Here is a 57,671-nt window from a genome sequence, read left to right as displayed (position 1 = left end):
TCGAGGACGGGCAGACGCTGTTCCCAGACGCGCACCCCGCGGTCGACGACAAGCTCCGCCTGCTGACGATCCCGAAAGTGTCCGCCGCCGCACCGGTCGCGCGGTTCGCCGAACAACCGCGCTGGGCGGTGTCCGGACCGACCACCGCCCCCGCATTTTCGGCGGCGTGCTTCTACATGGTGCAGGCGCTGCGCCGCACCGCGGGCGTGCCGATCGGCGCGATCCATTCGAGCTGGGGCGGGTCGCGGATCAGCGCGTGGATGAGCGATACCGCGTTGCGACAGGCCGACATGGCCGACGCCGCCGACCTGCTCGCGCTGTATGCGCGCGATCCGGCGGTGGCCAATCGCAAGGCGTCGACGATCTGGGAAGGCTGGTGGCGCGCCGGATCCGGCGATGCTGCGGGCCGCGAGCCGTGGCAGCCGGACGCTGCGCTCGACTGGCGGCCAGTTCCGGCGATGACCAATTTCGAGACCTGGGGCGTGCCCGCACTCGCCGACTATAACGGCATGATCTGGTACCAGCGCACCGTCGAACTGACCGCCGAACAGGCGCGCGGCGCCGCGACCGTCGTGCTCGGCACCATCGACGATGCCGATCGCACCTGGGTCAACGGCATCGGCGTCGGCGGCGGCAGCCTCGCCTCGCAATCCCGCGTCTACGCGCTGCCGGCGGGCACGCTGAAGGCCGGGCGCAACGTCATCACGGTCAATGACGACGACGTCTATGCCTATGGCGGAATGACCGGTCCCGCGGACACGATGCGGCTGTCGTTCGCGGATGGTAGCAGCGTCGGCATCGGCACCGAATGGCGCTACGCGGTCGCCAAGCGGCTCGCCGGCGCCGCACCGCGCGTGCCGTGGGACGACATCAACGGCGCCGGCACGCTGTACAACGCGATGATCGCGCCGCTCGGGGCGACCAAGCTCGCGGGCATCGCCTGGTATCAGGGCGAATCCGACACCGGCATCCCGGGCTATGACAAGCGCATGACCGCGCTGATCGCCGACTGGCGCCACCGCTTCGGCACGCCGGCCACCGGCTTCGGTATCGTCCAGCTCGCCAATTACGGCGGACCCGCGATCGCGCCGGGCGAAAGCGGCTGGGGCAGCGTGCGCGATGCACAGCGCCGGGTCGCGGCGGCGGATGCGCATGCCGGGATCGCGGTCGCGCTCGACATCGGCGACGCGCTCGACATCCATCCCGGTGAGAAGCACGAGGTCGGCCAGCGCCTCGCTCGCGTCATGCGCGCGGCGGTGTACGGCGAAGCGATCGCCCCCTCCGGCCCCGCCATAGCCGATGCGCGACGCGGCGCAGACGGCGGCGTCACGCTGCGCTTCACCGGCGTGACCGGCGCGCTGCACCCGCGCGGATCGAACCAGGCGATCGGCTTCGAACTGTGCGGCGCCGCGATCGGCAGCTGCCGCTACGCCGCCGGACGCGTCGCTGGCGCAGAGGTGACGCTGCCCGGCGACGGCCAGCCGGTCACGCGGGTTCGCTATGCCTGGGCGGATGCGCCCGTAACCAACCTTGCCGACGACGCGCCGCTGCCGGTCGGCACCTTCGAGATACCGGTAAAGCCATAACCGCGGGCGCCCGAGCGCACCGCACTAAAGGGGGAGAATGACGATGGGCAAGACGATGAAAGCCGCATTGCTGGCGACCGCGGGCCTCGCGCTCGCGGCGTCGCCACTGGTTGCGCGCGAACCGGCCGCTGCATCGCAAGCGTCAACCGATCCGGCGATCGCGATGGCGCGCGCGATGGTCGCGAAGATGACGCTCGACGAGAAGCTGCCGCAGTTGCTCAACGTCGCGCCCGCCATCCCGCGGCTTGGTGTCCCTGCATACAACTGGTGGACGGAGTCGCTGCACGGTGCACTCGGCCCGCTGGCGACCACCAACTTCCCCGAACCGATCGGCCTCGCCGCGACCTTCGACGCCCCGCTCGTCCACGACGTCGCCGGCGCGATCAGCGAAGAGGTCCGCGGGCTGCATACGCTGGCGCGCCAGACCGGGCGCAACGGCCATATCGGCACCGGGCTCGACACCTGGTCGCCCAACATCAACATCTTCCGCGATCCGCGCTGGGGTCGCGGGCAGGAGACGTATGGCGAGGATCCTTTCCTCACCGCGACGATGGGCGTCGCCTTCGTGCGCGGCATGCAGGGCCCCAACCCCGACCGCCCGCTGGTGATCGCCAGCCCGAAGCATTTCGCGGTGCATAGCGGTCCCGAGGGTACCCGCCACGCCGCCAACGTCTTCGTGTCGGCGCACGACCTGGAAGACACCTACCTCCCCGCCTTCCGAGCCGCATTGGTCGATGCCCGCGCCGGATCGGTGATGTGCGCGTACAACCGCATCGACGGCCAGCCCGCCTGCGCCAGCGACAATCTGCTCAAGGACCATTTGCGCGGCGCGTGGAATTTCCAGGGCTATGTCGTGTCCGACTGCGACGCGGTTAAGGACATCGCCGACAACCACAAATACGCGCCCACCAGTGCGTCCGCGGTCGCCGCTGCGGTCCGCGCGGGCGTCGACAACGAATGCAACACCGAGACACTGGGCGATACCGCAGGACTGGAAACCCGGTACCGCGAGGCGTTGAGCCGCGACCTGATCACCGAGGCGGACATCGACGTCAGCCTCGTCCGGCTGTTCGCCGCACGCTACCGCACCGGCGACCTGCCCGGGCTCGCGGGTGCGGCAAAGGCGATGCCGACCAGCGCGGTCGGCGCACCCGAGCATCGACGGATCGCGCTCGCCGCGGCCGAGCGATCGATGGTGCTGCTCAAGAACGACGGCGTCCTGCCGCTCAAGCCCGGCGTGAGGATCGCCGTGATCGGCCCGCTCGGCGATGCCACGCGCGTCTTGCGCGGCAATTATTCCTCGGGGCTGTCGGGTACGCCGGTGTCGGTCCTCGAAGGCCTGCGCACCGCGATGGGTGCTAGCCAGGTCACGCTGGTCCCGTTCGGTGAATCCGTCACCGATGGCGACCGCGTACCGACTTCGGCGTTGCTGACCCCCGACGGCAAACCCGGCCTGCTCGCGCGCTACTACAACACCGTCACGCCGATGCCCGCGCAATACGCCCCCGGCACGCGCGAGAAACTGGTCGCCGCCGCGAAGTATCAGACCACTCCCGTCGCGACCCGCATCGAACCCGATGTTGGCGACCGCAACCTGACGCTCGCGCAGGTCGCCGACGTCCACCGCACCGAATGGACCGGCTTCCTCGTGCCCCCCGAAACCGGCACCTACCGCGTCGGCCTGACCGGCGCCGGCGGCACGCTGACCCTCGATGGCAAGATCGTCTCCGATCGCCGCAAGGCGCGCTGGAACGACCTTGCCGGGGTGACCACGCTGAAACTCGAAGGCGGCAGGCGCTATGCGATCCACGCCGAGGGCAGCGGGATCGATCTGGTCTGGAAGCGCGTGTCCGACTCACCCGCGACCGAGCTGAAGCGCGCAGCGGCGGCGGCGGACGTGCTGGTCGCGGTCGTCGGCCTGACCTCCGACCTGGAAGCTGAGGAAACCGGCGTATCGGTTCCCGGCTTCTCGGGCGGCGACAAGACCACGCTCGATTTGCCCGCCGACCAGATCGCGATGCTCGAACAGGCCAGGGCGACCGGCAAGCCGATCGTGCTGGTGACGATGAACGGCAGCCCGATCAACCTCGCCTGGGCCAAGGACAATGCCGCCGCGATCCTCGAGGCCTGGTATCCCGGCGAGACCGGCGGCACCGCGGCCGCCAACATCCTGACCGGGCGGACCAACCCGTCGGGTCGCCTGCCCCTCACCTTCTATCGCAGCACCGCGGACCTGCCGCCGTTCGGCGACTATGCGATGACGGGGCGGACCTATCGCTACTTCACCGGCACCCCGGTCTATCCGTTCGGGCACGGGCTCAGCTACACCCGCTTCGGCTACACGACGCCGACCGTGACGCCCGCGCGGGGCGGCGCCGAGACCGGCATCCGGGTGACCACGCGGCTTACCAACCAGGGCGAGCGGCCGGGCGAAGAGGTCGCGCAACTCTACCTCAACTTCCCCGACCGCCCCGGCGCGCCGCGGATAGCGCTCCGCGGATTCCAGCGTGTCGTGCTACGTCCCGGCGAAGCGCGCCAGCTGACCTTCGACCTGTCGCCGCGCGACCTGAGTTCGGTGACGCTCGACGGTAACCGTTCGGTCGCCCCCGGCACCTACCGCGTAACCGTGGGATCGGCCCAGCCCGCCAGCTTCACCGCGCGCCAGTCGAAGGACCTGCCGAAATGAGGCGCGCCTATTGGACGATGATCGGTGCGGCACTCGCGGCGTTTTCCGTTCCCGCTGCCGCCGACCCGCTGACCCCGACCGGACGCTGGAGCGCCAACACCGACGGTTTCGCCCCCGTCCCGCCGATGGGCTGGAACTCTTGGAACGCGTTCAACAGCGACGTCGATGAGGAAAAGGTGCTCGCCTCCGCGCAGGCGTTGATCGACACCAGGCTGGCGGCACTCGGCTATCGCTACGTCAACATCGACGACGGCTGGTGGCTGAAACGGCGCCAGCCCGACGGCCGCATGCTGATCCGCACCAGCCATTTCCCCTCCGCCGCGACCGGCGCGGACACCAGTTTCCGCCCGCTGACCGACCGACTCCACGCGATGGGGCTCAAGGCAGGGCTCTATTCCGACATCGGCCGCAACAGCTGCGGCCAGATCTACACGCCCGACTTCAAGAACCAGCCCGAAGGCAGCGTCGCCGAGCGCGAAGTCGGGCTGTACGGTCATGTCGACCAGGACATCGCGCTGTACTTCAAGGACTGGAATTTCGACTATCTGAAGGTCGATGGCTGCGGCGCGCGCGGTCTCCCGGCGGACGCAGCGCGCGTGAAATCGGGCCTTTACCGCGCGCTGACCCCGCTGGTCGACATGCAGTCGCTCGGCGGATCGGACGTCGCCGGCATCCGCACGCTCTACGAAGAGGTCCACGTCGCGCTGCACAAATACGCCGCCGACCGGCCGTACGTCTATTCGCTGTGCCTGTGGGGCGCGGGCGACGTCCGCGCCTGGGGCAAGGATGTCGGCAACAGCTCGCGCACCAGCGACGACATCCAGCCGGTGTGGGGCCGGATGCTGACCAACCTCGACACCGTCACCCACCGCGCGCTCTATGCGCATCCCGGCTCGTGGAACGACCCCGACATGCTGTTCGTCGGCACCGGCGATTTCGACGAAGCGCATCTGACCGAAGCGCGCTCGCACTTCGCGATCTGGGCAATGGTCAATTCGCCGCTGATCATCGGCTATGATCTGCGCAAACTGACGCCCGCGCTGCTGGCGATCTTCGGTAACGCCGACATCGTCGCGCTCAACCAGGATCCGGCCGGCAACCAGGCCGTGCTCGCCTATGATTCCGAAGAGGTGCAGATCTTCGTCAAGACGCTGGCGGACGGCAGCAAGGGCGTCGCGATCCTCAACCGCACCGCGCTGCCGGCGAAAGCGGTGCTGACCGCCGATCACTTGAAGATGCTCGCCACGGCCGACGTCGCGCTGCGCGATCTGTGGAGCAAGACGTCGCAGACCTTCCGCGGCGAACTCGCGGTCACGCTGGCGCCGCACGAAACGCTGGTGTTCCGCGCCACCGGCTCGCGCCGTTTGGCAAATGCGCGCTACCTTTCGGAACTGACCGGCAGCGTCAATCCAGCCGCGGACGGCGTCGTGGTGCCCGAAGCCGACCCCACAATCTATCGCTCGATCACCCCCTGGACCAAGACCCGCGGCCCGGGCGATCACCCGCAATATGGCGGCTGGGGCGGCGCGGAAGCGGACCGCGCGCCGTACGGCAAGGTGATGCGCATGGCGGGCAAGACCTTCGACACCGGCATCGGCGTGCTCGCGAACTCGCGTCTCGAGGTGCGCAACGCGGGCTATGCGCGGTTCGCCGCCACGGTCGGGATCAATGATTCGGGCCAGCCGCGATCGGGGACGACGGTGTTCGAAATCTGGGGCGACGCTCGCCTGCTCGCCACATCGCGCGCGGTGGCGTTCGGCGAACCGGCGGTGCTGATCGAGGCGAAGGTGACCGGCGTGAAGATCATCGAACTCGTCGCCCGCGCCAGCGCGACGGCGCGTCCGGTGCAGCCCGCGATCTGGGCGGATGCTGCGCTTTACCGGTAGCACCGGGTGGCGGGCGTACGCTGCCCCCCCTCCACGTCCGTCATCCTGACGAAAGTCAGGACCCAAAGCCACGGACGACACCGTGCGTTACCCTGGGTCCTGACTTTCGTCAGGATGACGGGGAGTGGGTTGCGGTGAACCCGCCTCCTCAAGCCTGCCCTCAGCGGACCCGCTCGGGCTTGGCCGGTGGCAACGCGGAGAGCGTGAAGCGATCGACGTCCAGCCATCCCCGGCTCGGCCCCGGCGCGTAACAGAACACCGCCAGTTGCTCGCCTTGGAACGTCCCCGTCCGCCATGCGAACGCCAGCGGAAAATCGCCACCAAACCCGGTCCAGCGCTTCCCGTCGAGACTATAGGCAAGCCGGCCGAGATCAGTTGTGAAGTCCATATCGGTGCGCAGCCACAGCGCGTCGCCAGCCGGAAGCGGGACAGTAGCGCGGGTCTGTGTACGCGGGCCACCGGTGGTGTCCTCGATCACCTCCATCGCCACCGCCGCCTTGCCGTCCCCGCCACGCTGCACCGTCAGGTTCGCACTGAACTGCCCGAACGTCCCGAACCCGCACCGATCGCCGGGCGTCAGATGCCGGATATCGAGCTTCACTTCGGCACGGCTTGCCGGCCCCTGCCCCTTTTGCACCAGCGTGTTGCGCGCCGACCAGAAGCCGGTCGCCACCGTCGGACGCAGCCGCAGCCAGCCAGGTCGCTCGGTCAACGACCAGCGGCGGGGTTCCGAATTGTGGTTCCACTGCCATTGCAGCCCGAGGTTCGGCCGCGCGAAATCGTCGGACGTCGCCGGCTCCGCAAAAGCACCACCGGGGATCGGCTTCTTCGCCCGACGCGGCACCCGACCCGGCGCGTCCGGCGTGCCCCAGACCGGCCAGTCGTCCTGCCAGAACACCGGGCTCAGGTTCGTCATCCGCCCAATCGCGCCGCTGTCCTCCATCACGAAGCCGAACCAGCGGCCATCGGGCAGGTCGACCAGCGCACCCTGATGCCCGCCGGTCTTGTCGTCGATCTGGTCGCGCGTCTCCCACGGCCCGAACAGGCTGTGCGACCGCGACACACTGAGCGCGAGCCGCGGCGGCAGCGCGTTGAACAGGTAGTAATAGTCCCCGCGCCGGATGATCTTCGACCCCTCCGCGCCCTTGATGTAATGGATTTTCCGCGCATCGGCGACATGCGCCAGTCCGGCATCGAGCGTCAGCAGCGTGATCGTGCCATCCGCGGTGCTGGCGGTGGCGAGATACGCCTTGCCGTCCGGCTCGATGAACAGCCCGGGATCGAACGCCTCGCGCTCCAGTTCGTGATAGCGCCACGGCCCGCGGACGTCCCGGGCGTACCAGATCCGCGTCTTTTGCCCGACTGGCGTGTTGGCGAGGTAATAGGTGCCGGCATGATAGCGCAGGCTGGAGGCGTAGAGCCCGTGCCGATACGCGTTGCCGCCCTTCAGGTCGTATTCGGGCTTGCCCTCCAGCCGGTCGACCAGATGCGACGCGATCGTCCAGTTCACCAGGTCGCGGCTGTGCAGGATCGTGATCCCGGGCGTGTTGGCAAAGGTCGTGGTGGCGAAATAATAGTCGCTGCCGACGCGGATGATGTCCGGATCGGGATAGTCGGCGAACAACACCGGGTTGCGGAACGTCCCGTCGCCCTGGTCCGATCGCCAGACCTGCGCGGACGCGAGCGAGGCGCTGAGCAGCAGCGCCGCAGCGATCGCCGCTCTCATGTGCCGAACGCCGGATGCTGCGAGAATAACGGCACCAGCTCCGGACCGCGCAGACGCAACACCTTGCCCGGCTTCAGATCGACGTCGATGTGGTGGGCGCCGAGCCCGACGCGCCGTCGTCCCGCCCGATCGGTCCGCACCACGGCTTCGGCGAGGACACCGTCGTGCCAGCGGACATCGACAGTGCAGCGCCCGCGGGCGCGCAGGCCGGTGATCGATCCACTGGGCCAGGCGCGCGGCATTGCGGGCAGCAGCAGGATTTCGTCGCCGCGGCTCTGCATCAGCATTTCCGCAATCGCTCGGGTGCCGCCGAAATTGCCGTCGATCTGGAACGGCGGATGCGCGTCGAACAGATTGGCATAGGTGCGCGCCGGCCCGAGCAGGAAGGCCAAGATGCGGTGTGCGTGGTCGCCGTCGCGCAGCCGCGCCCACAGGTTCGCGCGCCACGCGGTCGCCCAGCCGGTGGATTCGTCGCCGCGCAGCTCGAGCGAGCGCCGCGCCGCCGCGGCCAGCGCAGGGGTGCGATCGAGATCGATCTGGTCGCTCGGGAACAGCCCGTAGAGGTGCGAGACATGGCGGTGGCGCGGCTCGGGCGCGTCGGCGTCCCAGTCCTGCAGCCATTCCTGCAACTGCCCGCCCTTGCCGATGCGGTCGGGCGCGAGCCGTGCGCGTGCCGCCGCCACCTCGGCCGCGAACGCCGCATCGGTACCCAGCAGCTTGGCGGCCTGCCCCACCTGATCGAACAGGTCGCGCAGGATCTGCTGGTCCATCGCCGGCCCCGCGCAGATCGACGCGCCCTTCGGATGGACGTTCTCGGGCGACAGCGACGGGTTCGTCACCAGCGCGCCGGTCGCCGCATCGACCTGCAACGTATCGAGGAAGAACAGCGCCGCGCCGCGCATCAGCGGATAGACCGAGCGCAGGAGCGCAAGGTCGCGACCATAGTCGTAATGCTCCCACAGATGCGTGCACAGCCACGCCCCGCCGGTCGGCCACAGCCCCCATTGCGCACCGTCGATCGGCGCGGTCGCACGCCACAGATCGGTGTTGTGATGACAGACCCAGCCGCGCGCGCCGTACATGTCGCGCGCCGTCCGCGCGCCGGTCTCCGCCAGTTCGCGCACCATCTGCACCAGCGGCGCGACGCATTCGGGCAACGCCGTCACCTGCGCCGGCCAGTAGTTCATCTCGGTATTGATATTGACGGTGTACTTGGACTCCCATGGCGGCTTGACCTGATCGTTCCAGATACCCTGCAAGGTGGCAGGCTGGCTGCCGGCGCGCGACGATGCGATCAGCAGATAGCGGCCGTAATCGAAATAGAGCGCGACGAGGGCGGGATCGGCACCGGCATCGTTGGCACGGACGCGCTCGTCGGTCGGTCGGTCGGCGATCGCCGTGCGGCCGAGGTCCAGCGTGACGCGGCGGAACATCAGCCGATGCGCCGCCACCGTATCGGCGCGGATGGCGGCGATCCCGCGCCGCATCGCGCTATCGAGCGTCGTGCGCGTCGCCGCGTCGGGATCGCCGCCGACATCGTCGTACCGGCGATAGCTCGTCGCCAGCGCGACCAGCACCGTGACCGCGCGAGCACCGCGGACGTGCAGCCGGTCGCCCTCAACGATAATCGACCCGCCTGTAGTCGACACCCCCGCCCGTCCCGCGAACCGCAGTCGCCCCGCTACCCCCGCGCGGTCGCCGTTGCGCCCGGTAAGCGTCAGCGTTGTACCGCTTGCCTGGACGGTCGCGTCGGGATGCGGCGATTGCAGGCCGATCTGGATATCGAACGGCCGATCCGCGGTCAGGTGCACCGCGATCACTTGATCGCCGAGGGCTGCGAACACCTCGCGGCGGAACCGCGTACCGCCGGCGGTGAAGCTCGTCGTCGCAACCGCGGTGTCGAGATCGAGTGAGCGCCTATAGCTTTCCACGGGGTCCGTCCCCGGCATCGCCAGCAGGAGATCACAGAATGGCTGGTACGCCATCTGCGTCTTAGGCACGCCCATCAGCCTGGCGTTGGCGAGTACCTGAGCCTCTGCGAACGCCCCCGCGTCGATCAGCCGGCGGACTTCGGGCAACGCAGCGTGCGCCGCCGGGTTCACCGGATCATACGGCCCGCCGGTCCACAGCGTATCTTCGTTCAACTGCAGCCGCTCGCTGGTGGTACCGCCGAACACCATCGCGCCGAGCCGCCCGTTGCCGACCGGCAGCGCCTCGGTCCAGGCAGTCGCCGGCTGGCGATACCAGAGCATCTGCGCGTGGGTCGGCGCATCCGCCCAGGCCGGCATCGGGACCGCGAGGGCAGCGACGCTTGCCGCCGCCCCCTCCAATACCGTGCGCCGCGAGAGGTCGCCGGTCACCGCCGGTCAGCGCAGGTCGAGTACCAGCACGGACTTCGCCGGTAACGTCACGGTCAGCGTCCCGCCCGTCACCTGCGCCCCCGTGAACGGCTGCGGCGTCACCACGTTGGGCGCGTCGAAGCTGTTGTGCGCATCCATCGCGGTGCCGGTGATGATCCGCCCGCTCGCCTGTGTCGCCTGCAACCCGGCGAGCGACACCGTCACCGGCATCGCGCGATTGGGATCGAGGTTGACCAGCGCGACATGCACCTGCCCCGCAGTGTCGCGCACCGCCGATGCGCTGACCGCGGGCACCGCGACCTCGTCCTTGTGATACCAGGGTGAGGTCAGCTCGATCGGCAGCGAGGTCGCGCCCTGCCAGGGCTTGTACAAATCGTACACCCAGTAAGTCGGCGTTTTCACCATCTTCGCGCCGTCGGTCAGCAGCATCGCCTGCAGCACGTTCACCATCTGCGCGATCGCCGCCATCTTCACGCGATCGGCATGATGCGCGAAGATGTTGATGTTGAGCCCGGCGACGACGGCATCGCGCAGCGAATTCTGCTGTTCGAGAAAGCCCGGGTTGGTCCCTGGCGTCGGATCGTACCAGGTGCCCCATTCGTCGACTGCGAGCATCACGCGCTTGGCAGGATCATATTTGTCCATGATCGCCGAATGCTTGGTGATGAAGGTTTCCATCTGCAGCGTGTGCGACATCGTCGTCGCCCATTCGCGCTCTGGGAAACCCAGCGCCGCGCCCTTGTCGCTCCATTTCTTGTCACGCGGGCGGGTGTAGTAATGCAGCGCCAGACCGTCGATGTTCTTGCCCGCGATGCGCATCATCGCATCGGTCCATTCATAGTTGGACTCGTTCGGGCCGCTCGCGATCTTGAGCATTTTGCCGTTCGCCGCCTTGGCGAACTGCGCGTAGCGGTTGGTCATGTCGGCGGCGAATTCGGCGCGCATGTTGCCACCGCAACCCCATAGCTCGTTGCCGATGCCGAGATACTGGATGCTCCACGGCGCCGCATGGCCGTTGCGCTCGCGCTCCTTGGCGAGCACCGTCGTGCCCTTGGCGGCGGTCATGTATTCGACCCATTGCGCGGTCTCGGCGGGTTCGGCGCTGCCGACGTTCGCCGAGACGTAGGTGCTGGCGCCGAGCCGCTCCATCAACCCCATATATTCGTGCGTGCCGAAGCTGTTGTCCTCGTTGACGCCGCCCCAGTTGGTGTTGACCTTGGTCGGCCGCGCCTTGGTCGCGCCGATGCCGTCCCGCCAGTGATATTCGTCGGCGAAGCAGCCGCCGGGCCAGCGCACCATCGGCACGTTCACGGCCTTCAGCGCGGCGATCACGTCGCTGCGGTAGCCACCGTCATTCGGGATCTTCGAACCCTTGCCGACCCAGATCCCGCCATAGATGCCGTGGCCGAGATGCTCGGCGAACTGACCGAACACGTCACGGTGAATGACTGCACCGGGCGTGTCCGCGCGCAGCGTCGCGGTGGCCGCGGGGTTGGCGTCGTCCTGCGCAAAGGCCGGCACCGTGGTGGCGCCCGCGAGCAACACCGACAATATCAGGCGCCGCAGCGGTCGCGCGGATTTCGGCTGTATGGTGCGATGGCTCACGGTCAGGCTCTCCCTCTCGACCGCTTGACGATGCGGCCATGTTTCTTGCGTACTTGTAGGAGTAGTAGAAACCCCGCGTCCGTCAACGGCCAAAGATTCCCGCTTGGCGATCATCCGTACGCAAACGCTGGCGCAGCGGAATGTTAGCGCTATAACGGTGTGATAGCCGGTGGATTCAACACCGCATGACGACAGAGAGGGGATGATAATGGCGGCCAAATCCGCATCGAGCGTGATCGCACTGTTGCTGGCGAGCGTGACACCGGTGATCGCGCAGACAAATGCACCGCCCCCGCCCCATTTGACGCTGAACGCGGCGGGCTATTACGAGGCCCCCGCCGCCAACGTCCTGGTGTTCTCCAACTGGTATGACGGGCTGTTCGCGGATTCGAAGATCAGTGGCGTCGAGATCATCCAGCAGGGCGAACGGATCGCGACTAACGGCGATGTCCGGCTGTCGTCGACGCCGGGCCAGTGGGACGCGATCGGACGATTGGTCGACCGGAAAGTCGATGCCGCGACCGGCGCGATCACCGTGACGCTGGAATATCCGGACTATAAATGGCGCTACCAGGTCCGCTCGGAAGCACGCGGCGGCGCGGTCGCGGTCTCGGTGATCCTCGACCAGTCGGTGCCGGCCGCGCTGGCGGGGAAAGCCGGGTTCAACATGGAATTCCTGCCCGCCGCTTATTTCCACCACAGCTTCATGGCCGACGGCAATGCCGGCACCTTCCCGATCTATCCGGCCGACGCGATGACGCGGACGCCCGAGCGCAACGCCGCGAGCGGTCGTGCCGAGGGGCCGGGCGCCGAACCGACCGCGATCGCCAGCGGCAACCGCTTCGTCTTGGCGCCCGAGGATCCGGCGCGCCGGGTGACGATCCGGTCGACCGCGCAGGTGCAATTGTTCGACGGTCGCAACCAGGCGCAGAATGGCTGGTTCGTGCTGCAGTCGATGCTGCCGACCGACCGGACAGGGAAGGTCCTGGAATGGACGATCCAGCCGAACAGCGTCCCTGGCTGGCTGCGCCCACCAGTGATCGCGCATTCGCAGCTCGGCTACACGCCCGATGCGCGGAAAGTCGCGACGATCGAGCTCGATCGCAACGACCGCCGCGTGCAGTCCGCACGGCTGCTGCGCGTCGGCGAGGACGGCAGCTTCACGCCGGTGCGGACCCCGCAGGCGACACGCTGGGGCGATTATCTGCGCTACAGCTATCTCCAGCTCGATTTCAGCGCAGTGCGCCAGCCGGGCACCTACGTCCTCGATTATGGCACGACGCGAACCGCCCCGTTCCGGATCGGGGCCGACGTCTATGCCGGGGCGTGGCACCCGACGCTCGACGTCTATTTCCCGGTCGCGATGGACCATATGTTCGTCAACGAGGGCTACCGCGTCTGGCACGGCGACGCCCACCGCGACGATGCACGCCAGGCGCCGGTCAACCACGAGCATATCGACCTGTACGCGCAGGGGCCGACCACCGACACGCCCTACAAGTCGGGCGAGCATATCCCCGGGCTGGCGGTCGGCGGCTGGTTCGACGCCGGCGACTACGACATCCGCACCCAGTCGCAATATCAGGTGATCCGTTCGCTGGTCGACAGCTGGGAACGCTGGCACCCGATGCGCGACACCACGTCGATCGACTGGGCCCGCCGCAAGACCGAGATCCACGTCCCCGACGGCACCCCCGACCTGGTCCAGCAGATCCGTCACGGCACGCTGCAACTGGTCGCGCAGTTCGATGCGGTCGGCCACGCGATCCACGGCATCGTCGAGCCCGACGTCGCGCAATACACCCATCTGGGCGACGCTTCGACCAAGACCGACGGGCTGGTCTACGACCCTGCCCTCAAGCTGGGCGAGGAACGCGGTGGGCGCAGCGGCACGCCGGACGATCGCTGGGCGTTCACGACCAAGGCGTCGGCGCTGAACTACGGCTCGATCGCCGGACTCGCCGCGGCATCGCGCGCCCTCGCCGAGGTCGATCCGGTGCTGTCGAAGAAGGCGCTGGGGATCGCCGTCCGAATCTGGACCGAGGAACAGGGCCACGCCCCCGATTTGTACCAGCACGGCAACACCACCGGTGGCCCAATCGAGGCGGAGAAATTCGCGGCCGCGGTCGAGTTGCTGCGATCGACGCGCGATCCGAAATACGTCGCGGCGGTCCAGGCGCTGTGGCCGGCAATGGAGAAGAGCTTTGCGTTCAACCTGCGCGATGCGGTCGCCGCGATCCCGTCGATGCCGCCGAGCTACCGCGCCGCGATGATCCCGGCGGTGCGCGCCTATGCCGCCGCCACGGAGACCGCGGCGAAGGCCAATCCGTTCGGCGTGCCGATCACCACCGGCGGCTGGGCGGGCAGCGGTACGGTGATGGCGACCGCGCTCAACGCCTATACGCTGCACAAGGCCTTCCCGGAGATCATGCCGGCGGACGCGGTGTTCCGCGGGCTCGAATTCCTGGTCGGGCATCACCCCGCCTCGGACGTGTCGTTCGTGTCCGCGGTCGGCACCGTGTCGAAGGAGGTCGCCTACGGCAACAACCGCGCCGACTTCTCGTTCATCGCGGGTGGCGTGGTGCCGGGGGTGCTGGTCATCAAGCCGGACTTTCCCGAAAACCATGAGGACTGGCCGTTCTTCTGGGGCGAAAACGAATATGTCATCCCGGAGGGCGCGATGTGGATCGAGCTGGCGCAAGCCGCGCAGGAACTCGCGACCGCTCCGGCTGCACAAGGGACCGCCAAATGAAGATCGCCCTCAAGATCGCCGCGTTATCAGTCCTGTCGCTTTGCTCGGCGGCATCGGCAAGCGATGCACCGCGGTTCAGCCAGTTCGCCTATGACGGTCACGCGCAGGAACAGGTGAAGGTCGGTCCCGGCCAGTACCGCAACCCTATCCTGTCAGGCTATTACCCCGATCCGTCGGTGACCCGTGTCGGTAACGACTATTACCTCGTCCTGTCGTCGTTCGCGCACTTCCCTGGCCTGCCGATCTTCAAGTCGAGGGATCTGGTGAACTGGACCCAGATCGGCAACGCGATCGACCGGCCGGAGCAGCTCGACTTCACCGGCATGCGGACGTCGCAGGCGGTGTTCGCGCCCGACATCTCGTTCCACGACGGCGTGTTCTACATCGTCAACACCTGCGTCGCGTGCAAAGGCAATTTCGTCATCACCGCGAAGGACCCGGCGGGGCCGTGGTCGAACCCGACATGGCTGCCGTTCGAGGGCATCGACCCGTCGATCTACTGGGAGGGCGACAAGGCCTATATCGTCAACAACCGCGCACCCGCGGAGGCCCCGCGCTACGACGGCCACCGCGCGATCTGGATCCAGGAGTTCGACTGGCGCGCGGGGAAAATGGTCGGCGAGAGCACGCAGCTGATCAACGGCGGCGTCGACATTGCGAAGAAGCCGGTCTGGATCGAAGGCCCGCACATCTTCCGCAAGGACGGCTATTACTACCTCACCGCGGCCGAGGGCGGGACGAGCGTCAACCATTCGCAGGTCGTGCTACGGTCGAAGGCGTTGCGGGGGCCCTACATCCCCTATGAGGACAACCCGATCCTGACGCAGCGCGATCTCGATCCGACGCGGGCGAACCCGGTCACCTCGTCGGGTCATGCCAAGCTGGTGCAGACGCAGAACGGCGACTGGTTCGCGACCTTCCTCGGCGTGCGTCCCTATGAGGGCGACTATTACAATATCGGGCGTGAGACCTTCCTGCTGCCGGTGACGTGGCGCGACGGGTGGCCGATCATCCTGCCAAAGGGCCAGCCGATCCCGTTCGTCGCTACCCGGCCGCGCCTGCCCTTGGGGACGCCCGGACCGATCCCGACCAGCGGCGATTTCGGCTATGTCGATGGCTTCGGCGGCAGCACGCTCGGGCTGCAATGGGTCGGCATCCGCACGCCCAAGACGCCGTTCTACCGGCTCGATCACGGCAACCTCGTCCTCGGCCGCGGCACCCGGCTGGGCGACCTGACGGGTGTTCCCGCGTTCGTCGGGCGGCGCCAGCAGCATGCGATCGCGACGATGACGACCACGGTCCGCTTCACCCCCGACAAGGACGGCGACTGCGCCGGCCTCGCCGCGGTGCAGAGCGATGCCAACTATGTGTTCTTCGGCGTCACGCGAATCGACGGCAAGCCGGTGGTCGCGCTGTACACCGCGGACCAGGGCAAGGAACGGCTGGTCGCCTCCGCCCCGATGACCGCCGGTCCGGTCACGCTGACGATCCGCGCCGATGGCGGCACGATGGCGTTCGACTATGCTGGCGCCGGCGGCAAGCGGACGCTGGCCGGCACCGTCGACGCCCGCATCCTCAGCACCAAAACCGCCGGCGGTTTTGTCGGTACGCTGGTCGGGCCCTATGCTTGGGTCCAATGACCGCGTTTCGACTTCCCCCGCCGCCGACCAGCCGTTAGCGGTACCAGCCACCGCCGCCCCGACCATGGAGTAACATCGTGCCCATATCCTTCGATCCCGCCGACGCACTCGGCAGCGACTGGCGCACCGGCCGCTGGCTCGGTCGCATCGATCGCGGCGACGGCCCCTGCCCGGTGCTGGTCGTTGATGGCATTGTCCATGACATGGTCCGGGTCGCGCCGACCGTCGCCGAACTCGTCGCGAACGGCGCGTTCGATCCCGCGCAGGGCGAAGCGATCGGCGCGCTCGATACGATCGGCCTGTCGGTCGACGGCGACGTCAAGCTGCTCAGCCCGATCGACCTGCAATGCGTCAAGGCGGCAGGCGTCACCTTCGCGGTGTCGGCGATGGAACGCGTGATCGAGGAGCAGGCGCGCGGCGACGCAGGCGCCGCTGCCGATGTCCGCGCGCGGCTGGAAGGGCGGATCGGCGGCAGCATGCGCGCGGTCGTGCCCGGATCGCCCGAAGCCGCGGCGTTGAAGCAGGCGCTGATCGACGAAGGCCTGTGGTCGCAATATCTCGAGGTCGCGATCGGTCCCGATGCGGAAATCTTCACCAAGGGCCCACCGCTGTCGAGCGTCGGTTGGGGCGCCGAGGTCGGCATCCGATCGGACTCGAGCTGGAACAATCCAGAGCCGGAAGTCGTGCTGCTGGTCGAGCCGAGCGGTCGCGCGGTCGGCGCGACGCTGGGCAACGACGTCAATCTGCGAGATTTCGAAGGCCGCTCGGCGCTGTTGCTCGGCAAGGCCAAGGACAACAACGCGTCCTGTTCGCTCGGCGCGTTCGTGCGGCTGTTCGACGACGGCTTCACGATGGACGACGTCCGCCAGGCCGAGATCACGCTGCGGATCGAGGGCACCGACGGCTACACGCTCGACGGCGCCAGCTCGATGAACCAGATCAGCCGCGATCCCGACGACCTGATCCGCCAGTCGCTCAGCGAGCATCAATACCCCGACGGCTTCGTGCTGTTCCTCGGTACGCTGTTCGCGCCGACCCAGGACCGCGACGTCCCCGGCCAGGGCTTCACCCACAAGGTCGGCGATACCGTCGCGATCGCAACGCCGAAGCTGGGGCGGCTGGTCAACGCCGTCACCACCTCGAAGGCCGCGCCCGCCTGGACGTTCGGCCTGACCGCCCTGATCCGCAACCTCGCTGCCCGCGGACTGCTGTCGGCATGACCCAGATACCGGAGACCCCCGTGACCGAATCCAACCGCGCGACCTACCCTTCCCTCCGCGACAAGCGCGTGATCGTCAGCGGTGGCGGATCGGGCATCGGCGCGGGACTGGTCGAGGCGTTCGCGCGGCAGGGCGCCAAGGTCGCGTTCGTCGACGTCGCCGAAGAGGCGAGCCATGCGCTGATCGACAGCCTGGGCGAAGTCGCGTACTTACCCATATTCCGCCGGCTGGATCTGACCGAACTCGATGCGCTCGTCAGCGTGTTCGCGGAGTTGCAGGCCGAACTCGGCGGCGTCGACGTGCTGATCAACAACGCCGCCAACGACGACCGCCACACCATCGCCGAGGTCACGCCCGCCTATTGGGACGAGCGGATGAACGTCAATCTGCGCCACCAGTTCTTCGCCGCGCAGGCGGTGATCCCGGCGATGAAGGCGGCCGGCGGCGGATCGATCCTCAACTTCGGATCGATCAGCTGGCATCTCGGCCTGCCCGAACTGATCCTCTACCAGACCGCCAAGGCCGCGATCGAAGGCCTGACGCGCAGCCTGGCGCGCGACCTCGGCCGCGACAACATCCGCGTCAACGCGATCATCCCCGGCAACGTGAAGACCCCGCGCCAGGAGAAATGGTACACGCCGGAGGGCGAGGCGGAGATCGTCGCCGCGCAGTGCCTCGACGGGCGCATCATGCCCGCCGACATCGCCGCGCTGGCGCTGTTCCTCGCCTCCGACGACGCCCGGATGTGCACCGCGCACAATTACTGGATGGATGCCGGCTGGCGCTGAACGACCGGCAGCCCACGAACCGCCCCCACGAACCGTGAACCACATTCATCGTACGGGGCCGCGCGCCGCTTGCTAGATCGCGGCGCGGTTCGTATGGTAGCGCTATCCAGACGCGTAACGCGTTGCAGCCTCGTCAGAAGGCGACCTAGGAAGGATACGGAAATGCGCTTCACGCTTGCCCTTACGCTGGCCGGAGCGACCATCGCGGCTTCCGCGACGGTCGCGATCGCCCAGACCGCGCCCCCCGCAGGCCAGGCGCCGCGCAGCCCCGACGGCAAGCGCTATCTGTCGCAGCCGCTGGTGACGAGCATCTACACCGCAGACCCGTCGGCGCATGTTTTCAACGGCAAGATCTACGTCTATCCCAGCCACGACATCGACGTGAAGATCGCCGACGACGACCTCGGCAACCAATATGCGATGCGCGATTACCGCGTACTGAGCATGGACCGGATCGGCGGCCCGGTGACGGTCGGCGGCGTCGCGCTCGACGTGAAGGACGTGCCCTGGGCGTCGAAGCAGATGTGGGCACCGGATGCCGCCTACAAGAACGGCACCTATTTCCTGTACTTCCCAGTCCGCGACAAGCAGCTCGACAAGAACGGGCTAGGCACCTTCCGGATCGGCGTCGCGACCTCGAATAGCCCGGTCGGCCCGTTCAAGGCGGATCCGAAGCCGATCGCCGGCAGCTTCTCGATGGACCCCGCGGTGTTCACCGACGCCAACGGCACCAGCTACATGTACTTCGGCGGTATCTGGGGCGGCCAGCTTCAGCGCTGGAAGGACGGCAAGTTCGACGCCAACGGCTCCGACACCGATCTGAAGCAGGACGACCAGCCCGCGCTCTCGGGCAAGATCGCCAAGCTCAATCCCGACATGAAGAGCTTCGCCGAAACCCCGCGCGACGTCCAGATCCTCGACGAGGCCGGCAAGCCGGTGCTCGGCGGCGACCATGAGAAGCGCTTCTTCGAGGCGTCGTGGGTCTTCAAGCGCGGCGGCAAATATTACTACACCTACTCGACCGGCGACACGCACTTCCTGAACTACGCCACCGGCGACAACCCTTACGGCCCGTTCACCTACAAGGGCCACATCCTCAAGCCGGTACAGGGCTGGACCAGCCACCATTCGATCATCGAATGGAACAAGAAATGGTGGCTATTCTATGCGGATACGCAGCTCAGCAACAAGAACCACCTCCGCAACGTCAAGGTCACCGAACTGAAGTTCGCGCCCGACGGCTCGATCCCGACCATCGATCCGTTCGTCAACTGATGTTCCTGGGTATCGATATCGGCACCTCGGGCGTGAAAGCCGTGGTGCTCGACGAAGCCGGCAGCGTCGTCGGCCAAGGCACCGCCGCGCTGACCGTGCAGCGCCCCCACCCGCTCTGGTCCGAACAGGATCCGGACGCGTGGTGGCGCGCGACTACAGCTGCGGTCCAGGCGATCGACCCCGCGGTCCGCCGCTCGGTCCGCGGGGTCGGGCTCGCCGGGCAGATGCACGGCGCGACCCTGCTCGACGCCGACGACCGCCCCTTGCGCCCCGCGATCCTGTGGAACGACGGCCGCAGCTTCGCCGAGTGCGAAGCGATAGAGCGTGCGGTGCCGAACCTGCGCGCGATATCGGGCAACATCGCGATGCCGGGCTTCACCGCGCCGAAACTGCTCTGGGTGCGCGATCATGAACCCGACATCTTCGCCAAGGTCGCGACGGTGCTGCTGCCGAAGGACTATGTCCGCTTGCAGATGACGGGCGACAAGGCATCCGACCTGTCCGACAGCGCGGGCACGCTGTGGCTCGACGTCGCCGAACGCCGCTGGAGCGATGAACTGCTGGCGGCGTGCGGGCTGACGCAAGCGCAGATGCCGACGCTGTACGAAGGGTCGCAGGTCACCGGCACGCTGACCGCCGAGATCGCCGAACTCTGGGGCATGCCACAGGTGCCCGTTGCAGCCGGTGGCGGCGACAATGCCGCGGGCGCGGTCGGCGTCGGGGTGGTCGCGGACGGCGACGCGCTGCTGTCGCTCGGCACCTCGGGCGTGATCTTCGTTGCGACGAAGGAGTTCCGCCCCAATCCCGACCGTGCCGTCCACGCCTTTTGTCACGCGCTGCCCGGGATGTGGCACCAGATGTCGGTGCACCTGTCCGCGGCGTCCTGCATCGATTGGGTCGCGCGGATCACCGGCGCGTCCGGCCCGGCCGAACTGTTCGCGCGCGCCGAGGCAGCGGGCCCAGCCAGCGGTCCCGAACTCTTCCTCCCCTATCTGTCGGGCGAACGCACCCCGCACAACGACGCCGAGGTGCGCGGCGCGTTCCTCCGCCTCGACAACGACACCGATGCCGGTCGCCTGTCGCAGGCGGTGCTCGAGGGCGTCGCGTTCGCGCTCGCCGATGGCGTCGACGTGCTGCGCGAAGCCGGCACCACCATCGATCGCCTGGCGGTAATCGGCGGCGGTGCGCGATCGCGCTACTGGGGCGAGACGCTCGCCGCTGCGATGGAGGTCGAGCTCGTCTATCTCCAGGGCGGCGAAGTCGGCCCCGCACTCGGCGCCGCGCGTCTTGCCCAGCTCGCGGTCGACGGCGGCGATCCCGCGACCGTCTGCGTCGCGCCCCCCGTCTCGCACCGCATCGCCCCCGATCCTGCCCTCGTCTCGGCGCTCGCCGAGAAGAAGGCGGCGTTCCGCCAAGCCTATTCCCGCATAACCCCCAAAGCCTAGGAATCACGATGTCCGACTTCTTCGCCGCAATCCCGCAAATCAAATACGAAGGCCCCGACAGCAGCAACGAGCTGGCCTATCGCTATTACGACAAGAACCGCGTCGTACTCGGCAAGACGATGGAGGAGCATCTGCGCTTCGCCGCGTGCTTCTGGCACACCTTCTGCTGGCCCGGCTCCGACGTGTTCGGCGGCGGCACCTTCGATCGCCCGTGGATGCACGGCGCCAACGACAGCGCGGCGGCAGCGCAGAAGCGCGAGGTCGCGTTCGAGTTCTTCCAGAAGCTCGACGTGCCCTATTACTGCTTCCACGATACCGACGTGATGGCCGATGCCGCCAACGTCGCCGAGCATCGCCGCTTCTTCGCCGAAGCCGTCGACCATCTGGAGCAACTTCAGGCCGCAACCGGCCGGAAACTCCTCTGGGGCACCGCCAACGCGTTCAGCCATCCGCGCTATGCGGCAGGCGCCTCGACCAACCCCGATCCCGAAGTGTTCGCGTTCGCCGCGATGCAGGTCCGCGACGCGCTCGAGGCGACGCATCGCCTGGGCGGCCAGAACTACGTGCTGTGGGGCGGTCGCGAGGGGTACGAGACGCTGCTCAACACCGACATGAAGCGCGAGCTCGACAATTTCGGCCGCTTCCTGAACCTGGTCGTCGAGCACAAGCACAAGATCGGCTTCACCGGCACGATCCTGATCGAACCCAAGCCGCACGAGCCGACCAAGCACCAGTATGATTTCGACACCGCCACGGTGTACGGCTTCCTCAAGCGCTACGGCCTCGAGAACGAAGTGCGCGTCAACATCGAGGCGAACCACGCCACGCTGTCGGGCCACACCTTCGAGCACGAGATCGCCACTGCGAATGCGCTCGGCATCTTCGGTTCGATCGACGCCAACCGCGGCGACCCGCAGAATGGCTGGGATACCGACCAGTTCCCGAACTCGGTCGAGGAACTGACGCTGGCGATGATCGAGATCATACGCGCCGGCGGCTTCACCACCGGCGGCTTCAACTTCGACGCCAAGGTGCGGCGCCAGAGCATGGACCCGGCCGACCTGTTCTACGGCCATGTCGGCGGCATCGACGTCGTCGCCAAGGGGCTGCTCTCGGCGGCCGCGATCATCGAGGATGGCCGCGTCGATGCGATCAAGACCAAGCGCTATGCCGGCTGGGATGGCGACTTCGGTAGCACCATCGGCGGGCTCGACCTCGCCGGCATCGCCGACCTCGCAGTCGAGCGCGCGATCGATCCGAAGCCGGTCTCCGGGCAGCAGGAGCGGATCGAGAACCTGATCAACCGGTTCCTCTGATTGACGCGGCGTCGCGGTCCCGGATCGGACCGCGACGCCGCCTTCCTGTGAACCAAATCTTTGTCGTTCCACGAACATCATGCGACTGATACGCTTGGTGTCGGGAGCCAATGATGACACAGACGACCGCCGATCCGACGCCCCTTTCGCATGACGCGGCCGCGGTCCCGCGGGTGCCGCGGGGAACCGGCCGGCGGCTTCACGGCGCTATCGCGAACAAGCTCGGCACCGCGATCCTGTCGGGCGAATACAAGCCGGGCGACGTGCTGTCGGGCGAGGTCGCGTTCTCCGAAGCACTCGACGTATCGCGCAGCGCGTACCGCGAGGCGGTCCAGGTCCTGACCGCCAAGGGGCTGGTCGAAAGCCGCCCCAAGACCGGTACGCGGGTGCTGCCGCGCAATCGATGGAACCTGCTCGATCCCGACGTGCTGGCCTGGGCATTCGGCGGCGTGCCAGACATCGGGCTGGTCCGCAGCCTGTTCGAACTGCGCGCGATCGTCGAACCCGCCGCCGCCGCGCTGGCCGCGGAACGCCGCGATCGCGCCGACCTGACCATCATGAAGGACGCGCTGGCGGCGATGCGTCGCCACACCCTGGCGACCGAAGCCGGGCGCGCCGCCGATCGCGAATTCCACGACGCCGTGCTCAGCGCGACCCGCAACGACGCGCTGGTGGCGCTCAGCGCGAGCATCGGCGCTGCGGTCAGCTGGACCACGCAGTTCAAGCAGCGGGGGCGGAGCCTGCCGCGCAACCCGATCCCCGATCACGTCCGGGTCTATGACGCGATCGCCGCCGGCGACCCGGTTGCGGCCAACGCCGCGATGCGCGCGCTGGTCGATCTCGCGCTCGACGATACGCAGATGGCGATGGCACTCCAGACCGTCGAATAACGATCGCTACCACCCCCATTGCGCTGTGGTAGCGCTATCTGTAGCCTCCCTAAAATAATGATAAAACAGGGAGAGCGATGATGATTCGCACATTAGGCATGAACTCGGTTCGCCGTCCGTACCGCCGCGGGCTGCTGTGGCTTTCCGGCTGCGCGCTCGCGCTCGGTACGGCCGCCCCCGCGCTGGCACAGAACGATCAAATGAGCGCGATCGCCACGCCTGCACAGCCCGGCGCGATCGAGCTCGGCACCGGCAAGCTGCCCGGCGCGACTGCCCCCGAGGCTTGGCATAGCCAATATGGCAGCGTCTTCACGCGCAACGTCACCGTCGCGACCCTCACCCCGTTCCTGCCCGATCCGGCCAAGGCCACCGGCACCGCAGTGATCGTCGCACCGGGCGGCGGTTTCCGCACGCTGTCGATGCAGAACGAGGGCTGGGACGTCGCGCGCGCACTCGCCGCCAAGGGCGTCGCCGCGTTCGTGCTGAAATACCGCCTCAACCCGACGCCGCAGGATCTGGCGACGTTCGCGCGACCGGCCTCCGGGCCGCCGATGCCGCGTCCGTCGGCGGATGCGATGATGGCCGGCCTGGAGCCGCAGATCGCCGACGCGCGCGCCGCGTTCGCGCTCGTGCGCAAGCGTTCGGCCGAATGGCATGTCGACCCCGCCCGGATCGGCATGGTCGGGTTCTCCGCCGGCGCGATGCTGACGATGGCTACGACCATGAGGGGCCAGGATGCGAAACCTGCCTTTATCGGCGACATCTATGGTCCGGTCGGCGCGATGACCGTCCCCGCCGACGCGCCGCCGATCTTCGTCGCACTGGCCGCGGACGATCCGCTGTTCGGCAATGGCGGGTTCGGGTTGATCGACAGCTGGCGCGCGGCCAAGCGTCCGGTCGAATTCCACCTGTTCGAACAGGGCGGCCACGGCTTCGGGATGTACCCGAAGACCACGACCAGCACCGGCTGGTTCGAGGAATTCGCCCGCTGGATGGCCATGCACGGCTGGCTGAAACCCGCGCAGTAACGCCGCGATACCATTGACCGACAGGAGAGACGCATGCGCCACAAGGTCCTGACCGCCTTGCTCATCGCGGTGGGCGCTTCCACCGCGTGCGGCGCCGGGGTTGCCGCGTCGCCGGTGGCGCAGGACCCGGCGCCCGAACAGGCGCCTCGCTACACCGCCATCAAGCTGTGGCCGAACGGCGCGCCGGGATCGTCCGCGCGCCGTAACGAGGCCGAGGTCGCGCGCGATTACTGGGTGCGCAACATCCACGATCCGTCGCTGATCGCCTTCCCCGCCGATCCCGTGCACCGCAACGGCGCCGCGGTCGTGATCATGCCCGGCGGCGGGCACAAACTGCTGGTCTGGACCAACGAGGGCACCAAGGTCGCGACCGCGCTCAACCGGATGGGCATCACCGCGTTCGTCCTGAAATACCGGCTCGCGAACGAACCGGGCTCGAAATATTCGGTCGAGGGCGACGCCGCGGACGATGCCCGACGCGCGATGCGATGGGTACGAGCACACGCCGCCGATTACGCGATCGACCCGGCCCGCGTCGGCGCGATGGGCTTTTCGGCGGGCGGCGAACTCGTATCGCTGATCGCGGACAATCCGCAGCCGAGCGGCCGCCCCGCGGTCGACGCGATCGACCAGCAACCCGCGCGCCCCGACTTCCAGGTCTTGGTCTTTCCGGGGCCCCGCGGCATCCCGGCGACCGCGGTCAAGGACGCGCCACCCGCGTTCCTGATCGCCGGCAGCCGCGACCCATGCTGCGCCACGCCCACCGTCGCGCTGTACGAGCAGCTGCGGAAAGCCGGGGTATCGGCCGAACTGCACATGTATGCGGACAGCGGCCACGCTTTCAATCTCGACGAATCCGATCGCATCTCGATCCTGCACTGGCCCGATCGGCTCCACGACTGGCTGTCCGACGGCGGCTGGCTCTCGACCAGACCGAAATCGAACCAGAAATAGCGCGCTAGCTCAGGCCGGCAGCGCTTGCGGCCGATCGGTCCGCGGGCGTGTCAGCGTCGACCCGATCGTCGCCGCGACCACGCTCGCCATACCCAGCCATTGCCAGCCCCCCAGCCGCTCGCCGAGGATCGCGAACGCCGCCGCGGCGCCGATCGCCGGCTCCATGCTGACGACGATCCCGAACACCTGGTTCGGCAACCGCTTCATCGCGAACATCTCTAGCGAATACGGCAGCGCGCTGCTGAAGATCGCGACGACGAACCCGATCATTAGCACCCGCGGCTCGAGCAGCGCCGCACCCGCCTGGGCGATCCCCGCGGGGACCGCGATCAGCGCCGCGGCGCACAGCCCCAGGCAGACGATCTGCCGCTCGGGAACGACCCTCGTCGCGCGCTTGCCGACGACGATGTACAGCGCCCAGAACACCGCCGCGAGCAACGCGAAGCCGACGCCGATGGGATCGATCGGATGCCCCGACGCACCCGGCAGCACCAGCGCGACGATCCCGACCGCCGCCAGCGCGACCCACAGCGCGTCGATCCGCGACTGAGAATAGGCCACCGCGACGCCTAGCGGGCCGAGGAACTCGATCGCGATCGCGACGCCCAACGGCAGCCGGCTGAGCGCGGCGTAGAAACTGAGGTTCATGCACGCCAGCACCACGCCGTAACCGATCACCGCCCGCGCCTGCACCGCATCGATCCGCCACCGCCACGGCCGCTGCACCGCGATCAGCAACAGCGCCGACAGCCCGATCCGCAGCGCGGTCATCCCCGCCGGCCCCGCGATCCCGAACAGCGTCTTTGCAAACGACGTCCCGACGCACAGCGACACCATCGACAGCACCAGCGGCGCGATCGGACCGATCAGGGTGACGGTGTTGCGCTCGCCGCTCACGCCCCGTCATCCTGACGAAAGTCAGGACCCAGGGCCTCGAACGCCGCGCCCCGTAACCCTGGATCCTGGGTCGAGCCCGGGATGACGAAGGCTCGCACCATTACTTCAACCTCAGCGGTAGCCCGGCGGCGACCAGATCGACCCGGTCGACGACCGCCGCCACGCGCTGGTTGAGGATCCCCGCGACATCGCGGAACCGCCGCGCCAGCGCATTGTCGGGGACGATGCCGTAGCCGACCTCGTTCGACACGAACACGATCCGCCCGCGCGCCGCGGCGACCGTCGCGACCAGCATTTCGGTCGCCGCGTCGATGTCATGCTCGCCGAGCAGCAGGTTCGACACCCACAGCGTCAGGCAGTCGACCAGCATCACCACGCCCTCGCCGTCCGCCGCGCGGATCGCCTCGGCCAGCGCCAGCGGTGCCTCGATCGTCCGCCAGCGCGCGTCACGATCCGCGCGGTGGCGGGCGATGCGGTCGCGCATCTCGCCGTCGAAGGCCTGCGCGGTGGCGATGAAGACATGATCGCCGCCACCAGCCTCGGCGATCGCCTGCGCATGCCGGCTCTTGCCCGATCGCGCACCGCCGAGCACCAGCCATGTCCGATGTTCGATCTGCATTCGCGTGTTTGCCCTTGTCGCATCGCCCTCGATTGGCGATGGCGGCGAATGATCGACAAGTCGAGGTCCGTTCCCGCCGAAATGCCGACGACGCACGGCGGACGCATCGACCTCGCCGCGCTGCGCTTCCCGCAGGCGCGGCAATCGTGGATCGACCTCTCGACCGGCATCAACCCGCATCGCTGGGACCCGCGCGGTGTCGATATCGACTGGGCTCGCCTGCCCGACGTTACCGCGCTCGCCGCGCTGGAAGCGGCCGCCCATGCCGCGTTCGGGATGACCAGCGGTGCGGTCGCCGCGCTGCCCGGCACCGAGATCGGCTTGCGCCTGCTGCGCGACGTCGGCCTGCCCGCGCCCGCGTGCCACGTCGTGCCGAGCTATTCGACCCACGCCGCCGCGTTGCCGGACAGCCTTCCAATCGCGCTCGACGGTATCGGTCCCGACGGCACGATCCTGCTCGCCAACCCGAACAACCCCGACGGCCGTATCATCGCGCCTGACCGACTGCTGGATATGGCTCGCGGACGCAGCGGCTGGCTGATCGTCGACGAGGCGTTCGCCGACGTCGATCCGGCGGTCTCGGTTCTGCCCCATTTGGGCGAAGACGATCCGGTGCTGGTGTTCCGATCGTTCGGCAAGTTCTTCGGCCTCGCCGGCCTCCGCCTCGGGTTTGTCTGCGGGCCCCCGGCGATGATCGCGCGGTTTCGCGAGCGGCTCGGCAGCTGGCCGGTTTCTTCCGCCGCGATCGCGATCGGAACCGCAGCGTACCGCGACACCGACTGGATCGCCGGGACCCGCGCGACCCTCACGGCATCGGCGGACCGCCTCGACGCGCTCTTCCAAAGCAACGGTTTTCACCCGCACGGCGGTTGCCCACTGTTCCGCCTCGTCGAGCACGACGCCGCCCCCGCTCTGTTCGAACGCCTAGCCGCCGCCGGCATTCTGACCCGCCCGTTCGACCATGATCCGCGCTGGCTGCGCTTCGGACTTCCCGGCGACGAACTCGCCTGGACCCGCCTGGCCGAGGCACTGCGTCATGGCTGACCCGGTAGCGCTTCTCGCGCTGGCGATCGACGCGACGGTCGGCTGGCCGCCGAAGCTCTACGCGCGGATTGGTCATCCGGTCGGCGCCTTCGCGCGGATCATTGGGTGGTGCGAACGCTGGAACGCCGGATCGGACCTCAAGCGGCGGATCCTGGGCATTGTCACGCTGGTGCTGGTTGCAGGCTTCGGCGCCAGCACCGCTTGGTTCGCGCAGACGGCGCTGACCGCATGGCTTGGTCCGTGGGCGTGGGTCGGCATCGCGATCCTCGCTGCGCCCGGCCTCGCGCAACGGAGCCTCGAAGCGCATGTCCGTCCGGTCGCCGCCGCGCTGCTCGTCGGCGATATCGCCGGCGCTCGCCGCGCGGTCAGCATGATCGTCGGACGCGACACCGCCACGCTTAACGAAGCCGGGATCGCGCGCGCCGGGATCGAAAGCCTCGCGGAAAGCTTCTGCGACGGCATTGCAGCCCCGCTGTTCTGGCTGATGTTGCTCGGTCTTCCCGGCCTGTGGGCGTACAAGGCGATCAACACGGCGGACAGCCTGATCGGCCACCGCGAGCCGCGCTGGCGAGCGTTCGGCTGGGCGTCCGCGCGTGCCGACGATATCGCCAACTGGGTTCCCGCGCGGATCGCCGGCGTCATCGTCTGCATCGCCGGCGCCAAGGGGTTCGGCATCATGTGGCGCGATGCGCGGAAACACGCGTCGCCCAATGCCGGCTGGACCGAAGCGGCGATGGCCGGCGCGCTCGATCTGCGGCTGGCCGGCCCGGTCGCCTATGACGGCATGACACATATCAAGCCGTGGCTGGGCGACGGACGCGCCGCTGCCAACGGCCACGACGTGATGCGCGCGCTCGCGGTGTTCCGCCGGTCCTGCCTGTTGCTGTGGATCATCGCCGGGGGGATCGCATGGGCGCTGTGATGCTGCAGGGCACAGGGTCGGACGTCGGCAAGTCGGTGCTGGTCGCCGGGCTGTGTCGCGCCTTCGCCAATCGCGGGCTCCGCGTCCGCCCGTTCAAGTCGCAGAACATGTCGAACAACGCCGCGGTCACCGCGGACGGCGGCGAGATCGGTCGCGCGCAGGCCACCCAGGCATTTGCCGCGCGTGTCGAACCCAGCGTCGACATGAACCCGGTGCTGCTGAAGCCGCAGGGCGACCGCACCTCGCAACTGATCGTCCGCGGGCAGGTCCGCGGGATCCTGGCTGCGTCGCGCTGGCGCGAGGGGCGCGAAGGACTGCTGGTCGACATCCTCGACAGTTATCGCCGGTTGCGCGCCGACTCCGACATCGTCGTCGTAGAAGGCGCCGGCAGTCCCGCAGAAATCAATCTGCGCAGCGGCGACATTGCCAACATGGGCTTCGCGCGCGCCGCCGGCGTGCCGGTGATCCTGATCGGCGACATCGACCGCGGCGGCGTGATCGCCTCGCTGGTCGGTACGCGTGCGGTGATCGATCCGGCCGACGCAGCGATGATCCACGGCTTTTTGATCAACAAGTTTCGCGGCGACCCGGCTCTGTTCGACGACGGGTATCGCGCGATCGAGGAGCGCAGCGGCTGGCGCGGGTACGGCGTCGTCCCCTGGCTTGCGGACGCGGCAAGGCTGCCGAGCGAAGACGCGGTGATCCTCGAACGCCTTGCGGCGAGCGCGGATGGCCGAATAGTTGTTGCCTGCCCGATCACCCCGCGGATCTCGAACTTCGACGATCTCGATCCGCTGAAGCTGGAACCCGGCGTCGACCTGGTCATGGTCCCCCCCGGCACGCCGATCCCCGACGCTGCGCTGATCGTCCTCGCGGGCTCGAAGGCGACCATCCCGGATATGGCGTTCCTCCGCGCGCAAGGCTGGGATATCGACATTTACGCCCACCACCGTCGCGGCCGGCCGGTGCTGGGCCTGTGCGGCGGCTACCAGATGCTCGGTCGCACGATCGCGGATCCCCACGGCATCGAGGGCCCGGCCGGCACGATCCAGGGCCTGGGGCTGCTCGACGTCGACACCGTCCTGACCGCGGACAAGGCGCTGGTCCGTGTCTCGGGCAACGCGCTTGGCGCGCGGTTCGACGGGTACGAGATGCACATGGGCCGCACCACCGGTCCCGCCACCGAGCGCCCGGTCGGCCGCTTCGACGACGGTCGCAGCGACGGCGCGATCAGCGTCGACGGGCTCGTCGCGGGCAGCTATGTCCACGGACTGCTCGCCGACGCCGCCCAGCGCGGCGCCTGGCTCGCGCGGATCGGCATCGCGGGGTCGGGCCCGGACCACCGCGCCTCGATCGATGCCGCGCTCGATGCGATCGCCGAAACGCTAGAACGCCATGTCGATATCGACGCGATGCTGGCGCTGTCAGAAACCGCCGACGACTAAAGCGAGCATCAACCCGGTCTCGACCAGTTCGATCCCGGCACCGTGGCAGTCGCCCGATACGCCGCCGATCCGCGCCTTCAGCCACCACCACCACGCGGCGATCAGCACCGGTGCCACCACCAGCGCCGGAACGAGCGCAACCGCGGCCGCCAGCACCAGCGCCCACCCGCCCACGTCGCGCGGCCGAACCGCGCCCGCGACTGCGGACCCAAGCCCCTCCCGCAACGGCGCCAACCATCGCGCCCAGACCAGCGGCCCGAGTCGGCCCGCGAACGGCACCAGGATGATAGGCCACCACGTCGCGACCGCGTGCATCAGCACCAGCTTCGCCAGCAGCTGCAGCACGATCGCGACCACGCCGAAGCTGCCGACATGCGGGTCCGCCATCACCGCCAGCAACCGCGTCCGGTCGATGTGCGCGGCGCCGCAGCCGTCGGCCAGGTCGGACAGGCCGTCGAGGTGCAGCGCACCGGTCACCGCGACCCACGCCACCAACGCGGCCAACGCGCCAACCCATGGATCGACCTGCGCCCCCGCCCAGCCCGCCAGCGCGACTATGCCGCCGATCGCCAGCCCGACCACCGGATACCACCGGATCGCCGCCGCGAAATCGGCCATGTCCGCCGCGACCTGCGGCATCGGCAGCCGGGTCAGGAACCCAAACGCGACTACCAGCCGCTTCACCACAGCCCGACGATCTGCGCCGTCGGCGTCGGTTCCCGCCAGATCTTCAGGGCCAGCACCGATGCATAGGGCAGGTCGAACGCCCACAACTCGCGCTGCCCGAACCCACACAGACCGGCCAGCGCAGCGCGCATCGCACCACCGTGCGTGACGACCAAGGTCGGTGCCACAACCTCCGCGACGGCAGCGGCGACGCGCGCGGTCAGCGCCGACCAGCGCTCGCCCCCCGGCGGCGGGTTCGCATCGGGATCGTCCCAGAAGAGGCCGAGCGCCCCCGCATCGACATCCGCCGCGGCCAGCCCGTCCCACGCACCGAAATCGAGCTCACGCCACCGCGCATCGGTCGCCACGGCACGCCCCGCGATCGCCGCAGCACACGCCGACGCCCGCTGGAGGTCCGACGACAAGATCGCCGCCACCTCCAGTCCCTCCGCCTGCCCCACGCACGCCGCGACCCCCGGTTCGGTCGCCGCGCTATCCGTCCGCCCGAGCAGCCGCCCGGTCAGCACCGGCGCGCCGTGCCGCATCAGATACAGCGGCACCGCATCGCTCATCCGGTCGACACACCGGCTTCGGCGAACGTCGCCATCTCGGCATGAACCGCGACCGCCGCGCGGATGATCCCCGCCGCCAGCGCCGCGCCGCTGCCTTCGCCGAGCCGCATGTCGAGGCAGAGCAATGGCTCCAGCGCGAACTGCCGCAACACGCGCCGATGCCCCGGCTCGGCCGAGCGATGCCCGGCGATGCAATGCGCGACGATATCGGGTGCCGACGCCACCAGCGGCGCGATCGCCGCACAGCAGATGAACCCGTCGAGCACCACCGGCACGCCCGCGATCCGCGCTGCCAGCACGGCGCCGGCGATCGCCGCGGTCTCGCGCCCGCCGACCCGCCGCAGCGTCTCGAACGCGGTGGCGGGTGCGCCGGCGTGGACCGCCAGCCCCGCATCGACCGCCGCGATCTTCCGCGCCAGCCCGTCGCCATCGACCCCCGTCCCCGGCCCGACCCAGGCGGCGCCACCGCCGCCGAAACTGCGCGCGCATAACGCCGCCGCAGCGGTCGAATTGCCGATCCCCATCTCGCCGAGTACGAGCAAGTCCAGCCCTGGTTCGACGACCGCCGCCCCCGCCTGCAGCGCGGCGAGGCATTCCGCCTCCGACATCGCCGGACCCTCGGTGAAATCCGCGGTCGGCGCGTCGAGCGCGATCGGCACCACGACGAGCTCCAGCCCCACCGCCTTCGCCAGCGCGTTGATCGCAGCCCCCCCGCGCTCGAAATTGCCGACCATCTGCGCGGTCACCGACGCCGGGAACGCGCTGACACCGCGCGCGACGACGCCGTGATTGCCCGCAAACACGACCGCGCGCACACGGTCCAGCCGCGGGATCGCACGGCCCTGCCACCCTGCCAGGAACAGTGCGATATCCTCAAGCCGGCCGAGCGACCCCGGTGGCTTGGTCAACTCCCCCTGTCGCAGCGCCGCCGCGGCTCGCGCATCGGCGTCCGCGGCGGGCAGGCTCGCCAGCGTCGTCTCGAACGCCGCGACCGTGTCGAACATCGTCATTCGACCACGAACCCCTGCGGCGGGGTGCGGGTGATGAAATGCCCTTTCACGCCTGCGGGCCATTGCTTGAACGGCACCTGCCCAATCTCGCTCTCTGCATAGAGTCGGGCGTAATCGAGGATCGCGCGCGCCGCGTCCTCGCCCGGCTCGAAGCGGCCGAGCACGTAGCCGACCTTGCCCGCGCCGCGCAGGTGCACCGTGCAGAAGTCCTGGCACGCGAACAGGCACGGCATCTCCTGCACCGCGACCCCGGCATAGGCCGGGTCGCTCGCCTGGACCGCGCGCAACGCCTCGACCAGCCGCGCGCCGCCGCGCAAACCTTGCACATCGTCGCGCTCCTCGACCGAGAAGCGGCAGGTGTTGCACGCGACCACAGCCGGCCCCTCGGCGACCGGTTCCAGCGTCATGCGAACGCCCGCCGCGGCTCAGGCACGCCCGCCGCGGTAAGTGCATGATACAGCGCGAGCAGACCGATCAGGATCGCACCGTTGCGGACGAACTGCCGCGCCATGATCTCGACCGACAACGCCGTGCCGATCCCGCCCAGCGCCAGCGACTCCACCAGGATCACCAGCTTGAACGCCACGAACGCAGCGACGTACGCGAGCACCAGTCGCACTGCCGGGCTGCCCCGCGCGGCCGCATCCGCCGCCAGCACACTCGCGATCGCGGCCACGCCGATCGCCACGCCCCACGCGATCGTCGACGCGTCATGCGGATAGCCGAGCGCGCAGAACCCGACCGCCTGGCTCGCGACCCATGCCGCGATCATCAGCGCGACGCCGTCGCTGCGCCGCATATGCACCGCCGCCAACGCAGCCAGCGCGGGGAACGGCGTCGCACAGGCGAACACCAGCGTCGTCGCGGTACTCGCGATCGTCAGCAACAGGATCCACGTCGTGGTCGCGCGCGCCATATTCATGTTCCCCATCAGAACCGCCCCCGCAGGCCGGCATAGACGCTGCGCCCCAGCGTACCGTAGCGGTACGTGGTCTGGTATTTCTCATCGAACACATTCTCGGTCCGCGCGAACAGCCGCACCGTATCGGAGATCGGCAGCTCGGCACGCAGGTCGACCAGCGTATAGTCGTCGAGCCGCGTGGTGTTCGCGGCGTTGTCGAACGTCATCCCCGACCAGCGCACTGCCGCGCCCAGCGACGCACCGCCTGCCAGCGTATAGGTAGCCGACGCATTGGCGGCGTGACGCGGCCGCCGCGGCAGCCAGTTGCCATAGGTCGCGCCCGGCGAGCGATCCTCCGACACCGTCCAGCTATAGTTCGAATCAAGGCTCAAGCGGCCAATCTGCGCGCGACCGACCGCCTCGATCCCGCGCGCGAACGCCCGCGATATGTTCTGGTAGAACCCGCTGCGAACGGTCGTGGTGCCCGGCTGGAAGCACAACGGGTTCGCCGCGACCGTCGGTCGTGCCGGACAGCTGGAGAAGATGATCTGGTCGCTGGTCCGTCGCTCGAAATAGGTGCCCCCGACCGCGATCCTGCCGCCCAGGAAACGCTGCTCGGCGCCCGCTTCCCAACCATGCGCCTGCTCTGGCGCCAGCGCCTGGTTCCCGTATTCGGAATAGAGCTGGTACAGCGTCGGCGCCTTGAACCCCTCGCTGTAGTTGCCGCGCAGAACGGTGCCGGTCGGCAGCACCCAGACGCCGCCGCCGGAGACCAGCGTCTTCGCGCCATACCGGCTATGGTCGTCGTTGCGGATCCCGCCGGTCAGCGTCAGCCCCTCGACTACCTGCCCGCTGAGCTGCCCATAGATTCCGGTGATCTCGGCCTTGCCGCGCGCCGGTGCCGGAACCGGGACGGCGAGCGATGCGGACGGCGACACGCTGCGGAACCGCGACCGCTCGTTCTCGACGCCGAAGGTCGCGTCCCAGCCCGTGGCGATGGCGAAGCTGCCCTGATATTCGAGTCGCTGATTGCGCCCGGCGGAATCGAACGACTTCTGGCGTGCGCGCGCCGGGCCGTAATTGTCGCGGTCGGTGTCGGTATAGCCGTACGCCACCCGGTTGCGCAGGCGGGCGTCGAACAGGTCTACGTTCAGGCCCGCATAGCCGACGAATTCGCGGTTCAGCGTGTAGTCGGCGGTGTCGGCAGTGGTCGAATCGAGGTCGGCGCGACCGCTGGAGTAATAACCGCGGACATCCGCGCTGACGCCGTGCGCGATGTCGAGCACCGCGCGGCCGGTCATGCTGCGGTTGGTGTAGCCATCCTTCTCGCGGCCGCCGAACGCCGGTGCGATTACCGAAATGCCGTCGGTCGTGAAGCTCTGTCCGCCGATCCGCCACGCCAGCGGCCCGGTCCGTCCGCCGAGCCCGGCGCGGGCGCTGACCGTCTGGCGTGATCCCGACTCGACGTCGAAGCTGCCTTCCAGCTCGCGCGTCGGCAGCGGCGTGACGATATTGACGACGCCACCGATCGCCTGGCTGCCCCACAGGATCGACTGCGGTCCGCGCAGCACCTCGATACGGCTGGCATCGCCGACCAGCAGGTTCGCGAAATTGTAGCCGCCGCCGGCCGCCGACGGATCGTTCAGCTTGACCCCGTCGATCACGACGACGGTCTGGTCGGCCTCCGCGCCGCGGATGCGCAGCGAGGTGTTGGTGCCGTATCCGCCGTTGCGCGACAGGCTGACGCCCGGGGTGCGCAGCAACAGGTCGGCGACGGTCAGGTCCTGGTTGCGGTCGATCGCCGCCTTGTCGAGGATGGTGACCGATGCGGCGACGCGGTCGATCGTTGTCGGTGTCCGGGTCGCGGTCACGACGACCGTGCCGGCCTCGCTCTCGGCGGTGGTCGCGGTAGCGGTGGCGGCAGCATCGGGCTTCGATGCCTCCTGCGCGAACGCGGATGTCGATGCGAACAGGCCGGCCAGTATGATTGTCTTCACGTAGATCCCCCTCAAGACGTCGGGACCCGAGCCACGAGGGAGAAGGCACAACACCTCCTCCCGCGGAACGCAGGTCGGCGATGTCGTCACGCGGGTTTTCCCCGTCCGTTCGGCGCACCCTGGCCGGACGAAAGACGACTGCGCCGGGCAGGTCTCCTGGCTCGCGGGTCAATGTCGTCCGGCGCCGGCAAAGGTTACTTTGCCAGGGACCGGTCCGTGCCGCCTTCTCAGGTCCCTGGGGTCCCAATGGCATGTGGCACGGCGACTCGCCGCTTACAGTTGCAGGGGCAGCCGGGGTTTTCCCGTTCCCTTTTCATCCCCGTCACCGGGGAACCTGACGCGCTCGCCTGCTAGGGCCGGCCCGGCCGGACGTCAATCAGGCGATCAGATGGAAGAACGATCCGGTGACGCGCGCGATGCGGTGGCCGGCGGGTGGCAGCGGATTGCCCTCTCCGTCGGTTAGGTCGGCGAGGTTGGCGGGTGCCCCGCCAGTGATGGTCGCATAGTGGAATTCATGCCCGCGACGCATCTCGCCGCGCTCGGCGAAGCCGGTCGGCTCGCGCCACGCGACATGGCGATAGCCGAGCGTCATCCGCCGCTGCGCGAAGCTGGTCTCGACCGGCAACAGTCCGGCCATCCGGTGCACCTTGCCCTCTGAATCGGCCAGCGTCTGCCCGAGCACCATATAGCCGCCGCACTCACCGTGCACCGGCCGGGTCGCCGCAAACTGCCGCAGCCCAGCGAGGAACCGCGCATTGCCCGCGAGCCGGCCGGCATGAAGCTCGGGATAGCCACCGGGCAACCAGCAGCTGTCGGCATCGTCCGCGGGCGCCTCGTCGTTCAGCGGCGAGAACCACGCGATCTCCGCGCCGGCACGACGCCAGCCGTCCAGCATGTGCGGATAGAGGAAGGCGAACGCCGCATCCCGCGCGACCGCGATCCGCTGGCCCGGGGGGCGCAGCCGGCTGGGCTCGGTCATGTGCCGATCCCCCTCCACGACCGTCACCCCAGCGTAGGCTGGGGTCTCCCGCGGCTCCTGTCCCGCGCTCGCAACGGGAGATCCCAGCCTTCGCTGGGATGACGGTATGCGCTGGGCTCGCAAACGCCCAGCCCCCGCTACGACCGCGTCCAGATCCACACGCTCGGCGATGCAGTCCGCCATCGCCTCGATCCGCGCCTCCAGGTCCGCAGTCTCGCCCGCCTGCACCAGCCCCAGGTGCCGCGACGGCATTTCCAGCCGCGCATCGGTCGGCAGAAACCCCAGCAACGGCACCGCGATCCGCGCGAACCCCGCCTCGATCATCCGCCGATGCCGCGGACTCGCACATCGGTTGACGATCGCCCCCATGATCGGCGGCGCGCCGGGAAAGGTCGCAAGCCCGTGCGCGACCGCGGCCAGCGAATGCGCCGCGCCCGACGCGTCGAGCACCAGCAGCACCGGCCAACCCAGCAGCGCCGCGATATCCGCGGTCGCACCGGTCGCCGCGCCGCGCGCGAGACCGTCGTACAACCCCATCGCGCCCTCCGCGACGATGAGGTCAGCCTCTGCCGCGATGCCCGTTGCCAGCGCTTCTATCGTCGCCGGCGCCATCGCGAACCCGTCCAGGTTGCACGACGGCCGCCCGGTCGCCGCAGCGTGGAATGCCGGATCGATATAATCCGGCCCGGTCTTCGCGCCGCCGATACGCAGCCCCCGCCGCGACAGCGCGCGCTGCAGCCCGATCGTCACGACCGTCTTGCCGCTGCCCGATCGCGGTGCCGATACGATCAGTCCGCGCGCCAGTCCCGTCATGTCCGTCTCCCGATCGCGGTCGCCTGCCATGATGCCGACTGGTGCACAACCGCCACACTGCGGACAAACCTGACGCAGTGCAGCAATGTGGCTTGATACGTTATACCATTAACAGCTAGCAGGCTCGCGACGTTCAGGAGTTCAGTATGAAGATGATTCTCGGTGCCAGCATGCTTGCCATCCTCGCGGCGACGCCTGCGCTCGCGCAGACCGCACCCGCCGACCCCGGCTCCAGTCCCGACCCCGGTTCCGCGACGGCGCAGCGCGAGATCATCGTCACCGCGCCGGTGTCGCGCAGCGAAACCGACGTGCTGCAGGGGACGTCGGTGCTGACCGGTGCCGAACTCACCCGCCAGCTGCGTCCGACGATCGGCGAGACGCTCGCGCGCCAGCCCGGCGTGTCGGCGACGTCATTCGGTCCCAATGCCTCGCGGCCCATCCTGCGCGGGTTCCAGGGTGAGCGCATCCGCGTGCTCACCGACGGCATCGGCTCGATCGACGTGTCGAACACCAGCGTCGACCACGCCGTGATCATCGACCCGCTGCTCGCCGAGCGCATCGAAGTGCTGCGTGGCCCGTCGGCTCTGCTGTTCGGGTCGTCGGCGGTCGGCGGCGTCGTCAACGTCATCGACACCCGCATCCCGCGCACGGTGCCGGAGAACGGCTACCGCGTGAACGGCATCGCCAACTACGGTTCGGCGGCGAACGAACGCTCGGGCGGCATGGCGGGCGACGTTGCGGTCGGCCCGCATCTCGTGCTCCACGCCGACGGTTCGTACCTTAAGTCCGACGACCTTCGCACCGGCAAGGACTATCTGCTCTCCGCCCCGGCGCGCGCTGCCGCACTCAGCCAGGTCGGCCTGCCGCAGGACACCGACGAGCCGATCGACTTCGCCGCCAACGCCGCGCTGCGCAACAAGCTGCCCAACTCCGCCAGCGAGACCTGGACCGCAGGGGTCGGCGCCGCGATCATCACCGACACCGGCAATCTCGGCGTCTCCTACAGCCATTACGACAGCCTCTACGGCGTCCCTGTCCGCTACGCGACCGCGGTCGGCCAAGAGCAGGAAGCACCGCGGCTCGACGTCGTCCAGAACCGCGTCGATGTCCGCGGCGAGGTCCAGACCGGCGGCGGCTTCCTCGACCGCATCCGCTTCCGCGCCGGCGAGGCGAGCTATCGCCATTTCGAGCTCGAGGAGGATAACTCGGTCGGCACCGCCTTCTACAACAAGGGTCTCGAGGGACGCCTCGAACTTGTCCAGGCCGACCGCGGCGGATGGCAGGGGGCGTCGGGCGTCCAGTTCTTCAACCGTATCTTCAATGTCGTAGGCGACGAGGCCTTTCTGCCCAAGAACGAGACCAACCAGACCGGTATCTTTACGCTGCAGCAATATGCATCGGGCCCGATCCGGCTGGAGGGCGGGGTGCGCTACGAACATACCGACCTGTCCGCGCGGACGCCCGACAACGACCTGCGGTTCTTCCGCGGCACCCGCGAATTCGACGCGGTCTCGGGCTCGGTCGGCGGCTCCTACGGCCTGACCGATCGCATCCGCCTCGGCCTCAACGCATCGCATACCGAGCGTGCGCCGTCGGGCGAGGAGCTGTTCGCCAACGGTGGCCATGCCGGCACCCAGGCCTATGAATTCGGCAGCCCCGACTTCAAGCTCGAGAAGAGCTGGGGCCTCGAAGGCACGCTCCACGCGCACGGCGACGGGTTCAGCTTCGACGCCTCGGCCTATTACAACTGGTTCTCCAACTACATCTCCGAGAACCAGGTCGGCCAGTCGGTCTGCGACGCCGCCGCCGCGCCATCGGGCCGCACCGTCGAACTGCCCTGCTTCCAGTATCAGCAGGCGGACGCGCGCTATTACGGGTTCGAGGCCAACGCCTCGCTCCGCGTGATGCGGGTCGGCAGCTATGTGATCAACGTCGATGCGCTCGGCGATTACGTCCACGCCAACATCGTCGACCAGGGCCCGGTACCCCGCATCCCGCCGATGCGCGTGCTTGGTGGGATCGAGGCGCAAGGCGACCGCGCCAACGCCCGGCTGGAGGTCGAGCACGTCTTCGACCAGAACCGCATCACTACCTTCGAGACCAGGACCGACGACTACACGATGGTCAACGCCTCGATCGGGTTCAGCCCGTTCGGCAAGGACAGCAAGACGAGCATTTTGCTCAGCGCGAACAACCTCTTCGACGTCGTCGCAAGGCGCCACGCGAGCTTCCTGAAGGACTTCTCCCCGCTCGCCGGCCGCGACTTCCGCGCGACGCTGCGGTTCGGGCTGTAACCATCCGTCATTCCGGGCTTGACCCGGGACCCAGGGTTACCAGCGTTGCCCTCCGTAACCCTGGGTCCTGACTTTCGTCAGGATGACGGTGTGGCTCAATCTCCCGTCATCCCTGCGAAGGCTGGGATCTTCTGCGGCAAGGGCGGGACGCCGCCGCGAGAGACCCCAGCCTTCGCTGGGGTGACGGAGCGGCAGCACAACGAAAAAGGGCGGAGACCGAAGTCCCCGCCCTGAAATCTCGTCGATCGCGAAGCTAACTCAGCGTGGCGCGCCATGCGGCGGCATCCCCGGCATCGCACCGCCCGGCATCGGCACGCCACCCGGCCCACCGGGACCGGCGGCACCCTGTTGCGCCTGCATCTGCCGCACGACGCTCTCGGGCAGGAAGTCGAGCAGCTTCACGTCGAACACCAGTGCGGAATTCGCCGGGATCGGCCCGGTGACCTTGTCGCCGTAACCAAGCGAAGGCTTAATCCACACGCGGTACTTAGAACCCTTCGGCATCAGCTTCAGCGCTTCGCTGAACCCGGGAACGACGCCGGCGACCGGCATCGGCATCGGCTGCTGCGACTTGTCGAAGGTGGTGCCGTTGAGCAGCTTGCCCTCATACTCGACCAGCGCGACGTCGGTGTCGGTCGGTTTGGCGGTACCGGTGCCCTTTTCGAGCACCTTGTACTGCAGGCCCGACGGCGTCGTGATCACGCCCTTCGCCCGCGCGTTGCGCGCCAGCGGATCGTCGCCCTGCCGTGCCAGCGCGAACGCCGACACGACCAGCAGGGCGATGCCGATCCACAGATAGATCAGGTAGCTGCGCTTGACGGGCAGCAACGGAACGGCGGTCACGGTCGACATGAAAGGCCTCGATATCGTGGCGCCGCGATCCGCGGCAATCCGGCCGGCGCGGCTGCGCACCGGCAAAAGGTCGGCGAGCCTCGCGGCCCGCCAGTTACCTTACCGTGCGCCGTCGCGCTCGGCGCGCTTGCGGTCCATCTTGCGCGAACGGCGAACCGCTGCAGCGCGCTCGCGGGCACGCTTTTCCGACGGCTTTTCGTAATGCCGGCGCAGCTTCATTTCGCGATAGACGCCCTCGCGCTGCAGCTTCTTCTTGAGCGCGCGCAACGCCTGGTCAACGTTGTTGTCGCGAACGATAATCTGCATAGTCTGACATAGCTCCGATCAATGGAAAACGGCGGGCACGAACTATCGTCCGCCCCGCGATTGCGTCGGCCTTAGCGCAAGCCTCTTTTGGAGGCAAGCGCCGGACCAAGGGAGGACCGCAGCCCTCCCCCTAAAAATCAGCCCCGAAAGCTCAGCCCTCGCCGCCGAGCGTCTGCTTGGCTGCGTCGAGTGCAGCCTTGCCGCCCTTGCGGACGCCCTTGACCGCGGACTCGGCAGCCTTCTCGACCTTGGTGCCAGCCTTGCGGCCGAGACCGATGGACTTGGCCATCGCACGGCGCGCTTCCGAATAGGTCGCGGCGACCATCGGATAGTCCGCCTTCAGGTTGAAGCGCTCGCGATACTGTTCCGGTGTCAGGCCGTTGGTCGACAGGTGACGACGCAGCGTCTTGTACGGCTTACCGTCCAGCATCGAGATGATATAGTCCGGCGACGCCAGCGACTTGCGCGACGAAACGGCGGGCTCATAGGTCTGCGCAGGGGCCTGCTCGACTTCGGCTTCGCCGCCATCGGCGAGCTTGCTCACCGCCGCATGCATCGACACCAGGAACGCGGGCACGTCATCGGCGGAAGTGCGGGTGTTGGGATTGGCGAGCCATGCTGCGGTCAGTTCGGCTGCGAGTTCTACGGTGTTGATTGTGTCGTTCACGTCATATTCCTTGAAACTACTCGCCCTGTTGCGGCGCGACTACACGCAGTTGCCGCGTATGAATACCCGCCAATGCTATAATTCTGGCAGTTCAACTGCCTTTATCTGCTTTCGGGCCGGCTCGATTTGATCTCAGGCGGCCGCGACGCCGTCGACGCTGACCAGATCGGGACCGCTGAGCGTACCGATAACGCGTACCCGCTTCTCGACATGGTCGACGGGTACGCGCTGCAGTTCCAGCAGATAGATGCCGCCAAGATCACGCCGCAGTGCAAACGCGCCGCCCTGGCGAATCAGCGTGCCGGTCTCGTCGATCCGACTGCCGTCCAACCCGGGCATATCAGGCGAGGTCTTCAACCTGGTCGAGATAGTCGCCATAGCCCTGCGCCGTCATGTCCTCGCGCGCCACGAAGCGCAGCGAGGCGGAGTTGATGCAGTAGCGCAGGCCGCCGCGATCGCGCGGGCCGTCGTCGAACACATGCCCCAGATGGCTGTCGCCATGCGCGGACCGTACTTCGGTGCGAACCATGCCCAGCGTGGCGTCGCGCAGTTCAGCGACGTTGGCAGGCTCCAGCGGCTTGGTGAAGCTCGGCCAGCCGCAACCGGACTCATATTTGTCGGACGACGCGAACAAAGGCTCGCCCGACACGATGTCGACATAGATGCCCGCCGCCTTGTTCTTCAACAGCGCGCCGGTGCCGGGGCGTTCGGTCCCGCTGTTCTGCGTGACGTGAAATTCTTCGGGCGACAGCTTGGCGATCGCTTCGTCGGTCTTTTGATAGGTCGGCATGGGGTTCTCCTGATCCCACCCTATTTGGGGTCGCGCGCCCTCGCCCGCAACATTGCCCCCGTCCGCAACTGTGCCAATGCGCCCTTCGGCACGACCGACAGCAGCGCAACCAGCACCACGGCGGCCAGCGCGCTGCCGCCGAGAAACCGCACCCATCGCTCGCCGCTGATCGGCGCGCCGCATCGGACCAGCGCCAGCATCAGCAGCATCGCCGCCGCGACGCGCAACGCGGTTATCATCGCCGGTGCCGATATGCCCAGATCGCGCCGATATTTGTACGATGCCGCGGCCAGCAACAGCCACGCGACGAAGCTCGTCACGACGATCTCAACCATGCGCCATCTCCCGCACCCGCCGTACCACCGGCGCCTTTACCGTCCGTCCGGCACGCCACGCGCCGATCGCCAGCAACGCCGCAACCGCGACCATCGCCAGATCGAACGCCGCGAACAGCGTATCGCCGTCGTACAGCGATCCGGGCAGCCCCCGGGTCGTCGTCACCGCGTTGACCACCGGGATCGCAGCGAATGCCGCAGCCCCGATCGCGAACCCTTCCGCCCAGGCCCGTCTCGCCGGTCGCGCCAACTGCAGCACCGCCAGCACGCCCCAGGTCCAGAACATCGCCGATACTTCCAGGTCCGCGCGCCCGACAGCCTCTGCAGGGATCAGCCGGTTGGCGAGAAGGTACGCCGCCATCGCCGGCGGCAACCCCGCGACCACCGCGATGTTGAGCCGCTCGACCAGCACCAGCCCGAAGAATGGCACGGCCCCCGGTTTGCGACGCTTGGCGGTCCACAGCAACAGCCCGGTCCCGACCATCGCCGCGCCGGTCAGCCCGAGCGCGAAATAGGTCCAGCGCAGCGCCGTCCCGGCGAACTGCGCGACGTGCAGCCCCAGCATGACGCCGGCGGTGGCGATCGCCGGTCCGCTGCCGCCAGACGCCTCCAGCACGCGCCCGTCGCTGCCCGAATAGGTCACCGACGGCCCACGCGCATTGAGCGACGCACTCGGATGGCGATAGACCGTCACGGTCGCCGCCGAATTGTTCGGATTGCGCACCACCAGCCGGGTTGCGGGCGCCCCGAACCGCGCCTCGGCCTTCGCGACCAGCGGCCCGATATCGACCAGCGGCGCGGGCTTGCCGGTCGCCACCCGGTCCGCGGGGATCCCGAACGCCACCGCCCCGAAATCGAGCGGCTTGGCGTAGTTCGCCATCACCGGCCACGGCATGTACATCGCCACCAGCGTGATCAGCCCGGTATAGGTGATCATCGCGTGATAGGGCAGCGCAAGCACCGCCGAGACGTTATGCGCGTCGAGCCAGCTGCGCTGACCCTTGTTCCAGCGCATCGTGAAGAAGTCCGCGAACATCCGCTTGTGCGTAATGACGCCCGAGATGATCGCGCCCAGCATGAACATCGCGCACAGTCCGGCCAGCCAGCGTCCCCACGGGTAGGGCAGCTGCAACTGGAAATGAAACCGGTAGAAATGCTCGCCGCCCTGCGTCGCCCGCGCGCGCAGCGGCTGCCCGGTCGCGGGGTCGAGCACGATCTCCGCCGCGACCGCAGGGACCTTCGATGCCGGATTGCGCTGTTCGTAGATCCGCGTCGCGCTGGTCCGCGCGTCGGGCAGGTAGACGAACCACTGCACGTCGTCCGCGCCGACCCGCTGCATATACGCCGCCGCGGTCTGCGCGGCGCGCGGCGCGCCAACCGGCACGCTGCGGAATTCGGGTTGCATCCACTGGGTGATCTCGGGCCGGAAATAGCTCGCGGTCCCGGTCAGGAACATCGCGAACAGGATCCAGCCCGCGATCAGGCCCAGCCAACCATGGATCCACGCCATGCTCTGTCGCAGCGTCGCCCTCACGGCCGCACCCCGAGCAGATAGGCGAGGCTACCCGCCAGAACGGCCGATCCCCAGATCACCAGCGCGACTCGTGCCAGACGTCGTTCCTGGAACGCCCACAGCGCCAGACCGGCATAGACCAGGAACGACAGGATCATCGCCCAGCTGGTCGCCTCGGCGCGGTCGATCGGCAGCAATCGCGCGGCGAGCGTCGCCAGTGCCACCGCCGCCGCATAGCCGCCGACCAGCGCGGTCGCGATTCGCCCGGCCATCGCAAGCGCCACCCGCCGGACGCGGGGACGATGATGCTGCCGGCGAGCGGATAACGCAGGATGCTGTGGAACGGACACGGCATCGCCCTAGCGGAGGTTGCAAGTCATTCGCAATAGCGAACTGAACGACGGTGTGCTGCGGCCGCTGTCCTACACCGCCAGTATCTGCGAGGCTGCGACCGCTGTCCGATTCGTCCCTTGCCTACCGCCAGAGACGCCAACGATTTCATGGGCCTTCGACGTGACTTTTGTGACCTTTCGCACCGCAGCCACCGATTATGATTGCGATACAGTGTATCATCCTGTCTTAGGACGCTGTCGGTGCAGATGACGGAAGTGACACGGAATTGAGACTGGATCGTCACGCGCGACAGGCGCAGCCATGAACGGACCCTTGTTCATCCCGCTCGCGTTCGGCCTGGCGGCGAGCCTCGCGACGCTGTTCGGCGGGTTCCTCGCGCTGAAGCTCGCATCGCGGATCACGCTGATCGCCGCGTTCACCGCCGGCATCGTCCTCGGCGTGTCGTTCTTCGACCTCGTTCCCGAGGCGCTTGGTCTTGCCGCCGGGGTCTACGACGCGCGCACCGTGATCGGCTGCACCGCGGTCGGGTTCGGCGGCTATATGCTGCTCGACCGCGTGCTCGGCGCCAAGGGCGGCTATGAAGGCGACTGGCGCGCGCATCTCGCCCCCGCCAGCCTGACCCTGCACAGCCTGCTCGACGGCATGGGCATCGGCCTCGCCTTCCAGATCTCGCCGCAGATCGGCTGGGTGATCGCGTTGGCGGTGCTGACCCACGACATCGCCGACGGCGTCAACACCGTCAGCCTGTCGATGATGACCAGCCGCCGCACCACCGCGATTCGATGGCTTGTCGTCAACGGCTGCGCGCCGCTGCTCGGCGTCATCCTGGGCCTGCTCGTGCATATCCCGAGCGCGATGCTGGCCCCGCTGCTAGCCGCGTTCGCCGGCGCCTTCCTCTACATCGGCGCTTGCGAACTCGTCCCTCGCAGCCACCTTCGCGACCCCCGGCTTCGCACCACCTTCGCCAGCCTCGCGGGAATGGCGCTGATGCTCGCGGTCACGACCTGGGCCAAATAGCCAACGTCCGCGGGATCGCTCCCACGGACGTCGGTCGTGTCACATCGGGAAGGCCGCGGACCGTCAGTCCTTGGCGGTACCCGGCTCGGCCATCTTGCGATGCTGTTCGGCCAGCACGGCATTCGGCGTGATGTTGGCGACCGCAGACTGGATCTTGTTCTTCCAGCCCGACACGATCGCCGCCTTGCCCGCCATCACCGCATCCCAGCCGTCCTTCGCGACGTCCGCCGGATCGCTCTTCTTAGGATCGGTCCCAACCGACGTGTCCATCATGTGCGCGCGGTCGAAGAACTCGGTCTCGACCGGCCCGGGCATCAGGTTGGTAAGCGTGACGCCCTCCGACTCCTTGATCTCGTTCTGGATCGCCGCGACGAAGCTGTCGACGTAGCTCTTGGTGCCATTGTACACCGCCTGGAACGCACCCGGGATGTAGCCCGCGATCGACCCGGTCACGAGCACCTTGCCGTCGTTGCGCGCTACCATGTCGCGCAGCACCTTCTGCAGCAGGTACGACGTCCCGACGACGTTGGTGTCGATCACCTTGCGCCACTCGGCGACATCCTGGTCGAGGAACGCCTTGCCCAGCCCGCGGCCCGCATTGGCGCAGAGCAGGTCGATCTGGCGTCCACCGGCCGCGGCCAGAAGCTGGTCGACACCCTCGAACGACGACAGGTCCGCCTCGACCGACTGGACGTCGGTACCGAACTGCTTGAAGTCTTCCGCCGCGGCGTTGATCAGCGGCTCGTCGGCGACGACCAGAATGTCGTATCCATCCTTCGCCGCGAGCGTAGCGAGTTCGAAGCCGATCCCGGTCGAAGCCCCGGTAATGATCGCGAATTTATTGGCCATGTCATTCTTCCTTTTTCCCCCCTCCCGCTTGCGGGAGGGGTTGGGGGTGGGCTGGCGCTCTCGATCGAGCGGAACTTGGGAGGCAGGCGCGAGCCCACCCCCAGCCCCTCCCGCGAGCGGGAGGGGAGCGAGATCAATTGAAGCCGGGTTTCAGAACGACTTTGGTGACTTCGTTCTGATTGTTCTTGAACATGTCGTAGCCCTTGGGGGCGTCCTCTAGGTCCATCCGGTGCGATATCAGGAAGGTCGTATCGATCTTGCCCTCCATGATCGCGTTGAGCAGCGCCGGCATGTAGTGCTGGACGTGCGTCTGCCCGGTCTTGAGCGTGAGCCCCTTCTCCATGAAGGCGCCGAGCGGGAACTTGTCGATGAAGCCGCCATAGACCGCCGGCATCGACACGCGTCCGCCCTTGCGGCACGCGATGATCGCCTGGCGGATCGAATGCGCGCGGTCGGTGCCGAGGAAGGTCGACGCCTTGATCTGGTCGATGACATTGTCGACGAAGAAGCCGTGTGCCTCCAGCCCGACGCTGTCGATCACCGCATCGGGTCCGATCCCGCCGGTCATCTCCATCAGCGCTTCGTACACCGCGGACTGTTCGAAATTGATCGTCTCCGCGCCGAACCGCTTCGCAAGCTCGAGGCGGTGGGGGAAATGATCGATCGCGATCACGCGCTCGGCGCCCATCAGGAATGCCGACTGCACCGCGAACAGTCCCACCGGGCCGCAGCCCCAGACCGCGACCGTGTCACCCGGTTCGATCTGTGCATATTCCGCCGCCTGCCACCCGGTCGGCAGGATGTCGGAGAGGAACAGCACCTTCTCGTCGTCCACGCCCTCGGGGATGACGATCGGTCCAACGTCGCTGAAGGGAACACGGACATATTCCGCTTGGCCGCCGGCATAGCCGCCGGTCATGTGGCTGTAGCCGAACAGGCCCGACATCGGCTGGCCGTACAGCTCCTGCGCGATGTCCTGGTTATCCGACGGCAGGCCGTTGTCGCACGCCGAATACTGGTGCTTGCCGCAGTGATAGCAGCTGCCGCATGCGATCGTGAACGGCACCACGACCTTCTGGCCCTTCTTCAGCGTCGACTTGGCGCCGACCTCGACGACCTCGCCCATGAATTCATGGCCCAGGATGTCGCCCGCCTGCATCGTCGGAATATAGCCGTCGTACAGATGCAGGTCGGACCCGCAGATCGCGGTCGCCGTCACCTTAATGATGCAGTCGCGCGAATTGACGATCTCGGGGTCGTCCACGGTATCAACGCGGACGTCATGCTTGCCGTGCCATGCCAGTGCGCGCATCAGGCGAGCTCCTCTTCACGTTGTTTCGGGTTCATCGCGGCGGTTGCGATCTCGCCGGTTTCCATCAATTGCTTGAAGCGCCGCAGGTCGCGGCGCGCCTGGATCGCGGGTTCGCGCTGGAACATCTTCGCGATCAGCTTGCCGACCACGCCGCCCGGCGGATCATACATGATCGTCGCGGTCACGACGGTGCCGCGTGCGCCGGCATCGCGGAACTCGACGCGGCCGCTGTTGTCGACATCGGCACCCGACTGCGACGTCCATTCGATGTAGCGGTCCTGCACCTCGTCGGTGACCAGCGCATCCCATTCATAGGTCAGCTTCGCCGGGCCCTTCACGACCCAGTGCGAGCGCTTCGCGTCGATCACGTCGATCCGCTCGAGATTCTCCATGAAGGTCGGAAGGTTGGCGAAGTCGCGGAAGAACGCGAACAGTTCGCCGACCGGCTTGTTGATCGTGACTGCGCGTCCGACGATGCTGCTGCCTTTGGCGTCGGTGAACTGATCATGCGCGATCGCGGTAGCGTCGCTGCGTTTCGAGGCGCTGATCGGCGCATCGTCCCTCGGGTGCTCGTTGGCCATGGGGGTCTCCTGTCTGGAAGGCCCTCAACCGCGCCATCGCGGCGAATGTTCCGACCAAACCAGGCCGAAACCCACGTGGTAAACACAGGTTAATCTGATCTGCCGGGCGGCCCGGTGGCGGGCGTTGTCGCGATATTGACAGCGTTACGCGCTGACGCCGGCGCTGACGGACAGTCCGACCCGTTCGCAAGCGGGTACCGGCACCGCGGTTGCCCTGATCCCGCTACACCCGCGACACAGACGCAGCGAGGATCGCCCATGACGTACCAGACGAGCATCACCACGATGACCCAAACCATCGCCGCGCGGGACGGCACCTGGGCCGGCATCGACGCCGAGTCTGTCGCACGCATGCAGGTCCAGAACCGGTTCCGCACCGGGCTCGACATCGCCCGCTACACCGCCGCGATCATGCGCCGCGACATGGCCGCGTATGATGCCGACCCGGCGAACTACACCCAGTCGCTCGGTTGCTGGCACGGGTTCATCGCGCAGCAGAAAATGATCAGCATCAAGAAGCACTTCGGCACCACCGACCGCCGCTATCTGTATCTGTCCGGCTGGATGGTCGCAGCGCTACGCAGCGAGTTCGGGCCCCTGCCCGACCAGTCGATGCACGAGAAGACCGCCGTCCCCGCGCTGATCGAGGAACTCTACACCTTCCTCCGCCAGGCGGACGCCCGTGAGCTAGGGATGCTGTTCCGCGACCTCGATGCGGCACGCGCCGCCGGCAACGCGATCGAGGAACAGCGGCTGCTCAACGCGGTCGAGAATTACCAGACGCACGTCGTGCCCGTCATCGCCGACATCGATGCCGGGTTCGGCAATGCCGAGGCGACCTATCTACTCGCCCGGAAGATGATCGAGGCCGGCGCCTGCGCGCTGCAGATCGAGAACCAGGTGTCGGACGAGAAGCAGTGCGGCCACCAGGACGGCAAGGTCACCGTCCCGCACGAGGACTTTCTCGCGAAGGTCCGCGCGTGCCGGTACGCGTTCCTCGAACTCGGGGTCGAAGACGGCATCATCGTGACCCGCACCGATTCGCTCGGTGCCGGCCTCACCAAACAGATCGCGGTCAGCACGACCCCCGGCGATCTCGGCGACCAGTACAACTCCTACCTCGATTGCGAAGAGATCGATCCGGCGACCGCTCGGAACGGCGACGTCATCCTCAACCGTGACGGCAAATTGCTGCGGCCAAAACGGCTACCCTCCAACCTGTTCCAGTTCCGTGCCGGGACCGGCGAGGATCGCTGCGTGATGGACTGTATCGCCAGCCTGCAGAACGGCGCCGACCTGCTATGGATCGAGACCGAGAAGCCGCACATCGAACAGATCGCCGGCATGGTCGATCGCATCCGAGACGTCGTGCCGAACGCGAAGCTCGTGTACAACAACTCGCCTAGCTTCAACTGGACGCTCAACTTCCGCCAGCAGGTGTTCGACGCCTGGGCGGCGGACGGTCGCGACGTCACCGCCTATGACCGCGCGCGGTTGATGAGCGTCGATTATGACTGCACCCCGCTGGGCGACGAAGCAGACGAGCAGATTCGGACGTTCCAGGCCGATTCGGCCAAGCGCGCCGGCATCTTCCATCACCTGATCACGCTGCCGACCTATCACACCGCCGCGCTCAGCACAGACAACCTGGCCAAGGAGTATTTCGGCGAGGCTGGCATGCTCGGCTATGTGAAGGGCGTGCAGCGCAAGGAAATCCGCGAGGGTATCGCCTGCGTGAGGCATCAAAGCATGTCCGGATCGGACATCGGCGACGATCACAAGGAGTATTTCGCCGGCGAGGCTGCGCTGAAGGCCGGCGGCGCGCACAACACGATGAACCAGTTCGCGGCATGATCCGGCGCTACGCCGGCAGTGCGAGGCTCTGCAGGGTCAGGGCATTGCCGGTGGCCGCGCCCGACGCCGTGTTGTCGAAGATGCACCATGTGGAGACATCGATATCCACAGCGTTGGCAAGCATGGCGAGACGAGCACTGTCATACGCCGAGTAATAGACGCGCGGCGTGCCGTGCAGCCGATGATAGTGCAGGCCGGTCCAGCCACCCGGCTGTTCGCCGCCGGGTACGAGAACAGATCGGCGGCGACACGGGCGACGCGGTGGCTGATCATGCACGCGGTTGCGGTCTCGGCGAACCAACTCACGTGCCGCGGCTCGCAGGCAGTTTGCGTGGCCTTGGCGAGCCGATCGCGCAGCGCGCCAAAGAAGACGTCAGCGATCCGCTCGTCATAGACCAGGCTAGGCGGCATCTGGAGCAGGACGATTTCGAGTTTCCCAGCCAACCCGCCGGTCTCGTTGACAAAGGCATCCAGCAGATGGTCGCAGTTGACGAGACGCGCGGTGTGGGAGACCGTCTTCGGAATCTTCACCGAGAAGCGGAAGTCCGGCGGAACGCTGGCCGCCCAGCGTTCATAGGTTGCCCGGCGATGAGGCCGGTGGAACGACGAGTTGATCTCGACGGCAGAGAACACGCTTGCGTAGCGTTCGAGATGCGAACCGCCGGAAGGGAAATCGCCGGCGAAGGCAGTCGGGATTGACCAGCCGGCGGTTCCGATTCTCACCCTATTCCCACTCGATCGTGCCGGGCGGCTTCGACGTGTAGTCGTAGGTCACGCGGTTGATACCCTTCACCTCGTTGATGATCCGGGTCGCGACCCGCGGCAGGAAGTCGCCGGGGAACTGGAACGCCTCGGCGGTCATGCCGTCGGTCGAGGTGACGGCGCGGAGGGCTAGGACGTTGTCGTAGGTTCGACCGTCGCCCATCACGCCGACGCTGCGCACCGGCAACAGCACTGCGAACGCCTGCCAGATCGTGTCGTAGAGTCCGGCGTTGCGGATTTCCTCGAGATAGATGGCGTCAGCCTTGCGGAGAATGTCGCAGCGTTCCTTGGAGACTTCGCCGGGGATGCGGATCGCGAGGCCAGGTCCGGGGAACGGGTGACGGCCGACGAAGATTTCCGGCAGCCCGAGTTCGCGCCCCAGGACCCGGACCTCGTCCTTGAACAACTCGCGCAGCGGTTCGACAAGCTTCATGTTCATGCGCTCGGGCAGGCCGCCGACATTGTGATGGCTCTTGATCGTCACCGACGGGCCACCGGTGAAGCTGACGCTCTCGATCACGTCCGGGTACAGCGTGCCCTGCGCGAGGAACTCCGCGCCGCCGAGCTTCTTCGCCTCGGTATCGAACACGTCGATGAAGGTCTTGCCGATGAACTTGCGCTTCAGCTCAGGGTCCGTGATCCCGGCCAAGCCGCTGAGGAACAGCTCCTCGACGTTCACGTGGATCAGCGGGATGTTGTAGGCGCCGCGGAACAGGCTGACGACCTGTTCGCTCTCGCCGGCGCGCATCAGGCCGTGGTCGACATAGACGCAGGTGAGCTGCTCGCCGATCGCCTCGTGGATCAGTACCGCGGCGACGGCGGAGTCGACGCCGCCCGACAGGCCGCAGATGACGCGGCCCTTGCCGACCTGAGCGCGGATCTCGGCGATCTTGGTCTCGCGGAACTCGGCCATCGTCCAGTCGCCGCTGAGGCCGCAGACGTGGCGGGCGAAGTTGGCGATCAGCTTGGCGCCATCGGGCGTATGGACGACTTCCGGATGGAACTGCACGCCGTAAAAGCGTCGCGCCTCGTCGGCGACGATCGCGTAGGGCGCGCCGACCGACGTCGCGACCGGGGTAAAGCCGGGGGGGATCGCGTCGACCTTGTCGCCGTGGCTCATCCAGACCTGATGGCGCTCGCCCTCGGCCCAGAGGCCGTCGAACAGCGAGCAGGGGCTTTTGATGTCGATGAAGGCGCTGCCGAACTCGCCGCCGTCACCCGAGACGACGACGTTGCCGCCGAGCTGCGCGGACATCAGCTGCTGGCCGTAGCAGATGCCGAGGATCGGCACGCCGGCTTCGAACAGGCGCTGCGGGATCCGGGGGGAGTTGTCGGCGGTGACCGAGGCCGGGCCACCCGAAAGGATGATACCCTTTGGCTGCATCCGGTCGAACGCGTCTGCGGCGGACTGGAAGGGGGCGACTTCGCTGTAGACTCCGGCTTCGCGGACGCGGCGCGCGATGAGCTGGGTGACCTGGCTGCCGAAGTCGACGATGAGAATGCTGTCGGGATGCTCCATCCGGGGCGCATAGCCGGATGGGGACCGTAACGAAAGAGGCCGCGCCTCCCGGATGGGAAACGCGGCCTCTTTCGGCACTAGCGAAACAGCAATTACGCGGCTTCGTTATAGTCCTCGTCGTTCATCACCGGACCCGAATCCTGGCCCTTGGCCGAGACGTCGCGGTCGACGAACTCGATGATCGCCATCGGCGATGCGTCGGACAGGCGGATGCCGGCCTTAATCACGCGGGTGTAGCCACCGTTGCGGTCGGCATAACGCGGAGCCAGCGTGTCGAACAGCTTGATCAGCTGCGCATCGTCGAGCAGCTTGGCGTGCGCGAGACGACGGTTGGACAAGCCACCCTTCTTCGCGAGCGTGATCAACTTCTCGATGTACGGGCGCAGTTCCTTCGCCTTGGCGACGGTGGTGGTGATCTGCTCGTGCTTGATGAGCGCGGCGCTCATGTTGCGGAAAAGAGCAAGACGGTGGGCCGAGGTCCGCTGAAGCTTACGGCCGCCTACGCGATGGCGCATGTGTCATTCCTTACGTTCGTTATGGGGCCGTGTGAGGTACCCCGTAGCAGGCAGTGTTGAAGGCCACCGCCCATCGCCTTGTCGAAAAGTCACAAAGGTCATGCCCGAGGGCATGTCATTTGTTGGCCGGATGGCGCCGCGGCAAAGCAGCGTCGTCGGTCGGGTGAAACCCGCCGGCCGGGCTGGCGTCGCACCGGATTAGCTTGCGCCAACCCGGTGCGACTTGGCCTTAGCCCATTATTTCCTGCTCGAGCTTCTTGGCCATCTCTTCGATGTTCTCGGGCGGCCAGCCCGGGATTTCCATCCCGAGGCGAAGACCCATCGACGAGAGGACTTCCTTGATCTCGTTGAGCGACTTGCGGCCGAAGTTAGGCGTACGCAACATCTCGGCTTCGGTCTTGCCGACCAGATCGCCGATATAGATGATGTTGTCGTTCTTGAGGCAGTTCGCCGAACGCACCGACAGCTCCAACTCGTCGACCTTCTTGAGAAGGTAACGGTTGATCTGCTGCGTGTCGCCTGCTGGCTCCGCACCACCGGCAGCAGGTGCTGCCTGGCCGATCGGGGCCGACGAGCGCGTCACCGACGAATCGTCGAAGTGGACGAACAGCGCGAGCTGGTCCTGGAGGATGCGACCGGCATAGCCGACTGCGTCTTCCGGGGTGATCGTGCCGTCGGTTTCGATCGTCAGCGTCAGCTTGTCGTAATCCAGGTCCTGACCGACGCGAGTCGGGTCGACCTTGTACGACACCTGACGTACCGGCGAGTACAGTGCATCGACCGGGATCAGACCGATCGGCGCATCGGCCGGGCGGTTTGCGGTCGCGGGCACATAACCCTTACCGATGTCGGCGGTCAGCTCCATGTTGAGCGTCGCACCCTCATCGAGGTGGCAGATCACGAGATCCTTGTTCATGATCTCGATGTCGCCCGAGACGGCGATGTCGCCGGCCTTGACTTCACCCGGACCCGTTGCCGAGAGCTGGAGGCGCTTCGGCCCCTCGCCCTGCATGCGGATCGCGATCTGCTTCACGTTGAGGACGATGTCGGTCACGTCCTCGCGGACGCCGGCCAGAGACGAGAACTCATGCAGCACGTTCTCGATCTTGATCGAGGTGACGGCTGCGCCCTGCAGCGACGAGAGCAGCACGCGGCGAAGCGCGTTGCCGAGCGTCAGGCCGAAGCCACGCTCCAAAGGCTCGGCAACAAAGGTCGCCTTGCGCTTGCTGTCGGAGCCGGCCTTCTTTTCCAGGCCGCTGGGCTTCTTGAGTTCCTGCCAGTTCTTTGCGTTGACAGACACTTGCTTCCCCTAATTTGGGGGCCGGCGGACAGGACGCCCACCGGCCGTAGAACATGGTCCGTGCGGCGTGGTAGACCTGATCAGGGACAACCGCGCACGGAGAAAGCCGAAATCAGACGCGACGGCGCTTCGACGGGCGCACACCGTTGTGCGGGATCGAAGTCACGTCACGGATCGACGTGATCTGGAAACCGACTGCCTGCAGCGCGCGCAGGGCCGACTCGCGACCCGAGCCGGGGCCCTTGACCTCGACTTCGATCGTGCGGACGCCGTGCTCGGCGGCCTTCTTGCCAGCGTCTTCCGCTGCGACCTGGGCCGCGTACGGAGTCGACTTGCGCGAGCCCTTGAAGCCCATTGCGCCAGCCGACGACCACGAGATCGCGTTGCCCTGGGCATCGGTGATCGTGATCATGGTGTTGTTGAAGCTGGCGTTCACGTGCGCGACGCCAGAGGTGATGTTCTTGCGCTCGCGCCGCTTAATGCGCTGAGGTTCGCGTGCCATGGGTTCGTTCCTGACCTATATCTTTGGGTAACGCCGCGCTGCGAGAGGCGGCGGAGAAGCAAGCGTTGCTTACTTCTTCTTGCCGGCGATCGGCTTGGCCTTGCCCTTGCGGGTGCGCGCGTTGGTGTGCGTGCGCTGGCCGCGGACCGGCAGGCCCTTGCGGTGACGAAGACCACGATAGCAGGCGAGATCCATCAGGCGCTTGATGTTCATCGACACTTGGCGGCGGAGGTCACCCTCAACCGTGTAGTCGGCGTCGATCGCCTCACGAATGTGCAGCACTTCCTGGTCCGTCAGGTCCTGGACGCGCGCCGTGTCGGCAATGCCGAGCTTTGCCGTGATTTCCTTGGCCTTGGTCGAACCGATGCCGTGGATATAGGTCAGCGCGATAACGACGCGCTTGTTGGTCGGGATGTTAACACCCGCGATACGTGCCATGAACTTGGTTCTCCTGCTCCACGGGCCCCGGCATGGCTGCACGGCGCCCATCTCCTAGCGATGATCCGAAACGCACGATAGCGACGAACGCAAACGAGCGTCGCCGGAAACCGGGTTGTCGGGAGGAACTCAGGTAAGGGCGCGCAAACGCTCTGTCAAGCGGCGGGTTCCCCAAGTTGCGGCTTGGCCGACATCTTGGCCGGCGTCTTCCACCACCGGTGCATCGCGACGACGAACCAGATCAGCTCGACCGCGCCGAACGGCCAGGCGCCCTGCAGGAAACCATAGGCCGATCCGAGCAGGCAGCCAAGCGCGAACCCGAGCTGCCACCAGTGCGACCGTGATTCGAGGACGTAGCAGACGAGCATGAAGGTGACGGCGAACAGGCCGAAGATGGTGAGTGCGTCCATGCGGGTATATTGGCCGGTATGCCGGTCTGGGGCCAGCCCGATGATCGGCCGTGCGTCGCACGGTCGCCGACGGGATCGGCTATGTTCGGAACCAACTGGCAACGAACTGTCATGGTACGAGGCCCTCACGGCAGTGGGGGGACACGCACCACTTCTCCGTCATCCCGGGCTTGTCCCGGGATCCAGGGTTACGACAGGTAGCGCCAATAACCCTGGATCCCGGGACAAGCCCGGGATGACGTTGTGGGGCGACGGAGGGCCGAACGGCGCCTAAACCGGCAATACGATCCGCGCGATCAGGCCGGGCGCGTTGTCGGCGAGTTCGAACCGCCCCTCGTGAAGTCGCGCGACCGCCTCGATCAGCGCCATGCCGAGCCCCGCCCCCGGGGTCGAGCGCGCGCTGTCCAACCGACCGAACCGTTTCATCGCCTGCGCCCGGTCGGCTTCGGCAATACCGGGGCCGCGGTCCTCGACCTGGACCGCGATGCCATCGGTGCGGTGGACGAGGCGCAACGTCACTTCACCACCCCCCGCACCGTGGCGCAGTGCGTTGTCGATCAGGTTGGTGATCGACTGGATCATGAGTTCCCGGTGTAGCGCCATCGGTGGGGGGCGGTCGTCGATCGCCACGGTGAAGACCAGCCCGGCATCCTCGGCGACGGGCGCGTACAGTTCCGCGATCTCCTCGAGCAGGTCGGCAAGCGAGACCTGGATGAAGCGATCGCGGGACACCGAACCCGAGCGGCTGATCTCGATCACCATCGTCAGCATGCGCATGACCAGGTCGGTCTCAACCAACAGCCCACCGAGCGCGGCTTCGCGCGCGTCGGGGTCGGCGATCAGCACCGCCTGCTCCGTCTTGGTGCGCAGCCGGGCGAGCGGCGAGCGCAGATCGTGCGCCAGGCTGTCAGTGACGATGCGCAGTTCGGCCATCACCCCTTCGAGCTTGCCGAGCATGACGTTGAGGCGCGCCGCCAGACGGTCGAACGCGTCGCTGCCATCGGTGACGAGGGTCACGCGGCGAGACAGGTCGCCCTCCCCCGCCGTCTCGACGACGCTGGCAATGGCATCCAGGCGACGCCCGACATAGCGGGTCAGGACAAGGCCGCCGAGCACGCCGAGCCCGAGCGACAGGAGCACCGCAACCGCAAGCGCGCGTTCGATCGCGCGCTCCTCGGCAGCGATCAGGTCGAGGTTGCGACCGGTCAGCAGCCAGTCCGGGCCGATCGGGTGGAGCGCATACCCAGTCTCGCGCGCCGACCACAGCTGGTCCCGACCGAGGCGGGCTATGCGAAAGGACGTCGGCTTTAGCGGGACGGCAAGGCGGGCCGGGGCGATGCCCGCCAGCGGTCGTCCATCCGGGCCGACCACCGCCAGCACCAGCGAAACGTCCCCAGGCACCACCGCGCTGTCGATCGCCTGGCGCAGCGCAGGCAGCCCACCACCGCGCCAGACCGCGCGCAGGGCATCGGACTGCTCCGTCGTTTCCAGGTGGATCGCGTCGATCGCATCCGCACTGGTAGTTTTCCAGACGAAGCCGACCAGCGCGAGATTGGATACCAGCGCCAACGCGATCGCCAGCAGCGCGATTCGCGCGGTAACCGAAAGGCGGATCACGCCGTGCGTCAGCCTTCTACGGCGAGCCGGTATCCTGCCCCGCGCACGGTGTGGAGGATCGGCGTCGGGAAGCCGTCCTCGAGCTTGCGGCGCAGGCGGCCGATATGGACGTCGACCACGTTTGAGCCTGGGTCGAAGTGATAGTTCCAGATTTTCTCCAGCATCATCGTGCGGGTGACGACCTGTCCGGCGTGGCGGGCGAGGAATTCGAGCAGGTTGAATTCGCGCGCGCCCAGCGGGATCGTGCGGCCGGCGCGCGAGACTGCGCGCGCGAGCAGGTCGATCTCGAGGTCGCCGACCGACAAGCGGGTCTTTTGCGGCTCAGTCCCGGCGCGATCGGCACGACGCGCGAGGGCTTCGACGCGTGCCGAGAGTTCGGCGAACGAGAACGGCTTGCACAGATAATCGTCGGCGCCGGCCTTCAGGCCATCGACGCGGTCGTCAACCGCGGCGAGTGCGGACAGGATCAGGACCGGAGTAGCGATGCCGGCGGCGCGGATCGCGCTGACCATCGACAGGCCGTCCAGCCCCGGCAACATCCGGTCGGCGATGACGAGGTCGAAGATGCCTTCGCTGGCCAGGAACAGGCCGTCGCGGCCATCGGCACAGGCTTCGATGGCGTGCCCCGCCTCGGACAACCCCTTGGCCAGATAGGCGGAGGTGGAGGCGTCGTCCTCGACGATCAGGATCTTCACGGCGTCATCGCTTTCACCTGTCACCATATAGGAAAGGCCGGCGGAGAGAAGCCTCCCCGCCGGCCTCCACGGCACCCCCGGGAGTGTCGGGCACCGATCTCTGGAAACTGAAGCGCCTGCAGTGCAGACACGGATTGCTTCTAGAGATCATGCACGACCGCCCGGGT

51 protein-coding genes and 1 riboswitch (1 of these 52 cut by a window edge) are annotated in these 57,671 nt (G+C 67.6%); of the genes, 19 read left to right on the top strand and 32 right to left on the bottom strand.

Annotation, left to right across the window (positions count from 1 at the left end):
• The 3 genes in view from SJY20_RS07880 to SJY20_RS07870 are tightly spaced (at most 43 nt apart) and all read left to right on the top strand, a layout consistent with a single transcriptional unit that may run on beyond the window.
• Window positions 1-1,586, top strand: the 3' portion of a protein-coding gene (locus SJY20_RS07880) for a sialate O-acetylesterase (protein ID WP_380786130.1). The gene continues 361 nt to the left of window position 1, outside the view; 1,586 of the gene's 1,947 nt are visible here — the last part of the coding sequence; its start codon lies beyond the left edge, outside the window; its stop codon occupies window positions 1,584-1,586.
• Window positions 1,587-1,629: 43 nt separating this feature from the next.
• Window positions 1,630-4,272 (top strand): glycoside hydrolase family 3 C-terminal domain-containing protein, encoded by a 2,643-nt coding sequence (locus SJY20_RS07875; RefSeq protein ID WP_380786129.1) that lies wholly within the window; start codon window positions 1,630-1,632, stop codon window positions 4,270-4,272.
• Entirely contained in the window at window positions 4,269-6,158 is a 1,890-nt protein-coding gene (locus tag SJY20_RS07870) for an NPCBM/NEW2 domain-containing protein (protein ID WP_380786127.1), read from the top strand. Before SJY20_RS07875 ends, SJY20_RS07870 begins: the two co-directional genes overlap by 4 nt.
• 160 nt (window positions 6,159-6,318) lie before the next feature.
• Here SJY20_RS07870 and SJY20_RS07865 read toward each other — a convergent pair whose 3' ends face one another.
• The 3 genes from SJY20_RS07865 to SJY20_RS07855 are packed head-to-tail and all read right to left on the bottom strand — an operon-like array spanning window position 6,319 to window position 11,849.
• Complete coding sequence (locus SJY20_RS07865; RefSeq protein ID WP_380786126.1) at window positions 6,319-7,884, bottom strand: glycoside hydrolase 43 family protein; 1,566 nt, start codon at window positions 7,882-7,884, stop codon at window positions 6,319-6,321.
• Window positions 7,881-10,244 (bottom strand): glycoside hydrolase N-terminal domain-containing protein, encoded by a 2,364-nt coding sequence (locus tag SJY20_RS07860; protein WP_380786125.1) that lies wholly within the window; start codon window positions 10,242-10,244, stop codon window positions 7,881-7,883. The genes SJY20_RS07865 and SJY20_RS07860 overlap by 4 nt, the downstream gene beginning before the upstream one ends.
• 6 nt (window positions 10,245-10,250) lie before the next feature.
• Complete coding sequence (locus SJY20_RS07855) at window positions 10,251-11,849, bottom strand: alpha-N-arabinofuranosidase (RefSeq protein ID WP_380786124.1); 1,599 nt, start codon at window positions 11,847-11,849, stop codon at window positions 10,251-10,253.
• Between the two features lie 754 nt (window positions 11,850-12,603).
• Here SJY20_RS07855 and SJY20_RS07850 point away from each other — a divergent pair.
• The 10 genes from SJY20_RS07850 to SJY20_RS07805 all read left to right on the top strand — a co-directional run bounded on the left by SJY20_RS07850 (window position 12,604) and on the right by SJY20_RS07805 (window position 25,157).
• Window positions 12,604-14,601: a glycoside hydrolase family 9 protein gene (locus SJY20_RS07850; RefSeq protein ID WP_380788608.1), complete on the top strand. Its 1,998-nt coding sequence runs from the start codon at window positions 12,604-12,606 to the stop codon at window positions 14,599-14,601.
• On the top strand, window positions 14,598-16,241 hold the full coding sequence (locus SJY20_RS07845; RefSeq protein WP_380786123.1) for a glycoside hydrolase family 43 protein: 1,644 nt from the start codon (window positions 14,598-14,600) through the stop codon (window positions 16,239-16,241). The genes SJY20_RS07850 and SJY20_RS07845 overlap by 4 nt, the downstream gene beginning before the upstream one ends.
• Window positions 16,242-16,318: 77 nt before the next feature.
• Complete coding sequence (locus SJY20_RS07840; protein WP_380786121.1) at window positions 16,319-17,461, top strand: fumarylacetoacetate hydrolase family protein; 1,143 nt, start codon at window positions 16,319-16,321, stop codon at window positions 17,459-17,461.
• Window positions 17,462-17,481: 20 nt separating this feature from the next.
• A complete protein-coding gene (locus SJY20_RS07835; RefSeq protein ID WP_380786120.1) occupies window positions 17,482-18,249 on the top strand; it encodes an SDR family NAD(P)-dependent oxidoreductase in 768 nt (255 codons plus the stop codon).
• Window positions 18,250-18,411: 162 nt separating this feature from the next.
• On the top strand, window positions 18,412-19,524 hold the full coding sequence (locus SJY20_RS07830; protein WP_380786119.1) for a glycoside hydrolase family 43 protein: 1,113 nt from the start codon (window positions 18,412-18,414) through the stop codon (window positions 19,522-19,524).
• A complete protein-coding gene (gene xylB / locus SJY20_RS07825) occupies window positions 19,524-20,969 on the top strand; it encodes a xylulokinase (RefSeq protein ID WP_380786118.1) in 1,446 nt (481 codons plus the stop codon). The genes SJY20_RS07830 and xylB overlap by 1 nt, the downstream gene beginning before the upstream one ends.
• A gap of 8 nt (window positions 20,970-20,977) precedes the next feature.
• Complete coding sequence (gene xylA / locus SJY20_RS07820) at window positions 20,978-22,285, top strand: xylose isomerase (RefSeq protein ID WP_380786117.1); 1,308 nt, start codon at window positions 20,978-20,980, stop codon at window positions 22,283-22,285.
• 113 nt (window positions 22,286-22,398) lie between these two features.
• Window positions 22,399-23,175, top strand: coding sequence for a FadR/GntR family transcriptional regulator (locus SJY20_RS07815; RefSeq protein ID WP_380786116.1), 777 nt, complete (start codon window positions 22,399-22,401; stop codon window positions 23,173-23,175).
• Window positions 23,176-23,273: 98 nt separating this feature from the next.
• Window positions 23,274-24,203 carry an alpha/beta hydrolase gene (locus SJY20_RS07810; RefSeq protein ID WP_380788606.1) on the top strand — a complete coding sequence of 310 codons (930 nt, stop codon included), beginning with the start codon at window positions 23,274-23,276 and terminating at the stop codon, window positions 24,201-24,203.
• A gap of 33 nt (window positions 24,204-24,236) precedes the next feature.
• Window positions 24,237-25,157, top strand: a complete 921-nt coding sequence (locus tag SJY20_RS07805; protein WP_380786115.1) for an alpha/beta hydrolase — start codon at window positions 24,237-24,239, stop codon at window positions 25,155-25,157.
• A gap of 9 nt (window positions 25,158-25,166) precedes the next feature.
• On the opposite strand, the gene SJY20_RS07800 is transcribed toward SJY20_RS07805, so the two are convergent.
• A complete protein-coding gene (locus tag SJY20_RS07800; protein ID WP_380786113.1) occupies window positions 25,167-26,054 on the bottom strand; it encodes a DMT family transporter in 888 nt (295 codons plus the stop codon).
• Between the two features lie 100 nt (window positions 26,055-26,154).
• Window positions 26,155-26,673, bottom strand: coding sequence for a bifunctional adenosylcobinamide kinase/adenosylcobinamide-phosphate guanylyltransferase (gene cobU / locus SJY20_RS07795; protein ID WP_380786111.1), 519 nt, complete (start codon window positions 26,671-26,673; stop codon window positions 26,155-26,157).
• A gap of 48 nt (window positions 26,674-26,721) precedes the next feature.
• Here cobU and SJY20_RS07790 point away from each other — a divergent pair, with 48 nt between their 5' ends.
• From SJY20_RS07790 to SJY20_RS07780, 3 genes are read left to right on the top strand one after another with little or no spacing between them, the layout of a single operon-like run.
• Window positions 26,722-27,717 (top strand): threonine-phosphate decarboxylase, encoded by a 996-nt coding sequence (locus SJY20_RS07790; RefSeq protein ID WP_380786109.1) that lies wholly within the window; start codon window positions 26,722-26,724, stop codon window positions 27,715-27,717.
• Window positions 27,710-28,639, top strand: a complete 930-nt coding sequence (cbiB, locus tag SJY20_RS07785) for an adenosylcobinamide-phosphate synthase CbiB (protein WP_380786107.1) — start codon at window positions 27,710-27,712, stop codon at window positions 28,637-28,639. The genes SJY20_RS07790 and cbiB overlap by 8 nt, the downstream gene beginning before the upstream one ends.
• Window positions 28,627-30,084, top strand: coding sequence for a cobyric acid synthase (locus SJY20_RS07780; RefSeq protein WP_380786104.1), 1,458 nt, complete (start codon window positions 28,627-28,629; stop codon window positions 30,082-30,084). The genes cbiB and SJY20_RS07780 overlap by 13 nt, the downstream gene beginning before the upstream one ends.
• Here SJY20_RS07780 and cobS read toward each other — a convergent pair.
• From cobS to SJY20_RS07745, 7 genes are all read right to left on the bottom strand, one after another.
• Entirely contained in the window at window positions 30,064-30,768 is a 705-nt protein-coding gene (gene cobS, locus SJY20_RS07775; RefSeq protein ID WP_380786102.1) for an adenosylcobinamide-GDP ribazoletransferase, read from the bottom strand. The two genes, SJY20_RS07780 and cobS, sit on opposite strands and share 21 nt — an antisense overlap.
• Window positions 30,765-31,322 (bottom strand): histidine phosphatase family protein, encoded by a 558-nt coding sequence (locus tag SJY20_RS07770; RefSeq protein WP_380786100.1) that lies wholly within the window; start codon window positions 31,320-31,322, stop codon window positions 30,765-30,767. Before SJY20_RS07770 ends, cobS begins: the two co-directional genes overlap by 4 nt.
• Window positions 31,319-32,332: a nicotinate-nucleotide--dimethylbenzimidazole phosphoribosyltransferase gene (cobT, locus tag SJY20_RS07765; protein ID WP_380786098.1), complete on the bottom strand. Its 1,014-nt coding sequence runs from the start codon at window positions 32,330-32,332 to the stop codon at window positions 31,319-31,321. Before cobT ends, SJY20_RS07770 begins: the two co-directional genes overlap by 4 nt.
• A complete protein-coding gene (locus SJY20_RS07760; RefSeq protein ID WP_380786096.1) occupies window positions 32,329-32,739 on the bottom strand; it encodes a DUF1636 domain-containing protein in 411 nt (136 codons plus the stop codon). Before SJY20_RS07760 ends, cobT begins: the two co-directional genes overlap by 4 nt.
• Window positions 32,736-33,254: a hypothetical protein gene (locus SJY20_RS07755; RefSeq protein WP_380786094.1), complete on the bottom strand. Its 519-nt coding sequence runs from the start codon at window positions 33,252-33,254 to the stop codon at window positions 32,736-32,738. Before SJY20_RS07755 ends, SJY20_RS07760 begins: the two co-directional genes overlap by 4 nt.
• A gap of 8 nt (window positions 33,255-33,262) precedes the next feature.
• Entirely contained in the window at window positions 33,263-35,230 is a 1,968-nt protein-coding gene (locus SJY20_RS07750) for a TonB-dependent receptor plug domain-containing protein (protein ID WP_380786092.1), read from the bottom strand.
• A 128-nt stretch (window positions 35,231-35,358) separates the two neighbouring features.
• Window positions 35,359-35,583, bottom strand: a riboswitch (cobalamin riboswitch).
• Between the two features lie 23 nt (window positions 35,584-35,606).
• Window positions 35,607-37,022, bottom strand: a complete 1,416-nt coding sequence (locus SJY20_RS07745) for a cobyrinate a,c-diamide synthase (RefSeq protein WP_380786090.1) — start codon at window positions 37,020-37,022, stop codon at window positions 35,607-35,609.
• A gap of 146 nt (window positions 37,023-37,168) precedes the next feature.
• Here SJY20_RS07745 and SJY20_RS07740 point away from each other — a divergent pair, with 146 nt between their 5' ends.
• Complete coding sequence (locus SJY20_RS07740; RefSeq protein ID WP_380786088.1) at window positions 37,169-39,316, top strand: TonB-dependent receptor; 2,148 nt, start codon at window positions 37,169-37,171, stop codon at window positions 39,314-39,316.
• A 258-nt stretch (window positions 39,317-39,574) separates the two neighbouring features.
• Here the strand turns inward: SJY20_RS07740 and SJY20_RS07735 are convergent, their stop codons facing one another.
• The 8 genes from SJY20_RS07735 to SJY20_RS07700 all read right to left on the bottom strand — a co-directional run bounded on the left by SJY20_RS07735 (window position 39,575) and on the right by SJY20_RS07700 (window position 44,063).
• Window positions 39,575-40,168, bottom strand: a complete 594-nt coding sequence (locus tag SJY20_RS07735; RefSeq protein WP_380786087.1) for an FKBP-type peptidyl-prolyl cis-trans isomerase — start codon at window positions 40,166-40,168, stop codon at window positions 39,575-39,577.
• A gap of 99 nt (window positions 40,169-40,267) precedes the next feature.
• Window positions 40,268-40,474: a 30S ribosomal protein S21 gene (rpsU, locus tag SJY20_RS07730; protein ID WP_380786086.1), complete on the bottom strand. Its 207-nt coding sequence runs from the start codon at window positions 40,472-40,474 to the stop codon at window positions 40,268-40,270.
• A gap of 151 nt (window positions 40,475-40,625) precedes the next feature.
• Window positions 40,626-41,141: a MucR family transcriptional regulator gene (locus tag SJY20_RS07725; RefSeq protein ID WP_380786085.1), complete on the bottom strand. Its 516-nt coding sequence runs from the start codon at window positions 41,139-41,141 to the stop codon at window positions 40,626-40,628.
• 132 nt (window positions 41,142-41,273) lie between these two features.
• Entirely contained in the window at window positions 41,274-41,480 is a 207-nt protein-coding gene (locus tag SJY20_RS07720; protein WP_380786084.1) for a DUF5818 domain-containing protein, read from the bottom strand.
• Between the two features lies 1 nt (window position 41,481).
• Complete coding sequence (gene msrB, locus SJY20_RS07715) at window positions 41,482-41,931, bottom strand: peptide-methionine (R)-S-oxide reductase MsrB (protein ID WP_380786083.1); 450 nt, start codon at window positions 41,929-41,931, stop codon at window positions 41,482-41,484.
• 20 nt (window positions 41,932-41,951) lie between these two features.
• Window positions 41,952-42,266 (bottom strand): hypothetical protein, encoded by a 315-nt coding sequence (locus tag SJY20_RS07710; protein ID WP_380786082.1) that lies wholly within the window; start codon window positions 42,264-42,266, stop codon window positions 41,952-41,954.
• A complete protein-coding gene (locus tag SJY20_RS07705; protein ID WP_380786081.1) occupies window positions 42,259-43,800 on the bottom strand; it encodes a PepSY-associated TM helix domain-containing protein in 1,542 nt (513 codons plus the stop codon). Before SJY20_RS07705 ends, SJY20_RS07710 begins: the two co-directional genes overlap by 8 nt.
• The gene (locus SJY20_RS07700; protein WP_380786080.1) at window positions 43,797-44,063 is read right to left on the bottom strand and encodes an iron transporter; all 267 of its coding nucleotides are present in this window, start codon (window positions 44,061-44,063) and stop codon (window positions 43,797-43,799) included. The genes SJY20_RS07705 and SJY20_RS07700 overlap by 4 nt, the downstream gene beginning before the upstream one ends.
• Before the next feature lie 370 nt (window positions 44,064-44,433).
• Between SJY20_RS07700 and SJY20_RS07695 the strand changes: the two genes are divergently transcribed.
• Window positions 44,434-45,150: a ZIP family metal transporter gene (locus SJY20_RS07695; protein WP_380786079.1), complete on the top strand. Its 717-nt coding sequence runs from the start codon at window positions 44,434-44,436 to the stop codon at window positions 45,148-45,150.
• Between the two features lie 63 nt (window positions 45,151-45,213).
• Here SJY20_RS07695 and SJY20_RS07690 read toward each other — a convergent pair whose 3' ends face one another.
• From SJY20_RS07690 to SJY20_RS07680, 3 genes are all read right to left on the bottom strand, one after another.
• Entirely contained in the window at window positions 45,214-45,999 is a 786-nt protein-coding gene (locus tag SJY20_RS07690) for an SDR family NAD(P)-dependent oxidoreductase (RefSeq protein WP_380786078.1), read from the bottom strand.
• A gap of 133 nt (window positions 46,000-46,132) precedes the next feature.
• Window positions 46,133-47,311: a zinc-dependent alcohol dehydrogenase gene (locus SJY20_RS07685; protein WP_380786077.1), complete on the bottom strand. Its 1,179-nt coding sequence runs from the start codon at window positions 47,309-47,311 to the stop codon at window positions 46,133-46,135.
• Entirely contained in the window at window positions 47,311-47,892 is a 582-nt protein-coding gene (locus tag SJY20_RS07680) for an SRPBCC family protein (RefSeq protein WP_380786076.1), read from the bottom strand. Before SJY20_RS07680 ends, SJY20_RS07685 begins: the two co-directional genes overlap by 1 nt.
• Before the next feature lie 258 nt (window positions 47,893-48,150).
• On the opposite strand from SJY20_RS07680, the gene SJY20_RS07675 reads away from it, so the two are divergent.
• Window positions 48,151-49,746, top strand: a complete 1,596-nt coding sequence (locus SJY20_RS07675) for an isocitrate lyase (protein WP_380786075.1) — start codon at window positions 48,151-48,153, stop codon at window positions 49,744-49,746.
• A 36-nt stretch (window positions 49,747-49,782) separates the two neighbouring features.
• On the opposite strand, the gene SJY20_RS07670 is transcribed toward SJY20_RS07675, so the two are convergent.
• The 9 genes from SJY20_RS07670 to SJY20_RS07630 all read right to left on the bottom strand — a co-directional run bounded on the left by SJY20_RS07670 (window position 49,783) and on the right by SJY20_RS07630 (window position 57,531).
• Window positions 49,783-50,469 (bottom strand): DUF72 domain-containing protein, encoded by a 687-nt coding sequence (locus tag SJY20_RS07670; protein ID WP_380786074.1) that lies wholly within the window; start codon window positions 50,467-50,469, stop codon window positions 49,783-49,785.
• A gap of 1 nt (window position 50,470) precedes the next feature.
• Window positions 50,471-52,027: a glutamine-hydrolyzing GMP synthase gene (guaA, locus tag SJY20_RS07665; RefSeq protein WP_380786073.1), complete on the bottom strand. Its 1,557-nt coding sequence runs from the start codon at window positions 52,025-52,027 to the stop codon at window positions 50,471-50,473.
• 92 nt (window positions 52,028-52,119) lie between these two features.
• Window positions 52,120-52,542, bottom strand: a complete 423-nt coding sequence (gene rplQ / locus SJY20_RS07660; protein WP_380786070.1) for a 50S ribosomal protein L17 — start codon at window positions 52,540-52,542, stop codon at window positions 52,120-52,122.
• Between the two features lie 229 nt (window positions 52,543-52,771).
• The gene (locus SJY20_RS07655; RefSeq protein WP_380786069.1) at window positions 52,772-53,842 is read right to left on the bottom strand and encodes a DNA-directed RNA polymerase subunit alpha; all 1,071 of its coding nucleotides are present in this window, start codon (window positions 53,840-53,842) and stop codon (window positions 52,772-52,774) included.
• 112 nt (window positions 53,843-53,954) lie between these two features.
• A complete protein-coding gene (gene rpsK / locus SJY20_RS07650) occupies window positions 53,955-54,344 on the bottom strand; it encodes a 30S ribosomal protein S11 (RefSeq protein WP_031395237.1) in 390 nt (129 codons plus the stop codon).
• A 69-nt stretch (window positions 54,345-54,413) separates the two neighbouring features.
• A complete protein-coding gene (gene rpsM / locus SJY20_RS07645; RefSeq protein WP_332782688.1) occupies window positions 54,414-54,782 on the bottom strand; it encodes a 30S ribosomal protein S13 in 369 nt (122 codons plus the stop codon).
• A 155-nt stretch (window positions 54,783-54,937) separates the two neighbouring features.
• Window positions 54,938-55,192, bottom strand: a complete 255-nt coding sequence (locus SJY20_RS07640; RefSeq protein WP_380786068.1) for a hypothetical protein — start codon at window positions 55,190-55,192, stop codon at window positions 54,938-54,940.
• 270 nt (window positions 55,193-55,462) lie between these two features.
• Window positions 55,463-56,809 carry a sensor histidine kinase gene (locus SJY20_RS07635; RefSeq protein ID WP_380786067.1) on the bottom strand — a complete coding sequence of 449 codons (1,347 nt, stop codon included), beginning with the start codon at window positions 56,807-56,809 and terminating at the stop codon, window positions 55,463-55,465.
• An 8-nt stretch (window positions 56,810-56,817) separates the two neighbouring features.
• Complete coding sequence (locus tag SJY20_RS07630) at window positions 56,818-57,531, bottom strand: winged helix-turn-helix domain-containing protein (RefSeq protein ID WP_380786066.1); 714 nt, start codon at window positions 57,529-57,531, stop codon at window positions 56,818-56,820.
• Between the last annotated feature and the right edge of the window lie 140 nt (window positions 57,532-57,671).

It is taken from the genome of Sphingomonas sp. R86521, from assembly GCF_042466235.1.
Classification (GTDB): Bacteria; Pseudomonadota; Alphaproteobacteria; order Sphingomonadales; family Sphingomonadaceae; genus Sphingomonas.
Note: the sequence above shows the minus strand (reverse complement) of the source record. Positions and strands in the feature narration are given on the sequence as shown.

Bases quoted from the DNA above. Each gene is read 5' to 3' on its own strand.
- SJY20_RS07675 (WP_380786075.1), top strand. From the start codon at position 48,151: ATGACGTACCAGACGAGCATCACCACGATGACCCAAACCATCGCCGCG.
- SJY20_RS07695 (WP_380786079.1), top strand. From the start codon at position 44,434: ATGAACGGACCCTTGTTCATCCCGCTCGCGTTCGGCCTGGCGGCGAGC.
- SJY20_RS07875 (WP_380786129.1), top strand. From the start codon at position 1,630: ATGGGCAAGACGATGAAAGCCGCATTGCTGGCGACCGCGGGCCTCGCG.
- SJY20_RS07760 (WP_380786096.1), bottom strand. From the start codon at position 32,739: ATGACGCTGGAACCGGTCGCCGAGGGGCCGGCTGTGGTCGCGTGCAAC.
- SJY20_RS07865 (WP_380786126.1), bottom strand. From the start codon at position 7,884: ATGAGAGCGGCGATCGCTGCGGCGCTGCTGCTCAGCGCCTCGCTCGCG.
- SJY20_RS07770 (WP_380786100.1), bottom strand. From the start codon at position 31,322: ATGAGCGATGCGGTGCCGCTGTATCTGATGCGGCACGGCGCGCCGGTG.
- SJY20_RS07735 (WP_380786087.1), bottom strand. From the start codon at position 40,168: ATGTCGACCGTGACCGCCGTTCCGTTGCTGCCCGTCAAGCGCAGCTAC.
- SJY20_RS07870 (WP_380786127.1), top strand. From the start codon at position 4,269: ATGAGGCGCGCCTATTGGACGATGATCGGTGCGGCACTCGCGGCGTTT.
- cobT (WP_380786098.1), bottom strand. From the start codon at position 32,332: ATGACGATGTTCGACACGGTCGCGGCGTTCGAGACGACGCTGGCGAGC.
- SJY20_RS07850 (WP_380788608.1), top strand. From the start codon at position 12,604: ATGACGCGGACGCCCGAGCGCAACGCCGCGAGCGGTCGTGCCGAGGGG.
- rpsM (WP_332782688.1), bottom strand. From the start codon at position 54,782: ATGGCACGTATCGCGGGTGTTAACATCCCGACCAACAAGCGCGTCGTT.
- SJY20_RS07805 (WP_380786115.1), top strand. From the start codon at position 24,237: ATGCGCCACAAGGTCCTGACCGCCTTGCTCATCGCGGTGGGCGCTTCC.
- SJY20_RS07690 (WP_380786078.1), bottom strand. From the start codon at position 45,999: ATGGCCAATAAATTCGCGATCATTACCGGGGCTTCGACCGGGATCGGC.
- SJY20_RS07640 (WP_380786068.1), bottom strand. From the start codon at position 55,192: ATGGACGCACTCACCATCTTCGGCCTGTTCGCCGTCACCTTCATGCTC.
- xylA (WP_380786117.1), top strand. From the start codon at position 20,978: ATGTCCGACTTCTTCGCCGCAATCCCGCAAATCAAATACGAAGGCCCC.
- cobU (WP_380786111.1), bottom strand. From the start codon at position 26,673: ATGCAGATCGAACATCGGACATGGCTGGTGCTCGGCGGTGCGCGATCG.
- SJY20_RS07685 (WP_380786077.1), bottom strand. From the start codon at position 47,311: ATGCGCGCACTGGCATGGCACGGCAAGCATGACGTCCGCGTTGATACC.
- msrB (WP_380786083.1), bottom strand. From the start codon at position 41,931: ATGCCGACCTATCAAAAGACCGACGAAGCGATCGCCAAGCTGTCGCCC.
- rplQ (WP_380786070.1), bottom strand. From the start codon at position 52,542: ATGCGCCATCGCGTAGGCGGCCGTAAGCTTCAGCGGACCTCGGCCCAC.
- SJY20_RS07830 (WP_380786119.1), top strand. From the start codon at position 18,412: ATGCGCTTCACGCTTGCCCTTACGCTGGCCGGAGCGACCATCGCGGCT.
- SJY20_RS07710 (WP_380786082.1), bottom strand. From the start codon at position 42,266: ATGGTTGAGATCGTCGTGACGAGCTTCGTCGCGTGGCTGTTGCTGGCC.
- SJY20_RS07740 (WP_380786088.1), top strand. From the start codon at position 37,169: ATGAAGATGATTCTCGGTGCCAGCATGCTTGCCATCCTCGCGGCGACG.
- SJY20_RS07630 (WP_380786066.1), bottom strand. From the start codon at position 57,531: ATGGTGACAGGTGAAAGCGATGACGCCGTGAAGATCCTGATCGTCGAG.
- SJY20_RS07810 (WP_380788606.1), top strand. From the start codon at position 23,274: ATGAACTCGGTTCGCCGTCCGTACCGCCGCGGGCTGCTGTGGCTTTCC.
- SJY20_RS07845 (WP_380786123.1), top strand. From the start codon at position 14,598: ATGAAGATCGCCCTCAAGATCGCCGCGTTATCAGTCCTGTCGCTTTGC.
- rpsU (WP_380786086.1), bottom strand. From the start codon at position 40,474: ATGCAGATTATCGTTCGCGACAACAACGTTGACCAGGCGTTGCGCGCG.
- SJY20_RS07755 (WP_380786094.1), bottom strand. From the start codon at position 33,254: ATGAATATGGCGCGCGCGACCACGACGTGGATCCTGTTGCTGACGATC.
- SJY20_RS07815 (WP_380786116.1), top strand. From the start codon at position 22,399: ATGACACAGACGACCGCCGATCCGACGCCCCTTTCGCATGACGCGGCC.
- SJY20_RS07720 (WP_380786084.1), bottom strand. From the start codon at position 41,480: ATGCCCGGGTTGGACGGCAGTCGGATCGACGAGACCGGCACGCTGATT.
- cbiB (WP_380786107.1), top strand. From the start codon at position 27,710: ATGGCTGACCCGGTAGCGCTTCTCGCGCTGGCGATCGACGCGACGGTC.
- SJY20_RS07745 (WP_380786090.1), bottom strand. From the start codon at position 37,022: ATGACGGGACTGGCGCGCGGACTGATCGTATCGGCACCGCGATCGGGC.
- SJY20_RS07780 (WP_380786104.1), top strand. From the start codon at position 28,627: ATGGGCGCTGTGATGCTGCAGGGCACAGGGTCGGACGTCGGCAAGTCG.
- SJY20_RS07790 (WP_380786109.1), top strand. From the start codon at position 26,722: ATGATCGACAAGTCGAGGTCCGTTCCCGCCGAAATGCCGACGACGCAC.
- xylB (WP_380786118.1), top strand. From the start codon at position 19,524: ATGTTCCTGGGTATCGATATCGGCACCTCGGGCGTGAAAGCCGTGGTG.
- guaA (WP_380786073.1), bottom strand. From the start codon at position 52,027: ATGGAGCATCCCGACAGCATTCTCATCGTCGACTTCGGCAGCCAGGTC.
- rpsK (WP_031395237.1), bottom strand. From the start codon at position 54,344: ATGGCACGCGAACCTCAGCGCATTAAGCGGCGCGAGCGCAAGAACATC.
- SJY20_RS07680 (WP_380786076.1), bottom strand. From the start codon at position 47,892: ATGGCCAACGAGCACCCGAGGGACGATGCGCCGATCAGCGCCTCGAAA.